The sequence below is a fragment of the Herminiimonas fonticola genome (assembly GCF_040395855.1).
Classification (GTDB): Bacteria; Pseudomonadota; Gammaproteobacteria; order Burkholderiales; family Burkholderiaceae_D; genus Oxalicibacterium; species Oxalicibacterium fonticola_A.
In genome coordinates, this window is sequence record NZ_JBEBPO010000004.1 from 1 (window position 1) to 57,671 (window position 57,671).

Here is a 57,671-nt window from a genome sequence, read left to right on the forward strand (position 1 = left end):
TCCCGCATCGCCTGTTCCGCTTCGCTCTGCCGTTCTGCACGATCGGCAATTGCGGCTGCATTGGCCGTATGTTCAACTGCACCGACTTTGGTTTGTACCCGCACCGTCTGGCCGAAATGTTCGGACAGCGCAACAGTCAGTTTTTCTACGCTGCCGGCAGCCAGCAGGGTGTCCACTGCGACCAGTAAATCAAACTGGATCTGGCTGCTGTCCGCACCTGGCGCGCATTTGAGCAATTCGCTCTGCTGCGCCAGTTGCTGCGCCACGCCGCGCACCGGCAAGGATGCGGCCAGCAACGGCCAGTTGCCGTCCCAGTTCAGGGATGGCGCCGGGTGCAGTGCAAAAGGACGGGATGGAACAGCTTGCGGCGCTGGCATTGGTGATTGCGATTGCGTCGCCTCAACAATGGGTGCCGACGGCCTTGCTACCGGCTCGGATTGCGCTTCAGTTTTTTTTTGAGCCGCAGGGCTGGAAAAAGCATCGTTGGCGTCACTGCCTCCGAATGGCACTTCATCATCCCACGGCGGTGCCGGCGGTAGATCAATGGCGACGGATTTTTCGGCTGCCACAGGTGTCTGCACCGGCATCTGAGCCGGCGCACGTGCGGCCGGTGCAGGTACAGGAGCAGCCGCAGGCGACGCTGCCGCTTTGCCACCGGAACGGGCGGCTTGCAACGCTGCCATGGCCGGACTCAGGCCGGCGGGTCGTGCAACCGGCGCGCTATTCGTCACTGCCTGCGGTGCTGCGCTCAAGCGTGCGGCCGGTGTCGCTGCGACAGGCGCAGATGGCCGGGCCGCCACTGGTGTTGCCGGCACACTGACCTGGGCCTCTGCCGGACCGAAACCCGGGCGGAAAGCCAGCATGCGCAACAAGGTCATCGAAAAACCGGCATATTCATCCGGCGCCAGGCCCAAGTCATTGCGGCCATGCACGGCGATCTGATAAAACAACTGTATCTCTTCGGCATCGAACAATGCTGCCAGGCGCAGCACATCGTCACGCTCCGGCAAATCATCAGGCAGCGCAGCAGGTACCGTTTGCGCCAGTGCGATGCGATGCAACAGCGAACCCAGATCCTGCAGGGCTGCGTTGTACGACAGGCTGCGTGTTGCCATTTCATCTGCCACAGCCAGCAAACCTGCACCATCTTTTTGCGCCAGTGCATCGAGCAGGCGAATCAGGAATGATTGATCCAGCGCACCCAGCATGCCCTGCACCGCGTCCAGCGTGACTTTACCGGCAGCGTAGGCAATTGCCTGATCGGTCAGCGACAGCGCATCACGCATGGAACCGTGCGCACCTTGCGCCAGCAAGCGCAAGGCAGGCGTTTCAAATTCGATTTGTTCCTGACCGAGAATGTCGTCCAGGTGCGCGACGATATGACCAGGCGGCATTTGTTTCAGATTGAACTGCAGGCAACGCGATAAAACAGTGACCGGGATTTTTTGCGGATCGGTCGTTGCCAGAATAAATTTGACATGTTCTGGCGGCTCTTCCAGCGTCTTCAGCATCGAGTTGAACGCATGGTTGGTGAGCATGTGCACCTCATCGATCATGTAGACCTTGAAGCGTGCATTCGACGGTGCGTACACCGCCTGCTCCAGCAACTGCGCCATTTCATCGACGCCGCGATTCGACGCGGCATCCATCTCGATATAGTCGACAAAGCGGCCGGCATCGATCGCCACGCAGGCTTCGCACACGCCGCACGGCGTTGCCGTGATGTCGCCGTTACCGTCAGTACCTATGCAATTGAACGATTTGGCCAGAATGCGCGACAGCGTGGTCTTGCCGACGCCGCGCGTACCGGTGAACAGGTAGGCATGATGCAAGCGCTTGTTATCCAGCGCATGCGTCAGGGCCCGCACGACGTGCTCCTGCCCGACCAGCGTGTCGAAGCTTTTCGGACGATATTTACGGGCGAGAACTTGATAAGACATAGGGCCGTTCGTGAATAAGGGCAAACCGCATTTTACCTGACGACGGCACCGGATTTACAGTGTTCATGTTTTCCTTGCATGCAAGGTAAGAATCCAGCCGAAAAACAGGCAACAATCAGGTCAAAACATGCCAGTTCGCATTAACATGGCATCCGGCAGCGCATCGTTATAGACTCACTCATCACAAGCTTACTCATCCGCAGTCTTTCAGCAGTTTCAGCATTGAAAAACAAAGGAATTCGCATGCAATGGCCGACACACGAGGTCAGCAATCAGGCACCGGATCTGCATGACTATAATCTGTACACCACCGATCTTGCATTGGTCGCCGGCGTACAGCGCGAGCAGGCCGGCTGGCACGAGCAAGACCTGATCCGCTACGGCGCCGAACTCGGCATGCGGCAAACCTTGCAGCTGGGACAACTCGCCAATCATCACCTGCCGGAATTGCATACGCACGACCGTGTCGGGCATCGCATCGATACCGTTGAATTTCATCCGAGCTGGCATCAGCTGCTTGCCATGCAGCGGCGCGAAAACCTGCATGCAATGCCGTGGTCGCAGGCGCGCACAGGCGTACACGTCGCGCGCACGGCGACATATTATTTGCAGGCGCAGGTCGAATCGGGTTCGCTGTGCCCCACCACGATGACCTTTGCCGCTATCCCGCTGTTGCAGCAGGAGCCGGCGCTGTTTGCGGCACTGGAAGCAAAACTGTTTGCACGCGAACACGATCCGCGCGACCTGCCGTGGGCGCAAAAGCATTCGATGCTGATCGGCATGGGCATGACGGAAAAACAGGGCGGCTCCGATGTGCGCAGCAATACTACCGTCGCCCGTGCTGTCCATGGCAGCGGACGCGGCGCCGAGTACGCACTGACCGGTCACAAATGGTTTTTTTCCGCACCGATGTGCGATGCGCATCTGGTGCTGGCACGCACGGAAATCGGCCTGTCATGCTTCTTCGTACCGCGCTGGCGCCCTGACGGCAGCAGGAACGCGGTGCTGATACAGAGACTGAAAGACAAGCTGGGCAATCGCTCCAACTCCAGCAGCGAAGTTGAATTCCAGGATGCCTGCGGCGTGATGGTAGGCGAAGAAGGACGCGGCATACCAACCATCATCGAAATGGCCAATCACACGCGACTCGATTGCGTGATCGGCAGCGCCGGCCTGATGCGCAACGCACTGGTGCAGGCGATACATCATGCGCGGCACCGTAACGCATTCGGTCATCCATTGGCAGAGCAGCCGCTGATGCGCAACGTCTTGTCCGATCTGGCGCTGGAAAGCGAAGCCGCTACCTTGCTGATGCTGCGACTGGCGCGCGCCGCCGATGCCTCGCGGGATACTCCCGACGATCTGCTGGAGCGCGCATGGCGGCGCATACTCACACCGGCAGCCAAGTTCTGGATCTGCAAGCGCACGCTGGAATTCAGCGGCGAATGCATGGAAGTCTGGGGCGGCAACGGCTATATAGAAAACGCGCCGATGGCGCGCATGTATCGTGAAGCGCCGGTCAATTCAATCTGGGAAGGTTCGGGTAATGTAATGTGCCTGGATGTATTGCGCGCCATCGAAAGGGAAACAGAAGGTTTTGCCTTGCTGCTGCAGGACTTGCACGACACTGCAGGCACGCATGCAGGTTTGCGCGCGCTGGTCGCTACCTTGCGCAGCGATCTGGCCCTGCCACCACCACAGCAGGAAATGCAGGCACGTCGCTTTGCGCAGCGTCTGGTGCTGGCGGCACAGGCAAGCCTGATGCTGCAACACGCACCGGCAAGCGTTGCCGAAGCCTTCATCGCCAGCCGCATCGATGCAGAATGCGGTCGCGTCTTTGGCACTCTGCCCGCGGCGGCCTTGCAGCACGATATGCTGGCGCGCGCCTGGCCGGCTTGATCCGGTTTAGCGCGCAGCCAGTTCCTGTTCCGGTGTGATCTGCAAGGGCCCATCGCCGCTGAAGCGATCAAGGAATAGATAAATCACCGGCGTGATCAGCAAGGTAATCACCTGCGACACCATCAAGCCGCCGACTACAGCCAGACCCAGCGGCTGACGCAGTTCGGCGCCGGCCCCCAAACCAAGTGCAATCGGCAGTGCGCCGAATGCTGCTGCCAGCGTCGTCATCATGATGGGGCGGAAGCGCAGAATACAGGCCGTGCGTATCGCCTCCAGCGGAGTCAACCCTTGCTCGCGCTGCGCCGCCAGTGCGAAATCGATCATCATGATCGCGTTCTTTTTCACCAGCCCGATCAGCAGCAGAATACCGATCATCGCAATCATCGTCAGCTCGAAACCAAAGATGCGCAAAGTCAGCAAGGCGCCGACTGCGGCCGATGGCAGACCGGCCAGAATCGTCACCGGATGGATGTAACTTTCATACAGCACGCCCAGCAGGATATAGATCACCACCAGCGCCAGCACCACCAGTGCAATCTGGCTGGCTTGCGACGACTGGAATACTGCAGCATCGCCGGCATAGTTGGTGACGATACTGCTCGGCAGACTGATGGCGTCCTTGATCTGATCGACTTTTCTGGTCGCATCGCCCAGCGGAATACCCGGTGCAAGATTGAAAGAAATCGTAATCGCCTGCAATTGCCCCTGGTGATTGACCGATATCGGCCCTGCCGTACGCTTGACTGTCGCCACGCTCAACAGCGGCACCAGCACACCGCTCTTGCTGCGCAGATAAATCTTGCTGAGATCGGACTCATCCTGCTGGCCGACGCTTTCGTCCAGCAGAATCACCGAGTAGCTGTTGCTGCTGGTATAAATAGTCGAGACCTGGCGATCGCCATAGGCACTATAAAGCGCCGTGCGAATATCGGCGATACCGACACCCGCTTCATTGGCCCGGTCGCGGTTGATATCCACCACGGCCTGCAAGCCCTTCAGTTGCGAATCGCTGGTGACATCGATGAAGGCACCATCGGCGCGCATCTGCGCCTGCATCTTCTCGGCCCATACATTCAACTCGTCTGCACGCACGCTTTGCAGCACATACTGGAACTGGCTCTTGGACGTACGTCCGCCCAGCCGCAGATTCTGCACCGGCGTCAGATAAACCGTCACGCCGGGCACAGACTTCACCTTGGCGCGCAAGCCGCGCAAGACTGCATCCATGGGCTCACGCTTGGCGCGCGGCTTCAGACCGACAAACATATTGCCGACATTGCTGTCGCGCGTGCGCATCGTCGCGGTCTCTACATTCGGATCGTTCTGGATGATGGTGCCGACGGCAGTTACCAGGTTCACCATGGTCGGATACGAGGCATCCTGCGGTCCTTCTATCGTGACACTGATCTGGCCGATATCCTCGGTAGGAAAAAAACCCTTCGGGATCGTGATGAAAAGATAGGCCGTCAATACGAAGGTTCCCGCTGCCAGCAGCAGCATCGTCGTGCGATGGGCGAGCGACCAGTCAAGCGCATGCGTATAGCTGGCCAGTACGCGATTGAAAACTTTTTCAAATGAGCGAATGAGCCAGCTTTCCTGCGGCTGCGCAGGATCGTTTTCATGCCCGACCTGCTCATGCTTCAAAAAACGGCTGCACAGCATGGGCACCAGCGTCAGCGACATGACGGCGGATACCAGAACCGCCAGCGACACCACAGCGGCAAATTCATGCAGCAGCAAACCGATTACGCCCGGCATGAAAAAGATGGGGATGAATACCGCTACCAGGGAAATCGAAATCGAGATGATCGTGAAACTGACTTCACGCGAACCCTTCAGCGCCGCGGCCAAAGGCTCCATGCCGTCTTCGATGTGCCGCACGATATTTTCCAGCATCACGATCGCATCGTCGACCACCAGCCCGACCGCGATGGTAATGCCCAGCAGGGATACGTTGTCCAGACTGAAACCCAGCCAGTACATCAGCGCACAACAACCGACCAGCGAGATCGGCAGCGACAGCACCGGAATCGCCGTTGCCGTCATGCGTTTCAGGAACAGGAAAATTACCAGCACCACCAGCAAGATCGTCAGCAGCAGCGTGAGCTTGACGTCGTGTATGGCCTCGCGTATCGATACCGAACGATCATTCAAAACCTGCAAATCTATCGAGGCCGGCATCTGCGATTGAAACTGCGGCAAGGTGTGCTTGACTGCATCCACCACCGCCACCGTATTGGCATTCGGCTGCCGCTGTACAGCCAGCACAATGGACGGCTTGCCGTTTACCCAGCTGCCGCTTTTGGTCGCTTCAACACTGTCTTCCACCGTCGCCACATCCTTCAGGCGCGTGGTCTGACCGTTGGTACTGCCGATCACCAGATTGCCGAACGCTTCGGCATTCTGCAACTGCTTGTTGGCCTGCAGCGTCAGCGTCTGGCGCGGGCCGTCCAGTACGCCAACCGGCGAGTTGGCATTCGCGGCGCGGATCGAAGCAGCAATTTCATCCAGCGTCATGTTGCGCGCAGCAAGTTCGCTTGGCTTGACCTTGATCCGCACTGCGTAACGCCGCTGCCCGTAAACCTGCACCTGTGCCACGCCTTCTATCGTCGACAGGGATGGCGAGATCAGGTTTTCTGCATAGTCGTTCAGCTCGGACAGGGAGAGCGACGGCGATGTCAGAGCCAGCAGCAGGATCGCCGCATCGGCAGGATTGACCTTGCGATATGCCGGCAAATCATTCATCTCTTCCGGCAAGCCGCGCTGTGCACGCAGCAGCGCGGCCTGCACATCCACTGCGGCAGCATCGATGTCGCGATTCTGGTCAAACTCCAGCACGATCGAGGTATTGCCCAGCGTACTGCTGGAACTGATGGTGGCGACGCCGGCAATGGTGGAAAACTGTTTTTCCAGCGGCGTGGCCACCGACGATGCCATCACTTCCGGGCTGGCACCGGGCAGCGAGGCGGTCACGTTGATCACCGGCGTGTCGTAGCTTGGCAAGGCCGCAATCGGCAACTTGAAATAACAGAAGAAACCGACCACAACCACCGCGATCGACAGCAGCACGGTCATCACCGGCCGGCGTATGCAAAGTTCGGAAATATTCACAGGGTAATCAGTCTGGACGTGGCACTGCGTTGATCAATTTGGTACGGCAAGCCGCCATCGCACGACGCTGAAATGGTCTCGCGTATAAGCATGCTAGTAGGCAGATGCACCGGGCGGGCTCTTCTCAGGAGTCGCCGATTTTTCCCTGGCCTCGCTGATTTTGCTGCCCGGCCGCAGATTCTGCGTGCCCTCCACCACCACGCGTGCACCTGCATTCAGGCCGGTTACGGCAGCTTGTCCTTCTTCGATTGCCACGACATCGACCTTTTGTTCCTTGACTGTGTCATCGGGCTGCACCACATAAATGAATTTATCGATCGGCCCGGTCACGACAGCCTGCGCCGGCACCAGCACCGCATGCGATACATTGCGCGAAACCAGGCTCACATTCACAAAACTGCCTGGCCATAATTTTTGTGTGGCGTTGTCGAATTGCGCCTTCATCCGTATCGTGCCGCTTTGGGTATCCGCAGCATTATCGATAAAAATCAACTTGCCTATCAGCTCCGGCTGGCCTGGAAGTTGTGCAGTCACGGGTGCATTGCCCTGAGGATAAGTAGCGGTAATATTTGCCAGCTCACGCTCCGGCAAGGTAAAACTGACCGCAATCGGGTCCAGCTGCGAGATAGTCACCATCGCCTCACCCGACGGTTGCGCCAGACTGCCGGGGTGCACGCTGATTATTCCGATGCGGCCGGAAATACTGGCTTCAATACGATTGTCGCTGAGCGCAATGCTGCTCGACTCCGCAATCGCCTGATTCGCCCTGGTCGTATTGCGCAGGGCCGCGACCTTGTTGCGCGCCGTATCGACGACTGCCTGCGAGACAAAATTCCTGCTCAGCAAATCTTCATTGCGCTTGAGCGTCAACTCCGCATCAGCCAGATCCGATTGTCCGGCAGCCAGTTCGGCGCGCGCTTTCGCTACATTCGATTGATCGCTGCGCTCATCCAGCGTAAACAACAGTTGTCCGGCTTTGACAAACTGCCCTTCCTTGACATGAATGGTACGCACGATGTTCTGCACCTTGGGTCGCACATCAACCGTATTGATCGCCGTTACATAACCATTCGCAAATACCTTGATCGCAATGGTTTTCTGTTCGGCCAGAGCGGTTTTGACGATCTGCACGTTATCCGGCTTTTTGTTGCGATCGCTTGTGTCGCGCAAACCAAAATAAGCGATTGCGCCAAGTACAACGATACCTGCACCTATCAATAGATATTTTCTTGTTTGTTGCATGTTGAATGCTTATGTGAACTGGTTGTACGGTGGGATGCCAGGGAAGACAGCAATGCATCAAAAAGACTTTTCGCAAAACGCTAACGTTACCAAGCATCAATCCGTTAGCTATACTAACTGCTAGCTTAACATGCCAAATATCACCCATCACAACAGCGTGACAGAAATGACTGCAGACCATCAAGGCGATTTAGCCGATTATCAACTTGAGCTCGGGCAAACGATAGGCGATATTTCGCGCGCATGGCGTTACCAGATGAACCAGCGACTCAAACCCTTTGGCCTGAATCTTTCGACCCGTCAGGTATTGGTACAGTTGCACCGGCACCCACAAGGTCTGATGCAACGCGATCTCGCACGCAAACTGGGAATTGAAAGTCCGACCCTGGTGCGCCTGCTGGATATTCTGGAAGAAAAAGAGTGGATACAGCGCACGACCCTCGCCAGCGACAAGCGACGCAAATACGCAGTATTGACGCCCAAGGCAAATGAGCAACTGAAGATTATCGAGAAACTATCGAAAGAACTGCGCGCGGAAATGATGCAGGGGCTATCGCTCAGCGAGATAAGCGACGCGACGCAAGTCATGCGCAAAATGAAAAACAGGCTGCTGCCGGATTAATTTCTGTCGATTATTTCAAAACGGCAGATTGCCTGAATAGGCGGATGAAAAAAGAAGGCGTCTATATAAAAGAATACAGACGGTAAAGAGGCGAGCCTTGTCTACGGCACTTGCAGGAAATGGCTGTGGCTGCTTCGTTCCCGACCTGACCAGGTTGGCCATGCCACAATGCGCAGGGGCCCGCCGACACGAATTCTAACAGCAAAGAAGAAAATGCGCTGCAGGAATTGCCTGCTTTCTCCTCTGAAAATCCATCCGGCAACGTTCACGCACAATGAAACGGCAGCCGGACGGAGTGCGATTTTTAATGCGAGCCTTTACCGGCCTGGCAAATAAAATATTGCGCCGACCGGCAGTTCAAATTCCCAGCTCCTGCCAGATCTGATCGACGCGCTTCTTTACTTCCGGTGTCATGGCGATGGTCGTACCCCATTCGCGACTGGTTTCACCCGGCCATTTATTGGTGGCGTCTATGCCCATTTTGCTGCCCAGGCCACTGACCGGCGACGCAAAATCCAGATAATCGATAGGCGTGTTATCAACCAGGGTCGTGTCGCGGGTCGGATCGACGCGCGTCGTAATCGCCCAGATCACTTCCTTCCAGTCACGGATGTTCACGTCCTCATCCACCACAATAATGAACTTGGTATACATGAACTGACGCAAAAAGCTCCAGACCCCAAACATGACCCGCTTGGCATGGCCCGGATAGGCCTTCTTCATTTGCACGACTGCCATCCGGTAACTGCAGCCTTCCGGCGGCAGATAGAAATCCAGGATTTCCGAAAACTGCTTTTGCAGCAACGGGATGAATACTTCATTCAGCGCCACGCCCAGCACGGCCGGTTCATCCGGCGGCTTGCCTGTATACGTAGAGTGATAAATCGGATCACGCCGCATCGTGATGCGGTCTATCGTGAAGACCGGAAAGGAATCCTGCTCGTTGTAATAGCCGGTATGATCACCGTAAGGTCCTTCCAGCGCATGCTCGTAACCGGACGGATGCGATTCGTCCGGATAGATATGTCCTTCCAGCACGATCTCGGCCGAGGCCGGCACCCGCAGTTCGCTGCCGATCGCCTTGACCAGTTCGGTGCGGCTGCCGCGCAACAAACCGGCAAACTGATATTCCGACAAACTATCCGGCACCGGTGTCACCGCTCCTAATATAGTAGCGGGGTCGGCACCGAGCGCAACCGCGATCGGGTATGGCTTGCCCTTGTTAACAATACTGTGCTCGCGGAAGTCCAGCGCGCCACCGCGTTGCGCCAGCCAGCGCATGATGACTTTATTGCGACCGATTACCTGCTGTCTATATATACCCAGATTCTGCCGCTTCTTGTGCGGACCTTTGGTAATCACCAAACCCCAGGTAATAAGAGGGGCGATATCGCCCGGCCAGCAGTGCTGAATCGGCAGACGCGCCAGATCAACATCGTTGCCTTCCCAAACGATATCCTGGCATGGCGCGCTGCTGCGCTCCTTGGGTGCCATATCCCACAGCGACTTCACCAGCGAACCGAGGCCCAGCATGTCCTTGAAACCTTTAGGCGGCTCCGGCTCTTTCAGCATCGCCAGTACATGACCGATTTTGCGCAATTCGCTGACGTCGGTCGCCCCCATACCCAGCGCTACGCGCTGCGGTGTACCGAACAGATTACCAAGCACGGGAATATTATGGCCGCTCGGTTGCTCGAATAGCAGTGCCGGACCTTGGGCGCGCAAAGTACGGTCGCAGATCTCCGTCATCTCCAAATACGGCGAAACTGGCACGTTTATACGTTTAAGTTCGCCCATTTGTTGCAATTGGGAAATGAAGTCTCGCAGATCAGAATATTTCATATGTTTTTCGCCGTTTTGTGCAGTGGACTCGATTATTTAAACAAAACAGTCAAGTTATTGATTTCATTGGTTTTTATCAAAATCAAGAGAAAATAATGAGATTTAAAAGTAATAGAAATTCATTTTTATAGTATTGACTTGATATAAACGGGCTCCTACAATTCGCGCAACTTGAAGAGCAGGCCCGTATTTGAACACCAAACCGGGCAGAAAAGAAACTCTCTTCATTTCACGGGATCGGGGTCCCACATGACATTTTAGGAGTGTTTTCAAAAGGCTTCCGCCTTCTCCCCGAAAAAGTTGTTTGCCAAGGGCATGCCGCATACGATGCGCGCCCTATAAGTAATCAACTCCGACGTTTGCCGTACGCGACGCGCGACAGCAAGCGATTTCTCTGATTCACGGCATGTGCAGGGTTCTACATGGATTCGTTTCTTGTAGTGGAGCCTTTTACTTGCCGCGTCAATCCAGGAGTTTGTATGTTAAATCGAATTACCACGGCGATGCGACAGGTCGCCAACCAATCGGCTCGGCAGGCGATCGCAACGTCGATCGCCATGCGCGATTCCACCAACCGTCTGGTCGCGACAGCGCGCCAGGCAATGATGGCACTGGGCTTGACCGCCATTGCAACGCTGGCTCTGATGTTCTTCAAGCCCGAGATCGCTGACCGCATCCAGGCTTTGTCGCCCTTCAGCGAAGCCGTTGCCTCGACCGTCCCGCAAGAGATGCCGGAAATGGCAAACCTGATGGAAGAAGCGGCAACAGATGCAGCAGAACCGGAAGCTGCATTGAAAACCGCCACGACCGGCAACAATGCCATGATGGGCACCGACTTGCAGCAACAACGCGTGACGCAATGGATTTCCAAGCGCTACCGCGTTGCCAACGATGCAACCAATATGCTGGTCTCGGCTGCCTATCTGACCGGCAAGGAAATCAATTTCGACCCGCTGCTGATTCTGGCGGTAATGGCAATCGAATCGCGCTTCAATCCGTTTGCCGAAAGCCCGGTTGGTGCGCAAGGCCTGATGCAAGTCATGTCGAAAGTACATCACGACAAATTTGCTGACATGGGCGGCACCAAGGCTGCATTGAATCCCGTCGCCAACATCAAGGTCGGCTCATTGATCCTGAAAGAGTACGTGGCGCGCGGCGGTTCGGTAGAAGCCGGCCTGAAACGCTATGTGGGCGCTGCTGCCATGGATACGGATGCCGGTTACGGTGCCAAGGTCCTCGGTGAATACGACAGACTGAAAGCCGTCGCAAGCGGCAAGCGCGTATCGGCATTTGCCACTATGGCAAGTCGCATCCAGCCACGCATCCAGCCGATTCCTAATGCGACATCGGAAAAGACTGCATTGGAAGACCGGACACGCGAAAAGAACTCTGGCAGCGAACCATACACTGCGCTGTAACAAGCAATCAGCATTACAAAAAAGGAGCCTCCGGCTCCTTTTTTTTCTTGTCTTCATTTGCTGCCCAACTCGCCGGCAAGCCTCATGGAAAACCGACCCGAGTCACGCAGCTTGAACAGTCAGGCAAAACCGACCATCACCTAATGTGCCGAACTTTTTGAAAAAACGTTCAAAACAATCACGCCTGCAACAATCAAAGCCATGCCGATCACGGCAGGAAAATCCAGCTTTTGCCCATACAGCATCCATGCTGCCAGAGCGATCAGAACTGTTCCTACTCCAGACCATATTGCATATGCGATGCCGACCGGAATAGTGCGCAATGTCAGCGCCAGCAAATAGAAGGCAATGGCATATCCCAGGACCGTGATGACCGATGGCGTCAGTCTGGAAAATCCATTGCTCGCCTTCAAGGCAGAGGTGGCAACGACTTCGGCAACAATTGCTCCCATGAGGATAAGCCATTGATTCATTGATGATCCCTTCATTTGATGGCCGTAGAATCCGGCATAAAATCCCGCACCTCCTTCATGCTGCAATGCACGAACTTGCTGCACTGCCAACTAGGTCCGCTGACGCAAAAAGATCCGTAGTCGCGCAATCGCCTCCTGCAGATTCTCCATCGAGGTTGCATACGATATGCGTACATACTGATGCGCGGTGGAGGGCCCGAAATCCAGCCCCGGAACCATTACCACGCCCGCTTCATTCAGCATCGCAATCGTCAGCTTGTCGGCATCATCTGACAAGGCGCTGCAATCGGCATAAACATAAAATGCACCATCGGGCATTACCGGCACCTTGAATCCCAGTTCTTCCAGTGCCGGCACGATATAGTCGCGGCGGCGTTTAAATTCCGCCTTGCGCGCCTCGTACACGGCCATTGCTTCCGGCGCAAAACAGGCCAGCCCTGCATGTTGCGCCAGACTGGAGGCGCAGATGAACAGGTTTTGCGCCAGCTTCTCGACAGGCTGCACCAGAGCCTCCGGCACCACCAGCCAGCCCAGGCGCCAGCCTGTCATGTTGAAATATTTGGAAAAACTGTTGATCACGATCACATCGTCGCCCAGCGACAGCGCGGAAAACGGCGCCGCGTCATAACGCAAGCCGTGATAAATCTCGTCGACGATGGTGAAGCCCTGCTTGCCCCGTACAACCTCAACGATTTTGCGCAATTCGTCTTCGTCTATCGAAGTGCCGGTCGGATTCGATGGCGAAGCCAGCAGTACGCCACGTGTTTGCTCACCCCAGTTTTGTCGCACCATGTCGGCCGAAAGCTGGAACCTGTGTTCGGGGCCGCTGGCAATCATCTTCGCGCTGCCATCGAAGGCGGCGACGAAATGCCGGTTGCACGGATACGATGGATCGGACATCAGCACTTCCGCGCCTTTCTCCACCAGCGCAGCGCAAGCCAGCAATAATGCGCCCGAGGCGCCGGCCGTTATGACGATGCGTGAAGGAGCAACGTCAACGCCATACCTGTCACGATAATGCGCAGCAATCGCGGCACGCAGTTCCGGCAAGCCGGTAGCCGACGTGTATTGCATCTTGCCGTCTGCCATGGCTTGCGCAGCGGCGGCCAATACGGATGGCGCGGCGGTAAAATCCGGCTCGCCTATGCCCATGTGGATGATGTGGCGCCCTTGCCGCTCCAGTTCGGCCGCCATCTTGGCCAGCTCCATGACATGAAACGGCGCGATGTTATCCAGACGGGAAGCGAGTTGAGTCAGATGCGAAGACAAGGGAATTCCCCAATGAAAACCGCCACCTGATCCGTATCGGGCAAAATCCGATGCAAGCGGAACAAGGTGGCGACGATGTAATGACTGCTCATTCCTTCAAAAGGAAAGAATACGGTAAACGGGCAGCTTAGCCCTTGCGTCCGGCGTTGATTTCCGGCTCGCGCACGCCAGCTGCAAACTTATCCAGCACGCCATTGACGTACTTGTGACCGTCTATGCCGCCAAAGGATTTCGTCAATTCGACTGCTTCGTTGATGACGACCTTGTACGGAATTTCGATATGGTTTTTCAGCTCGAAAGCGCCGATCAGCAAAGCCGCATGCTCCACCGGCGACAGTGCCGAAATTTCCCTGTCGATCAGCGGCGCCAGGCCAGCGCGCAACTCGCTGACCTGTTTGACAGTGCCGTACAGCAGCGCATCGAAATGCTCGGCGTCAGCCTTGTCGAAACCGTGGGCCTGACGGATATGGTTTTCTATCGTGCGCACATCTTCATTATTCAACAGCCATTGATACAGGCCCTGCAAGGCAAATTCGCGCGCGCGATGACGCGGCGTACGGTTTTTGCTCGGATTGGCGTGGTCGGTTTTTTGGGTCATGGCTCACAAACGGCGCACTTCATTTCAAAGCACGCATAAAAAGTTAAACAACAAATTAAAAAACGCTGACCGCAATCAGGCCAGCGATACAAATGCATCGTCGCCTCAATCGTCTTCGTCGTCGGCGTCATCACCAGCGTCGGCCAGATCTTCCAGCGCGATCGTCAGGTTCGCCATTTCAATCGCGACGCGTGCCGCATCGGTGCCCTTCTCTTCCATACGCACTTCAGCCTGCTCATCGGTATCGGTGGTCAATACGGCATTGGCAATCGGCAGGCCGAAGTCGAGACCGACACGTGTGATGCCGGCGCCGGATTCATTCGACACCAGTTCAAAGTGATAAGTCTCGCCGCGGATCACAGCGCCGATCGCGATCAGCGCATCGAATTGCAGGGTTTCCGCCATTTTGCGCAAGGCCAGCGGGATTTCCAGCGCACCCGGAACCGTTACATGCAGGATATCCTCATCGACCACGCCCAGATGTTTCAACTCGGCCAGACAGGCTGATAGCAAGCCGTGGCACACATCCTGGTTGAAACGCGCCTGCACGATGCCGATGCGCAAACCTTCTCCTGCCAAATTCATTTCATAGGTTCCAACTGTCATGGTATTTCCTTCATGCGCCAAGCGCGCTCTACATTGATCTTATTTAATAGCAGTCTCTGCCGAGTGATTGCTCAAGCCCGAAAATTTGAACGAACGATCAACTTTCCGGCGTCGCACGATATCCGGTTACTTCCAGGTTGAAACCTGTCATCGACGGCATTTTGCGCGGATTGGCCAGCAGCTTCATTTTGCCGACCGACAGGTCTTTCAGAATTTGCGCACCGATACCATAGTTACGCAAATCCATGCGTGCCGCGCGTTGCTGTGGCAGGCTGCCAGGATGCGTCAGTGCCGCAAACTGCGAAAACAATTCTTCGGCCGACTCTTCGCAATTGAGCAACACCATTACACCGCGTTCGGCCTGCTTGATGGCCGCGATCGCCGAAGCCATATTCCATGAATGCGTAGTCGCGCGCGTTTCCAGCAAATCGAGGATGGAAACCGGTTGATGCACGCGCACCAGCGTTTCCTGATCCGGCACAATATCGCCATGCACCAGTGCCAGATGCGCGCCACCGCTAGGTTTGTCGCGATACAGCACGGCGTGGAAAGTGCCGTACACCGTTTCCATCGTGCGTTCATCCACGCGATCGACGATGCTTTCGTGCTGGCTGCGATAGTGAATCAGATCGGCAATGGTACCTATCTTTAATGCGTGTTCCTTGGCGAATTCGATCAAATCCGGCAGGCGCGCCATGGTGCCGTCGTCCTTCATGATTTCGCAAATCACGGCAGCCGGCGTCAAACCGGCCAATTCAGCAAAATCGCAGCCTGCTTCGGTATGACCGGCGCGCATCAGCACACCGCCCTTTTGCGCTTTCAGCGGGAAAATATGACCTGGCTGCACAATGTCGGACGGCTTGGCATTCTTGGCCACGGCGACTTGTATGGTCTTGGCGCGGTCGGCGGCAGAAATCCCGGTCGTCACACCTTCGGCCGCTTCTATCGACACGGTGAAATTGGTGCCGTACGAGGTGCCGTTACGCGATGTCATCATCGTCAGCGCAAGCTGATCGCAACGCTCTTCCGTCAGCGTCAGGCAGACCAGGCCGCGACCGAATTTGGCCATGAAATTGATGGCTTCCGGCGTCACGAACTCGGCCGCCAGCACCAGATCGCCTTCGTTTTCACGATCTTCTTCATCGACCAGTATGACCATACGGCCGGCACGCAATTCTGCAACGATTTCTTGGGTAGTTGAAATAGACATAAGTAATCCCGGAGTAGGCCGCTATTTTAAAGGATTTGCGCGCTCTTCAGCCCGGGATTACGCAAGAATCGCTACTTATTGCTTACTTCGGCGGATATATTGCATAGGTCTCGCCGTTGGCGCCAATTTTGATACCGTTATTTGCAGGCGAGACTCAATATGCACTCGATATCGCGTCCGGATATGCCAAGGAATCAACACTGCTGATATCCAACTCAAAGATGATGAAAGAACAAATGTTTCAATATTCGTACACTGTTGCCCGAACAATGCCATTAGCCATAGGGCTGAAACTTGACAAGCGCCGTCGCCATCGCCTAAAGTAGCTGCATGTTTGCCACACCATTCCACTCCCGCATTTCGTACACTGCCAGCTCCCTGCTAGCAGCGCTACACCTATCGCTACGACTAAACTGATCGTCGCGCACTGCTGTACCCGCCGGTTTTAATTCACTGGCACCCCAATCAAACACCAAGGTTTCACCCGAAAAATGCATATCAAGGCCATTCCTGCAAAGTTGAACGCTGGCGTATTGTCCGCCGCGATGGCCCATGCTCGCGCTCTGCTACTGCTACCGATCGGTTACCTGGCCTAGCGTTGCGTGGCAAGTCAGGTAGCCTTCCGCCACACCGAATCCCCCTATTCAGCAAGCAAGGAAAAACCATCATGATGTTGACTAACCCGGAACAAAAATACCGCGCCTTTCCACCCGTACGCCTCACCGACCGCAGCTGGCCAAATCAAGTCATCAGCAAAGCGCCGATCTGGATGAGCACCGATCTGCGCGACGGCAATCAATCGCTGATCGAGCCGATGAACCACGAAAAGAAACTGCGTTTTTTCGACATGCTGGTGAAGATAGGCTTGAAGGAAATCGAAGTCGCCTTCCCTTCCGCTTCGCAAACCGATTTTGATTTCGTCCGCCGCCTGATAGAAGAAAAGCGCATTCCGGACGACGTGACTATCGAAGTGCTGACACCGGCACGCGAAGACCTGATACGCCGCACCGTCGAATCGGCAGTCGGTGCGCGCCGCGCCATCATCCACCTGTACAACGCCACTGCGCCTGCATTCCGCCGCATTGTCTTCAATATGTCGCGCGACGAAGTGAAAGCAATGGCGGTGGCGGGTGCCAAGCTGGTACGTGAACTGACCAATGCGCATCCGGAAACGGAATGGATATTCCAGTATTCGCCGGAAGCATTCAGCATGACCGAACTCGAATTTTCCAAGGAAATATGCGATGCGGTTTCTGCAGCGTGGCAGCCGACGCCTGAACGCAAGATGATCTTCAATCTGCCCGGCACGGTAGAAGCCAGCACACCCAATGTGTATGCCGATCAGGTCGAATGGATGCACCGCAATCTCGAACGTCGTGATTCCATCCTGATCAGCGTGCACCCGCACAACGATAGAGGCTGCGCGGTAGCAGCGGCGGAACTGGCTGTGATGGCGGGCGCCGATCGCGTCGAAGGCTGTTTGTTCGGCAATGGCGAACGCACCGGCAACGTCGATCTGGTCACACTGGCACTCAATCTGTACTCGCAAGGGATCAGCCCCGGGCTGGATTTTTCGGATATCGATGCAGTCCGCCAATGCGTGGAAGAATGCAACCAGATTCCGGTACATCCACGCCATCCGTATGTCGGCGATCTGGTGTACACGGCTTTTTCCGGCTCGCATCAGGATGCGATCAAGAAGGGTTTTGCAAAGCAGCAGCCGGACGCGATCTGGGAAGTGCCTTACATGCCGGTTGATCCAGCCGATCTCGGTCGCAGCTACGATGCGGTCATACGCGTCAACAGCCAGTCCGGCAAAGGCGGCATGACCTATTTGCTGGAACAGGAATACGGCCTGGTATTGCCGCGCCGCCTGCAGATCGAGTTCAGCCGTGCCGTGCAGCGCATCACCGACGAGACCGGCGGCGAAGTGGCGGCCAACGATATTCACACGATTTTCAATAATGAATATCTGAATGCCGTGACGCCTTATCAATATCGCAGCCACCATATCGATGACTCGCAAGGCAACACCGAAACACGCATCCAGGTAGAACTGGAGAAGGACGGCAAGCCGGTCACATTGCAAGGCGCAGGCAACGGACCTATCGATGCCTTCATCAATGCCTTGGGTATGGATATCAGGCTGATGGATTTTCACGAGCATGCGATCGGGGCCGGCGCCAATGCCAATGCCGCCAGCTATGTTGAGCTGCGCGTGAATAATGGCACGACACGGTTTGGCGTCGGCATAGACGGCAACATCGTTACCGCTTCGCTGCGTGCCGTATTGAGCGCAGTCAATCGCGATATCGCTTTGGCCGCATAGCAATCTCTCGCATCACATGAAAAAGCCGCTGATCGTTTCAGCGGCTTTTTTTATTTTCAAGAGTGTAAGAGCGACTCAGCGATGCGCCACCAGCAAGCCTTCATACTCCCTGGTAAGGCTGGTGTAGCATTCGCAAATCTGCGCTTCGAGACCGCTACGATTCACCACCGTGATTTGTCCGCGACTGTAGCGAATCAAACCTTCATCCTGCAATTTACGCGCCGCCTCCGTGACGCTTTCGCGCCTTACACCCAGCATATTGGCGATCAGATCCTGCGTCATGCTGATTTTGTTCGATGGCAGGCGATCCAGGCTCAATAACAGCCAGCGGCACAATTGCTGGACGATGGTGTGATGACGATTGCAGGCGACGGTATGCGCCATTTGCGTAAACAAGGCCTGGGTAAAACGCAGCAACAAGGCTTGCAAGGCACCACCCCGTGCAAACTCTTCCTTCAGCACCGAAGCCTTGATACGAAATGCGTAACCAGCGCTTTTGACGAACGCACGATTAAGCGATGCGCCGCCACCCATCACGATATCTACGCCAACCATCCCTTCGTAACCGATCACTGCGGTTTCAGAGGATGCACCATCGGCTGTTTCATACAGCAAGGAAATAATACTGCCGGTCAGAAAATAGGCATACTGCATCTGCTCGCCGGCTTCGCAAATCGTGCTGCCGAAAGGCATGTCGACAAACTCCAGATGCGGCAGCAAACGCTCATAATCGGCCGCCGGCAAACCCGCGAGCAGGCTATTGTGTTTGGGGCTGTGCCCATACAATCCGGCCAGTGCTTTGGGTGCAGTCAAGCGGCAACTACCCACTGTATGTGCACTGTCTTTTGTTTGCAGCGCTGCAATCGTGTTGGAAGTAATGACATGATGGCCGACAGACGGTATGCGTACATGCGAGACTTGTGCCATGGGTATTCCCCTCATCAAGATTTCCGAGCTTTGAGCATGACAGCATCATGGCGTCAAAAAAATCAGCGCTTATCCCATTCGCTTGTGAGATCACACTGACAAAATGGCAACTCACGCTCATACCTCTTTTCAGCTCCCATACCCCCTTACTTCCTTGCAATAACAGATCAAGTCAGCTGAAAAAAAAAGCCCGTCCTCCTTGCGGAAGCGGGCTAAATCCAATACTTGAGAAGTTGGAGGAGACGCAATCACTATAGCGCTCTGCAACAAAACTCCAAACGACCGATTTATTATTTACATAGCTGCCAATACATATAACGATGCATGGCTCATCACGCGGCTATATGTTTTCAGTTGAACTGCATTAACACCGGGAATTCTGTCATTGCAAATGAAAGCAGCGGCTTGGCAAGAAAAGCCCCCATTATTCCCACCACGGAAATAGACATCATCGCGATCGTCAGTCTCAATGTCAGTGACCGGTTATGTGCACGCAGCACCAGCGGCAGGTTGATCAATACGCTGGCCAGCGAGGCAATCACCGCTCCGGTCGAAGCAATATGCGCCGGTATCGATCCGCCAGTGACCAGGCTGGCAGCAGCCGCAACGGCACTGGCACTGGATACCACACCACCTATCAGACTAACTGCGTAGAAGCCCCCTTCACCCATGCTTTGCTGGGCAATCACACCGGCGATATGCAAAATCAGAAATAAAAGGCCGTATTTCAATGCAGCGCCAAGGGCAAACGGCAGTGGCAGATCGACTGGCTGGGAACTATCCTCTGTCGTTTTCTGCCGCGCATTGGCATCGAAGAAAAACCAGCCTGCATTAATCAGCAACATCAGCGCAAAGGGGATCGTGGCGGTCAGCGCAACGCTTGGCGCGAGTATCAGGAGCAGTGCGCCATTGCGAATAATCATTGCCGCCGTCGCCAGCAAAATCCCGCGATATGCGGCACTGACGGTATCGCGCTGATTGTCCTTCGCACGCGATGCCAGTTCGCTTACCGTCACGCTGCTGTTGACCAGGCCACCGAGAAAACCGGCCATCACAATGCCGCGCGTGCCATACATTTTCCACAGCACGTAGTTGACGAAACCGATACCGGCAATCAGGATCACCGTCACCCAGGCGGCACGCGGCTCAATCAGATTCCACGGGCCGATGGCGCCAATCGGCAAGGCCGGATAAATAACGATCGCAAGAATTGCCAGCAACAGAGCCGAGCGCATTTCATTTTCAGTCAGCCCGAGGCTGAAACCGCTCAACCTGTCTTTCCATGCCAGCAGCGCGGTAACAATCACGATGATTGAGGCCGGCGTAGCCGTATGGCCTTTGCCGCACAGAATACCGGCCACACAAGTGATCAGCATTGCCGCCGATGTAGTCAGCTCACTGCTGTCATTGGTGCGCAGACGCTGGATATTCAGGAAGACTGTCAGGATGCCGGTCAGAAAAAGAATCAGATAGGCGTAGTTATCGCCCAGTGTGCCACCCATCGCACCGAGCAATGCAATCAGGGAAAATGTGCGCAGGCCGGCTTCCTTGCCGCGCCGCTCGCGTTCCAGGCCGATCAACAAACCCAGTGCCAGCGCCAGACTCAGACGCGTCAGGCTGACCAGATACGGCCATTTGATTTCCGGCAGCGACATGCCGATCTGGATCAGCGGTTCAGTAAGAGCAGTAACGGTATGTGGATCGGTCATAATCAGGCAAGGGCAATAATGCCTGAGACTATAAACCACCCGACAGGAATTGTCCGCTCCAAGTACGCATGTACTTATATGCTGCACGCATCGGGACGATGGCCGCACTCATTGCATGGAACGGCAACATACTGTTTCATGCCGCCCATCGCCGTCATGGTTCGGCCAGCAAATCGTCTATTTTCCGTTTCGTATCGGCGATAACCAAGGCTTGTGCTTCTTCTCTGGTGTGGCCCTGACAAGGGCCGCCGAATCCCTGCGATATATCGATGCCATCGGCACCATTGATTTCTATCTCGCCGGTAGCAGACCACAACCCGCCATCGACAGGCACGACCACCGTGAAAATTTCATAGCCATGGTAGACCGCAACTGGTGTTCTGCTCATGCTAGCCTCCTTACGGACGTTGTCCGGATACTGCCGCGCCGACATGTGCGACATCGACTTGTTCATATCGCCTTGTGCGGCAATTCCATCCGGACATACAACAGATGCTGCAGAATGCAAAAGGTTCAGCGCGGAGATGTGCCTGCCTATTGCGCACGGGAATGACTGCTGCTGGATTCCAGCATCTCGACCGCCACTCTGCGTGCTTCCGCTTCCGCCTCCGCGCTGGTCGGAAAAACAGCTTCCAGCGATACGCGCTGATCGGGGAACAGACAGTTCCTGTGCATGGGATTGTTCGAGTGACCGTAAATCGCAACATGGGCGACCCAGGCTTTGCCATCTGCAGCCGGCACGGCAGAATATTCGACCTCGTACAGCCCCATTGTTTCCGATGGCATGACGCCTCTCCTCATAGTCGAGTTCATCCTAACATGTCCGGATAAAAGACTCGCGGCAACGACCGGGTATGCGCAAAGGTACGTGAAGAAGAAAATTTTTATTCAACGCAAAAGAAGATATGCAAAACAGGCATATCCGATGCGGAAAGTTCTCTGCAGGACAGCGAGCCATCACGCCCCCATGTTTATGGGATTGTCATCCCATATGCATTGTTATGTAATCGCTGGCAATCAAATCCCTGGCGCAATGTCATTTCAGGAGCATCCATGTCAAGCACGTCCGTTATCGGTCAATTTAAAAATCAGACCACAGGTGAAACCTGCACAGTCATCAAATTAATGCCCTCCAACGCCCTTCCCGGCAATGAGTGCTACGTGACCGATGAAGCGGACTATCTGGAGCCCGATCCAGGCGATCCCAATAACTTCAAGATGGCATCCGGAGATGTTTTAATTCCCGTTTATTAAGATCCTCTGCTGCAGGAATTCGCTATCTGCAGCAGGCCTCAACCTGCATCGCCGCCGGAAACGAAATTTTTCTCTCCGCGCAGAAAACGCGAAAACCAGTGCAGCAGCGCAAGCGCATCGCCGAACTCCATGAAACCTTCCGTCACGCCATCGCCGAATAACAGCGTACCGTTCAATTTTCCGTCAATGACCAGGCCGTCAAAAGTGGCGACGGGAAGATAACCGGGAGCGATGTCGAAGGTATTTTCATTGAGGATGGCCGTATAGACATGCCCCAGAAACTGCACTTCCGGAGTACGCATTGCAGCCATGTCATGTTCTTTAAAAAATGCACCGACTGCCAGCAATGCATTACTTATCACTACACGTAAATAACGTGTCTTCTGCAATGGATCTGCGTGCAAGGCCTGATGCGCAGCACAAAAATCCAGTGCCGGATTGGCATCCGCATAGGAAGCTGCAATATTCCCGCCAGAACCAGTCTTGGATAATTTGCTTGTTCGGCGCAGCACGCTGGCGACCAGATTCGTCTCCACGCCACTGGTATCAGTCGGCTGCCATATCATCGCAATTGCAACCGGCAATATTTGCAATTGTTCTTCAATCAGATCTATGGCCAGTTGGGATGCTTTCTCACCGCTCATTTTGCTCATGACAGCTCCTTTATGAATACCTGCCTGTTTTCAAGCGCGAAGAACAATCTTCCTGGCATGCAGCATCAAATCACATCAACGACACTCCGCGATCTATGTATGCGCGTGCAGTGATGATGCCATGTTCAATGCATTTCTCCGGTGTCGGATATGAATGACCGTCCGCAATTTCCTTGTCCTTGAATGCATTTCCCCTGTGCTCGGTGATCACGACGCGCGGGATGTAATCGGCAGCCTTGCGATCGGTATCTATACGCGACAAATGCGCCGACACCTGTACGGACACGCTCCATCCCTTATAAGTTTCGTAGTGCGAACTCATTGCTGCCTCCGGTTTGAGTTAGATCGGTAAAAATATCTTAGCATGAGCCACTCAACCTGATTTCGATGCTTAGGTCGCGCAGTCATGCAAGGCCTTGCCATGATTGCGCGGAGCCGCATGAACGACACCCTTCCTTGGCGCACAAACAAAAAACTCTATTTGCAATCGCATCACGCCTACTTTACACCCCAACCTAAAACAGCGGCCTCCGTTCGTGGCTTGACTTCACAATATTCGGGTGTACGATAAGCTGACAAATCATTGATGAGGAGATGTTTGGTTTTTTCCGGTAGACCGAAAATGTAGAACGATAAAGGAGATCCGATGAACAAGATGCTGCCTGACTCGACCTTGCCTGAACGCACTCAATCCCCCACAGAGTACTTGCTCGCAGCAGAAGAATCTGCCTTGCAAGCCAAGCGTGCCGATCCACACTCTCCTTACTACAGTTCAGCGTCTGCCACACCAAATCCGACCTTGCAGCGCCGGCATTTCCTGATGGGCGCAATGGCTGCCGTCGGTGCCGGCGCCATCCAGCAGGCTCGTGCGGCGGTACCCGCTGGCGCCGTTGCCAGAGAAGTACCTGCAGACGCCACCAAAGTACAAGGCACGCCGGTAGGCGATGATGGCGGATACGGGGCACGTTCGCAATTCGAAACCGAAGTGCGTACGCTTTATCCGAACCCGACAACCTTCTCTTCCTGGACCATGACCCCGCTCGAAAAAGGCATGGGCATCATCACACCGTCCGGCCTGCATTTCGAACGCAGTCACGGCGGCACGCCGACCATTGATCCGACTAAACATTCGCTGTACGTGCATGGCATGGTCAAGCAAGCGAAGAAATATTCGATGGCTGATCTCAAACGTTTCCCCTCGGTTTCACGCATACACTTCATCGAATGCTCTGGTAACGGTTTGACCGAATGGTCCAAACCTACACTGAAAACCGTACAGGGCACGCATGGCCTCACCTCTACTTCCGAATGGACGGGCGTGCCGCTTTCCACCATTCTGGGTGAAGTCGATGTACGCTCCGGTGCCAAATGGTTATTGGCGGAAGGGGGTGATGCCTCCGTCATGACCAGAAGCATCCCGCTCGAAAAAGCCATGAAGGACTGCTTTCTTGCATACGGACAAAACGGCGAAGCCATACGTCCGGAACAAGGCTATCCGATCCGCCTGATGGTGCCCGGTTACGAAGGCAATATGCACATCAAATGGCTGCGTCGCCTCGAAATTTCAGACAAGCCCTTCATGACACGTGAAGAAACGTCGAAATATACCGACCTGCGACCCAACGGAAAGGCGGTGCAATTTTCGTTTGAAATGGATGCCAAATCGGTCATCACTTCTCCATCGGGAGAAATGCAGCTGGATGGCGCCGGATTTTATGAAATTACCGGACTGGCGTGGTCGGGACGCGGACGCGTGAAGCGCGTTGAGGTATCAACCGACGGCGGAAAAACATGGAGGGAAGCGCAACTGCAAGGGCCGATCATGTCGATTTGCCATACGCGTTTCCGTTTCCCATGGAAATGGAATGGGCGCGAAACGGTGATTCAAAGTCGCTGCATCGATGAAACCGGTTACATGCAACCTACGTTAAAGCAATTGGTTAACTTGCGCGGATTGAACGGCCCACTGGGATCCATCTACCATCTCAATGCCATCCAAAGCTGGAAAATCGCCAACGACGGAAAGGTCTCCAATGTCCACCAAAGCTAAACTCTTGAGCATTGCCGCACTGGCGACAGCAAGCCTCAGCGTGTACGCCGCCGATCATCCGAAAACCAGCTACGGTTTTGGCAGCACTCCCAGCGCAGCGGAACTCGGCCAATTCACCTCTCCATTACCGGATGGGCGCGGCCTGCCACCGGGCAAAGGCACTGTCAGCGCAGGAAAAATTTTATATGAAAATCAATGCCTCGCCTGCCACGGCCAAAAACTCGAAGGCGGGATGGGCGACAAGCTGGTCGGCGGACGCGGTACTCTGGTCAATAACGATCCGACTAAAAAACCGGTGAAAACCGTTGAAAGCTATTGGCCTTACGCCACGACGCTGTTCGATTACATCAAACGCGCAATGCCCTTGCTGCAACCCGGCAGCCTGAGCAATGATGAGGTCTATGCAATATCGGCCTATATTCTTGCCGAAGCCAAAATCATCCCGCAAGATGCGACGCTGGATGCCGCCTCGCTGGCGAAAGTGAAAATGCCGAATCGCGATGGCTTCATTCCCGACCCAAGACCGGATAAATTCCGGGCAGCTAAATAAGCTGACAATAAAAAAGCCCGCTTGCGCGGGCTTTTTTATCAATTCTGGAGGAGAGAGAGGGATTCGAACCCTCGGTACGTTCGCACGTACGCCTGATTTCGAGTCAGGTACATTCGACCACTCTGCCACCTCTCCTTATTTGGTCTATCGCTGCAATTGAATGCATCGAAGGGAAAAATTATACCAGAGTCTTGCGCAATGTAAAACCCCATCGTTGGCACTGAATAATTTACTTTCTCCGGCAGCTTTCCGGAATCGCCGCCCTCCTGTCCGTACTCCAGAACCGTGCCATAGATCGCTCGCAGCATTGCTAATGCACCAATATTTCTTATCATCATCCTGTCATAAAGCATCGTTATTATTCGGCAGAGGCTAGTCCGTATCAATAAATTATTACGCGTAGAGTTATTTCGATGTCAATTTTATCTGCACAGTCAAACGAGGTCAGGACACCATGCATTGCAGAACACGCGCACGATGCGGCCGTTCCGTTCGCTCAACCTTTACGCTTCAGAACCAAGGAGGTTCACTTGTCAGCTGCTGCCAATGACGTTGCGATAAATGAAAATCCCTCCGACACCGACGATCACCTGGCCCAGCGACTGCGTGAAATCATTCTGCATCGTCAGTTGACGCCACTGTTCCAACCCATCATCCGCATGCAAAGCGGTGAAATCATAGGCTATGAAGGTTTGATACGCGGCCCGTCGGACAGTCCACTGCACTCGCCGTTAAACCTGTTCAAGGTGGCACGTTCCTGCAATCTCAGCGTAGAGGTCGAACATTTGTGCCGTCGCATCACGCTGGAAAAATTCGCGGAGCTGCGCCTGCCGGGAAAGTTGTTTTTGAACGTCAGCCCCGAATGCCTGGTGCAGCCGGACGTCAGACACGGTGAAACTCTGGGTTACATCCATGAAGTCGGCATCAATCCCGAACGCGTGATCATTGAGCTGACCGAAAGCCACCCGACTTACGACTACGACCTGTTGCGCGAAGCAGTGACGCATTACCGCGCGATGGGCTTCCGTATTGCGATTGACGATCTGGGCGAAGGATTCTCCAGCCTGCGTCTGTGGTCCGAACTGCGTCCCGAATATGTGAAGATCGATATGCACTTCGTACAAGGCATTAATCAGGATCCGATCAAACTGCAATTCGTGCGATCCATTCAGGAAATCGCAGAGAAGTCCGGCACCATCGTGATTGCCGAAGGCATAGAAACCGATGCCGAGTTATTGATGATTCGTGATCTGGGTGTCGCCTACGGTCAAGGCTACAAGATCGCACGTCCGACTGCCTTGCCGGCAACGACCATATCGACTGATCTACGCAACCTTCTGCGCCACAACGGCGTCGCTGTTTATCCGCATGAAGCAGGACGCGGGCACAAGATGCTGACTGCCTTGAAACTCCTGCGCAGCGTGCCATCCGTATCGCCGGATGTACAAAACAATCGCATCTATGAAATGTTCAACAGCGATCCAACGCTGGAAGTATTGCCCGTTGTATCGAACGGCACACCAATTGGTTTGATCACACGTTCCAATCTGATTGATCGTTTTGCCAGGCCTTATCTGCGTGAGTTGCACGGCAAGAAATCATGCACGCTTTTCATGGATTCCAATCCGCTGATTACTGATAAAAATACTGCACTGCATGCATTGAGTCAGATCATCGTTGACGCCGACCGCCATCACTTGTTCAATGGCTTCATCATCACCGATGCCGGCCAGTATCTTGGCATGGGTAACGCACATGATCTGATGCGCGAGATTACGCAGATGCAGATCAATGCAGCACGCTACGCCAATCCATTGACGCTGCTGCCGGGCAATGTACCTATCTACGAACACATAGACAGACTGCTGGAAAACGGCACACCGTTCTGCGCCTGTTATGTCGATCTGGATCACTTCAAGCCGTATAACGACGTCTATGGTTACCGCAAGGGTGATGACATCCTGCGTCTGACAGGCAAAATTCTGAGCGGCTATTGCGATCCGCAGCGCGACTTTGTCGGCCATATCGGCGGCGACGATTTCATCATCCTGTTTCAGAACGATGACTGGGAAGAACGCTGCCGCACAATACTCGATGTATTCGCCGCGGCCATACCGGATTTCTACAATGAAGAAGACCGCAAAAACGCTGGCTACATCAGCGAAGACAGGCGCGGCAAAAAGGTATTTCACGCCCTTGTCACGATCTCGTTGGGACTGGTACGCATTGAACCCGGCCACTATGTTTCACACCACCAAATTGCCAGTGCAATGGCAGATGCAAAAAAACAGGCGAAAAAAATCCCTGGTAACAGCCTGTTTATAGACCGTCGCCAGGGGCCCTGGATCACTGAAAAAACAGAAGACGATTCAGCGCAACTTGAACTGATCGCCTCGCTGCTCTAATTGCCTCATGTTCTGATCGACCTACGCTTGCGGCGACAAGCGCGTCAGACCGCCCATGTATGGATGCAGAACGTCAGGAATCGTGACGCTGCCATCGGCCTGCTGATAATTTTCCAGCAGCGCCACCAGCGTACGCCCCACCGCCAGACCTGAGCCGTTCAAGGTATGTGCCAGCTCCGTTTTACCTTGTGCGTTACGGAAACGCGCTTGCATGCGACGCGCCTGAAAGGCTTCGCAATTCGAGACCGATGAAATCTCGCGATAGGTATTCTGCGCCGGCAACCAGACCTCCAGATCGTAAGTTTTGGTCGCACCGAAGCCCATATCGCCAGTGCACAGGGTAATGACGCGATACGGCAGGCCGAGTTTTTTCAGGATGTTTTCCGCGTGGCCGCACATCTCTTCCAGCGCTTCATACGATTTTTCCGGATGCACGACCTGCACCATTTCCACTTTGTCGAATTGATGCTGGCGTATCATGCCGCGCGTATCGCGACCGTAACTACCTGCCTCCGAACGGAAGCATGGCGAATGCGCAGTCATGCGTACCGGCAGCGCATCGGCAGCAAGAATTTCATCGCGCACGATATTGGTCAGCGGCACTTCAGCAGTAGGAATCAGATATAAAGCCTCACCCTCGCCTTCCTGTCCGCCTTTTTTCACCGCAAACAGATCGGCTTCAAACTTCGGTAACTGACCGGTGCCCTGCAGCGAATCGGCATTGACGATGTAAGGCGTATAGCATTCGGTATAACCGTGTTCTGCCGTATGCGTATCGAGCATGAATTGCGCCAGTGCGCGGTGCAGGCGTGCAATGCCGCCTTTCATGACCGAGAAACGCGAACCGGTGATTTTGGCTGCCACATCGAAATCCAGACCCAGTGCCGCACCGATATCGACGTGATCGCGCACTTCAAAATCGAAGGCGCGCGGTGTACCGACTTTGCGCAATTCAACGTTGTCTTCTTCGTCTTTACCGACCGGCACAGATTCGTGCGGCAGATTGGGAATCGCCAGCATGAATTTGCTGATCTCTGCCTGCAAGACATCCAGACGTGCGGCAGAGGCTTTCAACTCGTCGCCGATACCGGCCACTTCCGCCATCACGGTCGAAGTATCTTCACCCTTGCCTTTCAAGGCACCGATCTGCTTGGATAGCGTATTACGCTTGTTTTGCAGCTCTTCCGTACCGGATTGAATCTGCTTGCGCTCCGCTTCCAGCGCATTGAAGGCATTGACGTCGAGCTGAAATTTGCGTCCGGCGAGGCGAGCGGCAACGCTCTCGATGTCTTTGCGAAGAAGTTGAATGTCGATCATGGGAATAAGCGAAAAGATGAATCAAAACGAGATTGTACCAAGGCGGACCGCGATTCCAACACCACCCGGAAAATTCAGCATTCGGGAAGTCAGTCGCATTCATTCCGCGCCCAGACTTCTCCTGCGGTCTGCGTTACCATTTCATATTTAAAGAGTTCAAGCTGAAAATCATGGAAGAAAAAGCAACACCCGCCACTATTCCCCTGTACATCCTGCTCGCCGGTTTGTTCGCCGTGCTTGGATTTGCGATCTGGAGCGGCAGCAAGTTTTACCTGTATGGCGGCAGTATTCTCTACGGCATTGCAGCCGGTATCGCCATTGGTGCAGCCTACGCCTTCCTGAAGCAAATCAATATTCAGCGTTTGAGCAAACAGGATCACTCAAAGTAAACGCGATCGCCGCCTGGAATAGCAACGCTTACTTTTTGCGTTTTTTCGCCGCCTCGTCGAGCGAGCGCAGGTAAGCCAGCTTATCGGATATTTTTCCTTCCAGTCCGCGTGGTGTCGGTTCATACCAGTGCGGCTCTGCCATGCCATCCGGCAAATAGGTTTCGTCAGCGGCATAGGCATCCGGCTCATCGTGCGCGTAGCGATACAACTTGCCGTAGCCGAGCTCCTTCATCAGCTTGGTCGGCGCATTGCGCAAATGAACCGGCACTTCACGGCTCTTGTCCTGCTTCACAAAGGCGCGCGCCTGGTTGTAGGCCTTGTAGCCGGCATTGCTCTTCGCCGCAACCGCCAGATAGATCACTGCCTGTCCAAGTGCCAACTCACCCTCCGGACTACCCAGGCGTTCAAAGGTCAGTGCTGCATCGTTGGCAATCTGCATCGCGCGCGGATCGGCCAGCCCTATGTCTTCCCACGCCATGCGCACGATGCGGCGCGATAAATACTTGGGATCGGCGCCACCGTCCAGCATCCTTGTCAGCCAGTAGAGTGCGGCATCCGGATTGGAACCGCGCACCGATTTATGCAAGGCGGAAATCTGATCGTAAAAAGAATCGCCGCCCTTATCGAAACGACGCAAGGCATCGCCCAGACAGGTTTTCAGCAGTTCGGCATCCACTTCCTTGCGCTGCTTCGCCTGCGCAGCGCGAGCCACGATTTCCAGATTATTCAACAACTTGCGGCCGTCGCCATCGGCGCTGGCAATCAGCGTCGCCTTTGCGTCCGGCGTAAAGGCGATATCGTCCAGCTCATTCGCACAGGCTCTATCCACCATGGCAGCCAGATCGTTTTCATCCAGCGATTTCAGTACATACACTGCAGCCCGCGACAGCAAGGCGCCGTTGACTTCAAACGACGGGTTTTCCGTCGTCGCACCGATGAAGGTAAACAAGCCGCTTTCCACATGCGGCAAGAACGCATCCTGCTGGCTCTTGTTGAAGCGATGTACTTCATCGACGAACAATATGGTGCGCCTGTCCATCGCGCCGCGCGACAGCTGCGCCCGTTCGACTGCATCGCGAATATCCTTGACGCCGGACAGTACGGCGGACAAGGCGATGAAATCGGCATTGAAACTATCTGCCATCAAGCGCGCCAGCGTCGTCTTGCCAACGCCCGGCGGCCCCCACAGAATCATCGAATGCGGTTCGCCCGACTCAAAAGCCACGCGCAGAGGTTTGCCGGCACCGAGTATGTGCTGCTGCCCGATCACTTCATCGAGGCTATGCGGACGCAGTCGTTCAGCGAGGGGAATGAAACTCATGGATGAATGGTTTTTGCTTGGTCTGAAAATAAAAATCGACGCCAGTCGAAAAATCAGACTGGCGTCGCACTCTAGCATCGATCATGGTTGGCTGACTGTTTCAGCCCGGCAGGCAAACGCGTTACGCCGCAACTGCACAAGGCATTACTGAAAAACGTCTGCACCCTTCGGTACCGCAAACTTGAACTGATTGGCCGGCAGCGGCGGATTTTTCTCGAACTTGGTAAACGACAGCAGCGATACCTGCCCGAATGAATCACGCAACTCCATCGCTTCCGGCACGCCATTGCGCAAGCCGATGCCGATGTGATCGAAGGTTGTGTCCTTGGCTTTCGGTGTCGCTTCCAGCCATTCCAGACCATTCTTGGTACCGGCTTCTTTCAGCGTAAAGTTTTTTTCCAGGTCGTTGCTGCCGAACAGAATCGCGGCAGGCGAAGAACCGAGCGCATCACCCAGTTTCTTGATCGTCACCTGGTTTAAATCTTTATCGTAGATATAGAGTTTTTCGCCGTCCGCCTGCAGCAATTGCTCGTACGGTTTCTGATACGTCCAGATGAATTTACCCGGACGCGCAAACGTAAAAGTACCGGTCGATTTGTTGGATACCTTGGTGGTACCGCTATCGACCTTGACCAGTTGCTGGGTAAATTCGCCGCGTGCCGATTGCGTCGAAGAGACGAAGGATTTGAACTGATCGAGCGCAGCGGCATGCGCCTGCACGGTCCACAACAAGGCACCGGCAACCAGCGCCGTCGCAAACAAGGCGACACGCAAATCGATTGCTTTCGCAACCAGTGTTTTCTGTTTCATGTTTTTCGTCATAAGGTCTTTCTATTCAGCTGCATTCCCGGCAGGCACCAGAATTTCCCGGTTGCCGTTGGATTGCATGGTTGAGACCAGACCGCTCTGCTCCATCTGTTCCAGCAGACGGGCTGCGCGGTTGTAGCCTATGCGCAAGTGACGCTGCACCAGCGAAATCGAAGCGCGACGATTCTTCAGCACGATAGCCACGGCCTGATCGTACAAGGCATCCGCCTCCCCGCCAGCGCCGCCTTCTGCGCTCAGAGTCAGGTCGCCGTCTTCGACTACGCCTCCCTCCAGGATGCCTTCGATGTAGTTCGGTTCACCTTGCGATTTCAGATGATCGACCACGCGATGTACTTCTTCATCCGAAACAAAAGCACCATGTACGCGCACCGGCAAACCGGTACCGGGCGGCATGTACAGCATATCGCCCATACCCAGCAGCGCTTCAGCTCCCATCTGATCCAGAATCGTGCGCGAATCGATCTTGCTGCTGACCTGGAACGCAATCCGCGTCGGAATATTCGCCTTGATCAAACCGGTGATCACGTCTACAGATGGGCGCTGCGTCGCCAGAATCAAGTGGATGCCGGCGGCACGCGCTTTTTGCGCAATACGCGCGATCAATTCTTCCACCTTCTTACCGACAACCATCATCAGGTCGGCCAGCTCGTCGATGATGATGACGATGGTCGGCAGTTTTTCCAGCGGCTCCGGCGCATCCGGCGTCAGGCTGAACGGATTCGGAATTTTCTGTTCATTCTTTTCCGCTTCGGCGATCTTGGTGTTGTAACCGGCAAGGTTGCGCACACCGAGTTTGCTCATCAGCTTGTAGCGGCGCTCCATCTCATTGACACCCCAGTTAAGCGCGTGACCAGCCTGGCGCATGTCGGTGACGACTGGCGCCAGCAAATGCGGAATGCCTTCGTAAATCGACAGCTCCAGCATCTTCGGATCGATCAGGATCAAACGCACCTGATTCGGATCGGATTTATAGAGCAGCGACAAAATCGTTGCATTGATGCCGACCGATTTACCCGAGCCGGTCGTCCCTGCCACCAGCAGATGCGGCATTTTCGCCAGATCGGCGACGACCGGATTGCCGGCGATGTCTTTACCAAGTGCGATCGTCAGGCTGGAGCTGCTGTCGTTATAGACCTTGGAGCTGATGATCTCGGTCAGACGTACAATCTGGCGCTTCGGATTAGGCAACTCAAGCGCCATGTAATTTTTGCCGGGGATGGTTTCCACCACGCGTAACGAAGTCAACGATAAGGAACGCGCCAGATCACGCGCCAGACCGACAATCTGGCTGCCCTTGACGCCGGTGGCCGGATCGATTTCATAACGTGTAACCACCGGTCCCGGGTAGGCAGCGACCACTTTGGCCATCACGCCGAAGTCAGATAGCTTTTTCTCGATCAGACGACTGGTAAATTCCAGTGTTTCGATACTGACGATTTCCTGCGCCTGCGGCGCTTCATCCAGCAGTGACAAAGGCGGCAGATTGGTATCCGGCAAATCGTTGAACAGCGAAACCTGACGTTCTTTTTCCACCCGATCTGATTTTGGCACCGCGACGATTTGCGGCTCGATACGAATCGGTGGTGCATCGACAATTTTGGCGCGCTCGTTGACCACGACTTCTTCGCGCTTGACTGCAGCAACATGGCCCAGCTTGCGATCCTCGCGCGCACCGTGCAGATTGCGCACCGCCTGCAATATCAGCTCTATCGTTTCGCCTATGCGCTCGGCCACGCCCAGCCACGACACATGGAAAAACAGGCTGAAGCCCAGGCCGAACAGCAACAGCAGCAACAGGGTCGCGCCCATGAAACCAAAAGTGTTTTGTGCTGCATTGCCGAGCAATTCACCCAGTACACCACCCGGCGTGCGCGGCAATTGCGCCTTCAGCGTATACATGCGCAAATATTCCAGACCGACGCTGCCGGTCATCAGCAGAAAAAATCCGATGCCACGGACCAAACTCTCTTGACGATGTTCGGGTTCCGGTTCTTTTTTCAGTAAAAAACGTTGCGACAAACGGCGATAACCCAGCCATACCAGACGCAGGAAAAACACGCACAGCCACCACGCCGAGAAACCGAAAATGAACAGCAGCAGATCGGCCAGCCAGGCACCTGCCCGGCCGCCAAGGTTATGCAGCTTGGGAACGACATTCGCATGCGACCAGCCCGGATCGACAGGCGAGTAGGTCAGAAAAATCAGAATCAGGTACAAGGTAACGGCGGCCAGAACAAACCAGCGGGCTTCGGACAACAGCCGCACGAGTCTGCCAGGCAAAGGCTGGTCTTTTGTAGAGTTGGTCTTGCGTGTATAGGCTGGGCTTGGTTTCGTCATAAATCCGGATGCAGTGATACTAATATATTGAACTTGCAATTAAACACGCGAATCGCCATTGCGCGCAGCAAACGGCTGGCATGCGGAAAATCTGGCGGTACGCGGTTTCCTGCCGCCGCTCCTGCTGGCGTGGCTGGTTCGTCTATAATCTTAACCAGTTTTCCCGGGTTACACCGAATAATTCAAGAACAGCTTGAAATTTGATGCCGCAGCAACATATGTAAGCGACTGAACGCAGGTTTTACCAGCCCTGATCGCGTTTCCACTCACACTTTTACGATTAGTTACCAATGTCCAGCCCAAAACATGCCCACGTTTTAATTCTTGGCTCCGGCCCAGCCGGTTACAGCGCCGCAGTATATGCCGCCCGTGCCAATCTCAAGCCGGTCCTGATTACCGGTGTCGAACAAGGCGGTCAACTGATGACCACCACCGACGTGGAAAACTGGCCCGGCGATCCGCTGGGCGTGCAAGGCCCGGAACTGATGCAACGCCTGCTGCAACATGCCGAGCGCTTCAATACCGAAATCATCTTCGATCATATCCATACCACCAAGCTCGATGAAAAACCGATACGCCTGATTGGCGACATGGGTGAATACACCTGCGATTCGCTGATCATTGCAACCGGTGCGTCGGCGCAGTATCTGGGCTTGCCATCCGAACAGGCATTCATGGGCAAAGGCGTGTCAGCCTGCGCGACATGCGACGGTTTCTTCTATCGCGAACAGGAAGTGGCCGTGATCGGCGGCGGCAATACAGCGGTTGAAGAAGCGCTGTATCTGTCGAATATCGCAACCAAGGTCACACTGGTACACAGACGCGACAAATTCCGCGCCGAAGCCATTCTGATCGATCGCCTGATGGCCAAAGTCGCAGAAGGCAAGATCGAGATCAAATACAATCACACGCTGGATGAAATTACCGGCGATGACAGCGGCGTCACCGGCATCAACATTCGCTCTACCACCGATAACACCATCACCGCCATCAAGCTGCATGGCGTTTTCGTCGCCATCGGACACAAGCCGAACACCAGCATTTTTGAAGGCCAGCTGGACATGCACAACGGTTACATCAAGACCAAAACCGGGCTGGAAGGCATGGCAACCTCCACCAGCGTTCCCGGCGTATTTGCAGCCGGCGACGTGCAGGATCACATCTATCGCCAGGCAGTCACCAGCGCCGGCACCGGCTGCATGGCGGCACTGGATGCACAACGCTATCTGGAAAGTCAGGAATAAGCGCTTTCAGCACTTAAACCCGGTCACGCGAACATGGGCAATCACGCCCGTGTTCGCACATGTCATAAGATCGCGCACATCGTCTGAGGATCACCCACATGCCTGCTCCGCTCAAGGATTTTGCCGGACTCAAATCGCTGCAAAAGGATTTGAAGACGCGGGAAGAAGCGCGCCAGGCTGCCGAAGCAAAACGCATACAGGCAGAAAAAACAGCGCAACTCGAAGCCGATCTGTTCCGTCGCAGCATAGGCGAAGTTGCACCGCTCACACCGCCCGATAAAATGACGATAGCCGCGCCGCGCCCGCTGCCGATCGCACGGCAGCACCTGGCGGATGAACAGGCAGCATTGCGCGAATCTCTGTCCGATGAATTCACCATAGACACCCTGCTCGATACCGACGAAGCGCTCAGTTATGCGCGCAAGGGCATAGGCTCGGATGTCGTGCGCAAATTGCGGCGCGGACACTGGCTGATACAAAGCCAGCTCGATCTGCACGGCATGCGTACCGATGAAGCACGTGAAGCATTGGGGGAGTTTTTACGCACTGCGATCAAACGCGGCCTGCGTTGCGTGCGTGTCATTCATGGCAAGGGACTGGGCTCTGTAAACAAGGAGCCGGTGCTGAAACACAAGGTGCGTAACTGGCTGGCGCAAAAAGATGAAGTGATCGCTTTTTGCCAGGCCAGAGCTGCGGATGGCGGTGCAGGTGCGCTGGTTGTACTGCTCAGAGCAAGCTAGGCCTAAGCCGCATTGCGCAACGTAGTCATCGTCGTCACCTGCGTGATCTAAAGAGAATAAAAACTGCGGCATGCCGCAGTCTCCATTTCTCTTATTCGATTTTCCCGCCAGCCTGCTTTTACAGCGTTTATACGGCGTCGATACCCGTTTCACCGGTACGGATACGCACGACCTGCTCTACCGCCTGCACGAAAATCTTGCCGTCGCCGATTTTTCCTGTACGCGCCGCCTTGATAATGGCGTCAACTGCCTGCTCGACCACTGCATCATCCACCACCGCCTCAACCTTTACCTTCGGCAGAAAATCAACGACGTATTCGGCGCCGCGATACAGCTCGGTATGGCCTTTTTGACGACCGAAGCCCTTGACTTCCGTCACGGTCAGACCGGTCACGCCCACATCGGCCAAACCTTCGCGCACTTCATCGAGTTTGAACGGTTTGATAATTGCAGTAATTTGTTTCATTAATACTCCTTGAGGATTGCTCATCGATACAGCCAGTCTACGCCGCAGGCAACCGACGCCGGCAGATTTTATTCATTTTGCCATTATTCGCGGAATTTTGACGTGATCGGATAACGCCAGTCGCGACCAAAAGCGCGATGCGTGACGCGTATGCCGACCGGCGACTGGCGTCGTTTGTATTCATTGATCTTGATCAGGTGCGTAATGCGCGTCACATCTTCTGCGCGATAACCGGCAGCAATGATATCGGCCCCGCTTTGATTTTCTTCCATATACATTTGCATGATCGCGTCGAGGATGTCATACGGCGGCAGCGAATCCTGATCGGTCTGATCGGGCCGCAACTCGGCCGAAGGCGCACGCGTCAATATCCGTTCCGGTATCACGTCTGAAATGGTATTGCGGTAGGCACACAGCCGATACACCAGCGTCTTCGCAATATCCTTGAGCACCGCAAAACCGCCGGCCATATCGCCGTACAAGGTGCAATAACCGACCGCCATCTCGCTCTTGTTGCCGGTTGTCAGCACGATGGAACCATGCTTGTTCGACAGCGCCATCAGGATGGTGCCGCGTATGCGGGCCTGGATATTTTCTTCCGTCGTATCCTGCGCCAGCCCCTTGAATTCATTGACCAGCGTACGGTTGAAGGCCTCGAAGCAATCGTTGATGCCGATCTCGTCATAGCGCACGCCAACCCGTTCGACCATATCGCGCGAATCTATCAATGAAATTTCTGCGGTATAGGGCGACGGCATCATGATGGTACGCACCTTGTCCGCGCCCAGGGCATCGACTGCAACTGCCAGTGTGAGCGCAGAATCGACACCGCCGGACATCCCGATCAGGGCGCCCGGGAAACCGTTCTTGCCTATGTAATCGCGCACCCCCAGCACCAGCGCCTTGTAGACTTGCGCCTCGACCGACAGCTCTTCGACGATGGTGCCGTCCAGCGGCTGGCCGCCCCTGAATTCAACAATTTGCAAGTCCTCGACACAATGCTGCAATTGCGCACGCGTCTCGCCGGCCTGATCCAGCACAAAGGAATTGCCATCGAAAATCAGTTCATCCTGACCACCGACCAGATTCGCATACACCAGACTCATGCCGTGCGTCGTCACATTCGCATGCATCACCTCGACGCGCAAATACTGTTTGTTCATGTGATAGGGCGAGCCGTTGGGCACCAGCAGCACTTGCGCACCGGCCGCCGCCGCACGCGCCGGCGCCTGCGGGAACCAGGTGTCTTCGCAGATATTGATACCGAAGCGCACGCCTTTGACGTCAAACACCACGGCCTGATCGCAGGAGGAAAAATAACGCTTCTCGTCGAACACGGTGGCATTCGGCAAATCATGCTTGCAATAGGTGGCGCTGATTTTTCCGTTCAGCAGTACCGAAGCGGCATTGAAGCGCTGACCGTCTTTTTCAAACGGATGCCCTACCACCACGTGCAGATTTTTCAGCACGGCCAGATCGGCCGCCAGCGCCGCCAACGTCTCTGCTGATTTTGCGTAGAATGACTGACGCAGCAACAGGTCTTCAGGCGGATAACCGACCAGCGACAATTCCGGTGTCAACACGATATCGGCGCCCTGTTCGGCGGCGCGGCGGGAAAATTCAGCGATCTTCGCACGGTTACCTGCGAGATCACCCACCGTACTGTTGATTTGCGCAATGGCGACTTTAACTGTCATGACGTGAGTATTATCAGAAAAATAGTGAGTGCGAAAAATGCAGGGAAATGAAAAACGTGAAGTCTAAAAATGCATGGATAAAGCTGAATTGCCTGTGAACGAATCAAGCAAAGCATCTGCTAACGGATTTGGCAACGAATTGGCTAATTATCGCACGCGTATCGTTTCTTCTCTGTCAAAAATCGGCCAGCCCGCATGGGATGCGCTGGTTCAACTGCAGCCGGATGCCAATCCGTTTTTATCGTTCGCCTTTCTGGATGCCTTGCATGAAAGCACTTGCGCCTCGGCCAAGTCCGGCTGGCAACCGCAGTTCCTGACGATCTGGCGCGGCGAAGAACCGGCACAAGAACTGGTTGCCGCGCTACCCCTGTATGTCAAAAGCCATTCCTACGGCGAATACGTATTCGACTGGGCCTGGGCCGACGCCTACGAGCGCAACGGCCTTGAATATTATCCCAAGCTGCTTTCCGCCATTCCATTCACGCCGGTGACCGGCAGCCGTCTGCTGACGCGTGATGCGGAAGCCATGGCGGCGTTGATTGCAGCCCTGTTGGCGGTACAGCAAGGCAACTCCTTTTCTTCCACCCATATCCTGTACCCGCCGCCTGCACAGGCCGACATCCTGCGTGACGCCGGCTTCATGTTGCGCACCGGCGTGCAATTCCATTGGCTCAATGCAGGCTACAAGGATTTCGACGCATTTCTGGAAACGCTGGAACGCAAGAAGCGCAAGAATATCCGTGCCGAGCGACGCAAGGTACATGATGCAGGCGTGACTTTCCGCCATGTGCCCGGGCATGAGGCGAGCGATGCCGACTGGATTTTTTTCAAGCGCTGCTACGACCATACTTATGCGGCACATCATTCCACACCCTATCTGAATCTGGATTTCTTCCAGCGCATAGGCAAGACGATGCCGCAAAATATTTTACTGATCGTCGCCGAACAGGATGGCATGCCGATTGCTTCGTCCCTGTTGATCCACGACGAGAAAACTGTCTACGGCCGTTACTGGGGCGCAATAAAACATATCGATTGCCTGCATTTTGAAACTGCGTATTACCAGCCGCTGGAATTCTGCATCGCCAACAACATGGCCTGCTTTGAAGGTGGCGCGCAAGGCGAACATAAAATGGCACGCGGTTTTCTGCCGCAAAAAACCTGGTCCGCGCACTGGCTGGCGCATGCGGCATTTTCCAATGCCATCGAGGAATTTTTGCAGCGTGAGAGTGGCGGCATCGATACGTATATGGATGAGTTGAATGAACGCAATCCATTCAAGTTGTAGAAAATATTCACACGACAAATTTTTCGCATCGAACACTTGTTATATTCTCAACATCAAGGCATGCTGAACCCACGATGACATTTATTGCCACACTCCCCCCCGCCCCACAGACAAAACTTGTCCGTATCGGACGTTTTTCCGTCACACATGAACTGGGTCGCGGTTCTATCGGCGTGGTTTATCTGGCTCACGATCCCATCATCGATCGCGATATCGCCATCAAGACTTTCCGCAGCCGCCTGTCGCCAGTAGAAAGAAAGCTGCACGAACAGCAATTCATCAACGAGGCACGCGCGGCGGGACGCCTCGCCCACTCGAATATCGTCACGATCTACGAAGCTTCCAGCGAAGGCGATTCCACTTATATCGCGATGGAGTACCTACAGGGACGCGAGTTGAGCAAGCTGCTGAATGCCGGCCATCGCTTTACACCACAGGATGTAGCATCGATCGCGTGGAAAATTGCCGATGCGCTGGATCACGCGCACAAACATGGCGTGGTACATCGAGACATCAAACCGGCCAATATTTTTCTGGTGGCTGATCATCAGCCCAAGATCGTGGATTTCGGCATCGCCCGCACACCCAACAGAATTTCGGACCAGCCGCAAAAAAACAATGAACCGCATACGCTGTTCCAGGACAATATTATCGGCACGCCGAATTACATGTCGCCGGAACAGGCGCTCGGACTGAGCGCCGATGCGCGCACCGATATTTATTCACTGGGTGCGGTGATGTTTGAAATGCTGACCTTCCGCAAACCTTTCCAGGGGGAAGATACCGACAAGCTGTTGCAGCAGATTGCCTTCAAGGCAGCGCCGGAGCCGCACATGATAGAACCCGGCGTACCGCTGGCATTATCAAAAATCGTCGCCAAGGCAATGAGCAAAAAGGCTGACAAGCGCTATCAGACTGCAGAAGAAATGGCGCTCGACATCAAGCGCCACCTGAGGCGTACGCGCCGCGAGAACGAACGCACGTCAAAATCGATCGTCGATGTAGAACAACCGGCCAATGCTCCTGATTTCCATTCATCGCGCGTATTCTGGCCGGCGTGCGGCGTTGTAATCGCTGCCGCGATTGTCATCTATACATTATGGTTGCGCTAGATAGACGATCGTCACCAGCATGACCAGGCCAACAATAAAAAAAGCGCACCGAGGTGCGCTTTTTTTATTCACAAACAGCATGTCGCCGGATTTTATTTGGCGATGCTTTTCTTGTAGGATTCCACGCCGGACATAATCTCCGCCTTGGCTTCATCCGGGCCGACCCAGCCTTCAATCTTGACCCATTTGCCTTTTTCCAGATCCTTGTAGTGTTCAAAGAAATGCTGGATCTGGTGCAGACGCAGATCATTGATGTCTTCAGGTTTTTGCCAGTGGCTGTAGATAGGCAGAATCTTGTCGATAGGCACCGCCAGCAATTTTGCATCGCCGCCGGCTTCATCCGTCATCTTCAGCATCCCGATCGCGCGGCAACGCACGACAACGCCCGGATACAGCGGAAACGGTGTAATCACCAGCACGTCAACCGGGTCGCCATCATCCGACAGTGTTTGCGGAACGTAACCGTAGTTACATGGATAGTGCATCGCGGTACTCATGAAGCGATCAACAAAAATCGCGCCGGATTCCTTGTCAACTTCGTACTTGACCGGATCGGCGTTCATTGGAATTTCGATAATGACGTTGAAGTCGTTCGGCAAATCATTGCCGGCTGGGACGTGATTCAGACTCATGGTGTTTTCTCAAAAGTGGGGGGTGTAGTGCCAACCCGGAATTATAGCGGTTTTCATCACTTTGCCTTGACCGGCACCAGTGAAGAAAGCAGATGGAAACTGCCGGACAGCGAGCAAACCGGCAGCGGTACAGCAGAAATTCTTACTCTTGTATTTACTCTTGCTGGTTACAGAATCGTCGCAACCGCACATAAACGATAATGCGTAGCCGCTTCTTCCGTATGGTTCAGCGCTTCATGCAATTGCGCCAGTTTCAAATGTACTTCCTGCAGCATGCGTGGTCCGCTCGCATCCGACAGTGCCTGTTCCAATTGACGCTGCGCCTTGCCCCACAGGTTTTGTCGCAGACACAAAGTGCCCAGGGTCAAAGCCAGTTCGGGATCGGCCGGATGTTTTTTGGCCCATTCTTCGCAGCGTTCTATCTGCCCCAGCAAAGCCGGTGTGCCTTCGGCTGCTGCTGCTGCACGATAGGCGCGCAACAGTCTGTCATCCCACTCCACTGCCAGCGCTTTTTCCACAATCGCGCGCGCCTCATCCTGCAAACCACGCTTGCTAAATGCTTCTGCGGCACGGGCTGCAATAAACGGTTTGACGCGATCTTCCGCCGGAATACTCAGCCAGACATTACGTATCGCTTCCTCATCATTGGATGGATTTTTCAGCAAATCCTGATAGGCCAGTTCGCGCAAGCGGTTCGACAGCGTGGGATGCAGTGCGTTGTTCTTGTCCAGCGTGCGTACCAGGCGCAAGACTTCCGGCCAGTTCTCCGCGCGCTGATTTGCCTTGAGCGCCATGCGCAACGCGTGAATATGACGCGTGCCGTTGGCATTCAATTCCTTGACGACATCCAGTGCGAGTTCCGGCTGACGCTCATCCACCAGCAGTTCGATGGCCGTCATCAGGCGCGCCGTTTTCAGTGTCTGATCTTCTTCCACTGTCGCCAGCCAGGTATCGCGTCTTTCAGTCTGCTGCATGCGGTGCGCGGCGCGCGCCGCAATCAGTGCCGCCAAGCCGGCATTCTCTGGCGATTCGGTGGCACGCATCGCGGCTTTTTCTGCGTGGCCGAAACGACCTTCAAAATAAGCCTTCAGGGATTCGCGCAAGGCCTGATTGCCTTTGCGCTCCTGTTTATCGCGACGGTAAGCGGCGACGCGGCCCGGCATTCTTTGCGCCACGCGCAGCGTCTTCAGCACCAGATAGATGAGGAAAAACAGCAGGACGCCAAGCAGCAGGAAAAAGTTCAGCGACAGATCGATCCGGTACGGCGGATAGAAAAACACCACGTTGCCGGGATTGAAACGTGCCACAACCGCCAATCCGATGGCAGTGGCAAACAAGGCGATAAGCCAGAGAAATATGCGCATATTAAAAACAGGTGGCAATCATGGTTTAAAAAGCGAATCCTGAAACCGGGTTCAAGATAATCAACTCGAAAAGAATCAAGGCTTCGCTTTGTAGTTACGGACTGCGTTCAGACTTTCAGCCAAAGTAGGCATCTCGATTGCCAGATTGCTCGACTGTACCTGCTTCAGCATCGCCTGCGCGGTCTGCGTCTGCTTGGCACGTGTATCAAAATATTTGGCGATGCTGTCCTGCGACGCAATCATGTCGCTGCGGAAGGCCGCTTCATTGCGTGACAACAGGGCCAGACGCGCATTCAGCAAGCGCAGCTTCAGATTTTCACGTGCGTAATACGCCTGCGTCGGCGACAGCAGCAGGGCATCCGATGTTTCCACACTGCGCACGCGTATCAGTTGCTGGATTTCGCTCCACATTTCATTGGTCCAGCTTTCCCACTGGGCTTTTGCCACCGGCCACCAATCGTTTGCAACCGGCTCTTCAGCACTAGGTGCTTTCGCAGCTTTTACCTTGCTTGGAGGACGACGGTTTTTCGGCTCGCTGGCTGGCATAGCCGGTTGCTCGTCCGCCAGCAAAGGCATGGTGTCGATCTGCCCGATCACGCTATCCAGGCGCAGAGCGATGCCGGTCAAATCCAGACTCGGCAAGGCTTTCAGACGCTGAATATCATGCCCGATGGCACGTCGCACAGTAACGAATTGCGGCGTATCGGAACGCGACAGACGCGCATCGGCATTTTGCAGCGCAATCAGGGCACCTTGCACATTGCCGGCCAGTTGCAATTGCTGACTGGCGGTGGACAGGACCTGTTCGATTTCGGCCAGCGCCCAGTCTTCGCGTTTCTTGAACAAATCCTGATACAGCTGCTCCAGCGCGAGTTGCTGGCTTTGCGCTTCTATCTGTTTGCTTTCCAGCACATTCACCTTGGCCTGCAATTCGGTGACCGTTTCCTGCGCCGATTTCACGATGATCTTGGTTTCGCTATTGACGGCATCGCCGCTTTGCATGCGCCGCGCGACTTCATTGCGCACGCTGGAAAGCTCGCGATGCGAGGTCCACCATTGCGCTGCCAGCAGTACGGCCAGCACGATCAGCGCAATGTAAATCAGCGGCTGACGCGTCCTGGTGGAGGTATTTTCCTTGTGCAAGGGAGTGCTATCCGCTTTGATTTCAGGGGCGGATGCCGCAGCAGGAATTGCTGGCGGCGTGGATTCTGGAGAGTTCGGCATGTCGTTCATGTGCGAGATTGTAACGCGGCTAACAGTCCGTCGTCGCCTGATCTGGTAACAGTAATATTGCTGAAACCCAGCAACTGCGCGGTTTCAGCAATGCGTAGATGCGATGCGAATATTCTTTGCTGTTGCATTTTAGCGACGCTCTCCGCTTCATCGAGTTGTGCAACCATCTGCGTCAAAAAGCGCAAAGCTTCCGAACTGGTCACGATCCAATCGTTCTGACCATGCAATAAACGTTTCAGTTCGCGGCGGCGTGTTTCGTCGAATACCGGCGCCACTCTGCGGTAAGCGGCCAGCAGGGTTACCTGCGCACCGGCGGCGCGCAGGGCTTCACTCAACAGCGGCCGCCCGGTTTCGCCGCGCACGATCAATACCTGCTTGTTGCGCAAGGCGGGCAAATCCAGTTCTGTCAGTAAAGTTTCGGAATCGGTACGATCCGGATCGGTCGGACTGATGATGGTGCTGTTTTCCGCTGTCAAACCGTGCCTGGCCAATGCCAGCCGGCTACCCTCACCGACCACTGCCATCGGAATATCGCGCGGCCAACCGGCACGTGCAGCCAGCGCAGCATCAATTGCATTGGGACTGACGAAGGCAATCAGCGCATAGCCGCTGAGATCACGTAGCGCTTGCTGCAAGGGCACCTGATCCGCCAGCGGCAAAATATCGAGCAGCGGAAACACGGTCGCCTTGCGGCCCAGCGCAGTCACGCGCCGCGCCAGTTCACCGGCTTGCGCCAGCGGCCGCGTGATGACGACCTCGCCCAACACGGAATCAGGCATCCCCAGCGTCTTCCGTTTTGCAGGATGCCAGAATGGCGTCAGCTTCCTGCTGCTGCAACAGTTCGGCTATCTGTCCGCCCAGCGCTTCCGGCGCATGCGCTGCACCGTTCAGATCGGCACGTGCCACCCGCTTGCCGTCCGGGGTGGCGATCATGGCGCGCAAGCGCATGGTGCCGTTTTCTATCGTGGCAAATGCCGCCAATGGAATCTGGCAACTGCCGCCGAAATTCCTGGATACCGTGCGTTCCGCAGTGACCGCCTGCGCCGTCGCTTCATGGTTGAGCGGTGCCAGCCATTCCTGCAAATCAGCTCTGTCGGCATGAATTTCTATGCCCATCGCACCCTGCCCGGGTGCCGGCAGACTTTGTTCCGGATCAAGCACGGTGCGTATGCGTTGCGGCAACCCCAGCCGTTTCAGGCCGGCGGCAGCCAGAATGATGGCCGCATATTCGCCCTTGTCGAGCTTGCCCAGGCGGGTATCCAGATTGCCGCGCAACGGACGTATCACCAGTTTCGGGTAGCGCGCGGCGATCAGGGCCTGGCGCCGCAGACTGCTGGTGCCGACGATGGCACCATCCGGCAAATCATCCAGCGATGCATAGTCGTTGGAAACAAAGGCATCGCGCGGATCTTCCCGTTCCAGTACGGCCGCCAGCGCAAAACCTTCCGGCAGGGTCATCGGTACATCCTTCAGCGAATGTACGGCCAGATCGGCGCGCCGCTCGGCAATCGCCACTTCCAGTTCTTTGACAAACAGGCCCTTGCCGCCGACTTTGGACAGGGTACGATCGAGAATTTGATCGCCGCGTGTGGTCATACCGAGAATCTCGATCGAACACTGCGGATATAATAAGCCCAGTTTTTCGCGCACATGCTCGGCTTGCCACATGGCCAGACGACTTTCACGCGAGGCAATGACTAATTTTTTCGGGGGTGGAAATTTCAACGGCTTCTTTCGATTTTCTGCAAGTTCGGCGGTTTTTTCTGGCGCACCAGAACCTATCGCATCGCAGATTTTAGGTTAAGTCATTCTTGAAATTTTAGCATGCGCCTTCGCTCTATAGCCGACCCACTCCATCCTTATCATCCTCAACAAGCTGATTGCATTTTTCAACTATGGCAAAACAACTGAAAACTCCACCGCGCGCGCTCACCTCTTCCGCTGATAAAGATGCGCCACTCAAGGAAGATATCCGTTTGCTGGGACGCCTGCTCGGCGACGTCTTGCGCGATCAGCAAGGCGACGCTGTATTTGAAGTGGTGGAAACCATACGCCAGACTGCCGTGCGCTTTCGCCGCGAATCCGATGTGCAGGCCGGCGCCGATCTCAACAAGCTGCTGAAAAAACTCACGCGCGAACAAACCATTTCAGTGGTGCGCGCCTTTTCCTATTTTTCGCATCTGGCCAATATAGCCGAAGATCAGCATCACAATCGCCGCCGCCGCGCTCATTTGCTGGCAGGCTCTCACGCGCAGGAAGGCAGCGTCGCCTATGCGCTGGAAAAACTGCACAATGCCGGCGTCTCCGGCACCACGGTGCGCAAGTTTTTCAAGGATGCGCTGATTTCCCCGGTTCTGACCGCACATCCGACCGAAGTACAGCGTAAAAGTATTCTCGACGCAGAACATGACATCGCCCGCTTGCTGGCGGCACGCGATTTGCCAATGACGGCCAAGGAACGTGCAGACAATACCGAATTGCTGCGCTCGCTGGTCACCACGCTGTGGCAAACCCGCCTGCTGCGCTATTCGAAATTATCGGTCGAAGACGAAATCAATAACGCCCTGTCCTATTACCGCATTACCTTCCTGCGCGAACTGCCTGCACTGTACGAAGATATCGAAGCCGAGATCTCCGAACAATTCCCGCAACGTGCAAGCAGCGCCAATGCCAAGCACGAACTGCATTCCTATGTGCAAATGGGTAGCTGGATAGGCGGCGACCGTGACGGCAATCCCAACGTCAATGCCGACACCATGCAACTCGCGCTGGCACGGCAATCCACGACGATTCTTGAGTTCTATCTGGAAGAAGTGCATGCACTGGGCGCCGAATTGCCGGTCTCGACCTTCCTCGCCGGCGTCAGCCCTGAGGTACAGGCACTGGCCGACAAATCGCCGGATACTTCCGAGCACCGCGCCGATGAACAATATCGCCGCGCACTGATAGGCATGTATGCCCGCCTCGCGGCTACTGCACGCGCACAAGGCGCAACCGTGCTGCGCAAGGAAGTCGGGCCAGGCGCACCGTACGAAAGCGCTGCCGAATTTTCTGCCGACCTGCAATTACTGGTCGATTCGCTCAAGGAACGTCACGGCACCGTACTGATCAAGCCGCGCCTGGCTCCATTACTGCGCGCTGCAGAAATTTTCGGCTTCCATCTGGCCACGCTGGATATGCGCCAAAGCTCGGACGTGCACGAACGCGTCTTGAGCGAACTGTTCCAGCGCGCCGAAGTCGAGGCATCCTATGCCGACTTGCCGGAAGAGAAAAAAATCGCCTTGTTGCTGGCAGAACTGGATAAACCGCGCCTGTTGTATTCGCCGTATATCGACTACTCGGACGAAACCAATTCCGAACTCAACATCCTGCGTGCGGCCAGCGAGATCCGCAAACGTTACGGTTCACGCGCCATCCGCAACTACATCATCTCGCATACCGAAACCGTATCCGACTTGCTGGAAGTCCTGCTGCTGCAACGCGAAACCGGCTTGCTGCGTCCTGATACCGACGTCGCATCGGTCGGCGAAGTCGAACTGATGGTGATCCCGCTGTTTGAAACGATTCCTGATTTGCGCCTGGCCGCAAGCATCATGGAACAGGTCATGGCGATCCCTAAAGTGCGTCGCCTGATCGCCAAGCAGGGCCACCTGCAGGAAGTCATGCTCGGCTATTCGGATTCCAACAAGGACGGCGGCTTCCTCACGTCGAACTGGGAACTGTATAAAGCGGAAACCGAACTGGTGAATGTGTTCAACCATGCCGGCGTCAAGCTGCGCCTGTTCCATGGTCGCGGCGGTACCGTAGGTCGCGGCGGCGGCCCAAGCTATGAAGCGATCCTGGCGCAGCCACCGGGTACCGTGAACGGCCAGATTCGTTTGACCGAACAAGGCGAAATCATTGCATCGAAATTCTCCAATCCGGAAATCGGCCGCCGCAATCTGGCATTGCTGGTTGCCGCCACGCTGGAAGCCAGCCTGACACCGCCGCCATCCGATACCAAATCGGCGAAAAAACTCGCGGAATTTGAAAGCGTGATGGACGAATTGTCCCAGCTTGCCTACGACGGTTATCGTAATCTGGTGTACGAAACACCCGGCTTTACCGATTACTTCTTCTCGGCCACACCGATTGCAGAAATCGCTGAACTCAATATCGGTTCACGCCCTGCTTCACGCAAGGCAACCCGCCGGATTGAAGACTTGCGCGCCATTCCATGGGGCTTCTCCTGGGGGCAATGCCGCTTGCTGTTACCGGGCTGGTACGGCTTCGGCAGCGCCATCGAACAATGGCTGGAACAAGGCGAGAACAAAGCCAAACGTGTTGCAACGCTGCGCGCGATGTTCAAGGAATGGCCATTCTTCGTCACGCTGCTGTCGAATATGGACATGGTCTTGTCGAAGACCGACCTGGCTGTCGCCTCGCGTTACTCGGAAATGGTGGTTGACCGCAAACTGCGCAACAGCATTTTCAAACGCATCGTGGCAGAACATGAGCGCACCTCGGCTTGCCTGACCCTGATCACCGGCAAGAAAGAACGTCTGGCGAATAACCCATTGCTGGCACGTTCGATCAAGAATCGCTTTGCCTATCTCGATCCGCTGAATCACTTGCAGGTTGAGTTGATCAAACGTCACCGTGCTTTGATGCGCGATGGCAAGGTGGATGATCGCGTACGCCGTGGTATTCACCTGTCGATCAACGGTATCGCTGCCGGCTTGCGTAATACCGGCTAAGTGATTTCTGCAGCAATAAAAAAGGAAGCGCATGCGCTTCCTTTTTTATCGTCTGAACACCAGCGAATGTCGCTAACGCACCAGAGCCTTGACTGCCGGCCACTGACGGCGTGAAATCGGCAAGCGATCGCTGATGCCGTGCAAAATCACTTGCCATGATTCCTGCGCACGATCGCCATCGTTGCTGCTCTCGTTATCCATATCCACCGGCTGCTGCCCGCGCTCCACACCGGCAATCGCATCACGCGCAACCAGCGCATTGCGATGCACGCGTATGAATTGCCGGGAAAATTCCTGTTCCAGCGCGGACAACGCCCCCTCCAGCAGATACTCGCGCTCGCGCGTGCGCAAGGTAACGTATTTCGCTTCCGCCTTCAGATACAAGACTTCATTGACCGGTACCAGCAACAGGCGTCCGCGTTCCTGTACCGAGAAATTTCTGCGCACGGTTTGCAGCGTACTCGCTGCGTCCGTAATTAATTTTCTCTGCGCTCCTGCATTCTGCTTCAAGACATGCACGCGCCGGATCGCATCCGCCAGACGTGCCGCGCGTACCGGCTTGAGCAGGTAATCGAGCGCATGCACCTCGAAAGCCTGCAGCGCATATTCGTCATAGGCGGTGACGAATATAATCGCTGGCGCCGCCGCTTCATTCTGTGCCAGATGCGCCGCCATCTCTATCCCTGTCATGCCGGGCATTTGCACATCCAGCAGCACGATGTCCGGCGCCAGTTCGGCAATCAGGTCCAGCGCCTGTTGCGCCTGCGACGCTTCGCCCACCAGCTCATGCGGGCATTCAAGCGCGATATCCGACAGCAGCGTCGTCAGGCGTGCACGTGCCGGCGCTTCATCATCAACGATGAAGATGCGCGGCATCATGCGCCCGCCTTGCGATAGGGAAAATGAAGATGCAATTTGAATTGCCCCTCCGTCACCTGCGTCGTCAATTGCGCCTCCATATCGTATAAAAGCGTCAGGCGTTCACGGATGTTATCCAGCGCCATGTGATTGCCGGTCGATACAGCCCTGGCGTGGAAAGGATTGCTCATCACGACTTCGATGCGGTCGCGCACGCGGCTGATGGCGATCCTGATCAGCGCCGTATCGGTCGACGGTTCGACACCGTAATGCACGGCGTTTTCCAGCAGAGGTTGCAACAGCAATGTCGGCACCGTCGCCCGCTGCAGGCTGTCGCCGGAAATATTTTCCATATCCCATGCGACCTGCAAGCGTTCGCCCAGTCTGATTTTTTCTATAGACAGGTATTGCATGCCTATCCTGATCTCATTGCCCAGCGTCGTGATATCGCGCGCATCGCGCATCAGGATGCGGAACAGGTCTGCCATATCTTCCAGTGTGCTTTCTGCACGCCGTGGTTCGGTGCGTATCAGCGACAACACCGCATTCAGACTGTTAAACAGAAAATGCGGGCGTATGCGGGCCTGCAATGCCTGCAACCGCGCCTCGGCCAGCGCCGGTGAAAAAGCACGTGTACGCAATTCAAAATAGTGCTGCAGGCCTATACCGAACAACGCCGCACACACCACCCCTTCCGGTGCCGATAAGCGACTCAGGCTGATCATGCCGTTTGCATCGTTGAGCAGATAATGAATGAGCAGACCGGTAATCGCCGCCGGCAGCAAGGCGCAGGCCAGACGCTGCCCCCATGGTGGAATGGTTTTGATCAGCCGGCGCAAGCCGCACAAGCCAAACAGGGACAGCAGGCTGGCCAGTTCGACCAGCATCGACGCTTCGACAAAGGCCAGCAAACCCGCATACACGCTGGCCGCATTGATCAACATCACCGCCAGCACAACGCCGTTGACGAACAGCAGCGACTTGACCATGATGCCGATGTTGCAACAATCGGGAATCACGATCTCGATAGGCTTTGCCGGCGTGGGATCTGACAATGGCTGCATGGTTAAGGATTTATCACGGCTGTGTGTGGGATTGCGCGGTTGGGTTGATCTATAATCGCGTATTCATCAGGAACCAATTATGACAGCACAACTCTCCAAAAAAAGCGAAGCCTGGTCGGCCCGCTTCAACGAACCCGTTTCGGATCTCGTCAAGCGCTACACCGCCTCGGTATTTTTCGACAAACGTCTGGCACAGGTCGATATCCAGGGTTCGCTCGCTCATGCGGAGATGCTCGCGCATCAGAATATCATCAGTCAGGAAGACCACGCTGAAATCAAACGCGGCATGACGCAGATTCTGGAAGAAATCACGGCCGGCAAATTCGAATGGCTGCTGGATCTGGAAGACGTTCATCTGAACATAGAAAAACGCCTGACCGAACTGGTAGGCGACGCTGGCAAACGCCTGCATACCGGCCGTTCGCGCAACGATCAGGTCGCCACCGACATCCGCCTGTACGTACGCAGCGAGATCGACAATATCGTCGGCCTGCTGCGTGACTTGCGTCTGGCGCTGCTGGATCTGGCGGAAAAACACGCCGATACCATCCTGCCCGGCTTCACGCACATGCAGGTGGCGCAGCCGATCACGTTCGGCCATCACATGCTGGCTTACGTCGAAATGTTCAGCCGCGATGCAGAGCGCATGCAGGATTGCCGCAAACGCGTCAATCGCCTGCCGCTGGGCGCAGCAGCGCTGGCCGGCACCACCTTCCCTATCGACCGCGAACGCGTGGCAAAAACGCTGGGGTTCGATGATGTCTGCCACAACTCGCTGGATGCTGTTTCAGATCGCGACTTTGCAATCGAATTCTGCGCCGCTGCCGCACTGATCATGACGCACGTGTCGCGCATGTCGGAAGAACTGGTGATCTGGATGAGCCCGCGCGTCGGCTTCATCGACATCGCCGATCGTTTCTGCACCGGCTCGTCGATCATGCCGCAAAAGAAAAACCCCGATGTACCTGAACTGGCACGCGGCAAGACCGGCCGCGTCAATGGTCATCTGATCGCCTTATTGACCCTGATGAAAGGCCAGCCGCTGGCCTACAACAAGGACAATCAGGAAGACAAGGAACCACTATTCGATACGGTCGACACCGTAGTCGATACACTGCGCATCTTCGCCGATATGGCGACTGGCATCACCGTCAAGCCCGATGCGATGCGCGCCGCTGCCTTGCAAGGTTATGCAACCGCTACCGATCTGGCCGACTATCTGGTGAAGAAGGGCCTGCCTTTCCGCGATGCGCATGAAGCAGTTGCGCATGCAGTACGCGCCTGCGTCGATCGCGGCATAGATCTGAGCGATCTGACGCTGGAAGAAATGCAGGTATTTTCCAAACTGATCGAAACCGATATTTTCGAAGTACTGACGCTGGAAGGCTCCGTTGCAGCACGTAATCATGTGGGTGGAACAGCGCCGCAACAGGTACGAGCGGCCATCGCCCGGCATCGCGCCAAGCTGGCTTGATGCAACTTTGATAAATGCTTCATTGAATCTCTGGACTCTAAAAAATCCAGAGATTTTTTTATCCGTTTTTGATCTGTTTGCTAGTTTGTAATTCATTGCAAGCGCATTATTTTTCGACAGGAATCATGCAAGAGCCAGCGATCATTTGACCTATGTAATGTTGGTGTCAGTTAAAGGCTGTATCTTCTCGTTTATGATGATGGGATAGATGTGCGTATCCCAAGAACATAACAAGCAAAAGCTGCTGTACGGGAACAAAAGAGAAAAGCCCAGGCTTATGTTTTATTCAATTTCAATCTGGAGACAAAAGAATGTCTTTTTTACTATCGCTCTCGCGATTCATTGATGACCTCAATGAAAAAATTGGCCACGGCATTAGTTGGGCTTTGCTGCTTGCCGTCATTATCTGCAGCGGCAACGCTGTCGTACGCTATCTTTTCAATATGAGCTCGAACGGCTGGCTGGAAATTCAATGGTATTTGTTTGCTGCCATCTTTTTGCTGGCAACTTCCTACACCTTGCGTCGTAACGAACACGTGCGCATCGATGTCGTCGTTTCTCATTTTTCCAAACGCACGCAAGTCTGGATCGACCTGATCGGCTTCATCGTCTTCCTGATGCCTGCCACCTTGCTGATTTTGTATTACGGCACACCCTATGCCTGGATCTCCATCCAGAATCAGGAAGTATCCAGCAATGCCGGCGGCTTGATCGTATGGCCGGTCAAATTGTTGATCCCGCTCGGCTTTATTCTGCTGGCCTTGCAAGGCATATCGGAAATCATCAAGCGTATCGGCTATCTGAAAGGCCTGGTTCCTGCCAGCGCATTCGAGAAGCAAGCCGCTACCCCGGAAGAAGAAATTGCGGCGATCAAAGCTGCCAATCAAATTAACTGATCGCCAGGAACACTCATGACTGAATTTCTCATTGCGAACATGGCCCCGGTCATGTTCGGCGCACTGGTCGTATTTTTGCTATCCGGTTTTCCGGTTGCCTTTTCTCTCGCCGCCAACGGCTTGTTCTTCGGCCTGGTCGGCATCGAACTCGGTTTGCTGAAACCTGAATTATTGCAAGCTTTGCCGAATCGTATTTTCGGCATCATGTCGAACGACACACTGCTGGCGATTCCATTCTTCACCTTCATGGGGCTGATTCTGGAACGCTCAGGCATGGCCGAGGATTTGCTCGATACCATCGGCCAGTTGTTCGGGCCTTTGCGCGGCGGCGTTGCCTATGCGGTTATCTTCGTCGGCGCCTTGCTGGCGGCAACCACCGGCGTGGTCGCTGCTTCCGTCATTTCGATGGGTCTGATTTCCCTGCCCGTCATGCTGCGTTACGGCTACGATAAAAAGATTGCCACTGGTGTCATTGCTGCATCCGGTACGCTGGCGCAGATCATTCCTCCGTCGCTGGTGCTGATCGTCATGGCCGATCAATTGGGCCGCTCTGTCGGTGATATGTACCAGGCTGCTTTCGGCCCCGGCTTGATGCTGACCGCGATGTACGCCGGTTACGTGCTGATCATCTCGATAGTCAAACCGAAATGGGTACCTGCACTGCCGGTGGAAGCGCGCAATCTGCGCCAACCGGACGGAAAAAGCGGTGTCCTTTCCCTGTTCGTCTTGATCATTGGAGCCGCTGTCGCCTGCTTCGTGATTGAAGAAATCCTGCTGGCCAGCAATCCAAAACTGCATGCCGATGAAGGCATTATTTACGCCGCAACACTGAGTATTGCCGGCGCCTTTCTGGTTGCATACGTCAATCGCAAAATGAAACTGGGCCTGCTGTCGAGGATCGCAGAGCAAGTGGTATTCGTACTGGTACCACCGCTGGCGCTGATTTTCCTGGTGCTCGGCACGATTTTCGTTGGTATTGCCACACCGACTGAAGGTGGCGGCATGGGCGCATTTGGCGCACTGGTGCTGGCATTGATGAACCGCCGCTTGTCGTGGGATTTGCTGAAGCAGGCAATGAACTCGACTTCGCGCCTGTCCTGCTTCGTCATGTTCATCCTGATCGGCTCCAGCGTGTTCGGTCTGATCTTCCGCGGCGTCAATGGCGATCTGTGGGTAGAACATCTGCTGACCTCTCTGCCGGGCGGTACCGCCGGTTTCCTGATCGTGGTCAACATCCTGTTCTTCGGCCTCGCCTTCTTCCTCGACTTCTTTGAACTCGCGTTCATTCTGGTACCGCTGGTAGGTCCGGTCGCAGAAAAAATGGGCATCGACCTGATCTGGTTCGGCGTACTGCTGAGCGTGAACATGCAAACCTCGTTCATGCATCCACCGTTCGGCTTCGCCTTGTTCTATCTGAGATCGGTGGCGCCGAAGGAAGTGAAAACGTCGGATATTTACTGGGGCTCAGTACCGTTTGTCGTGATTCAAGTGATCATGGTCACATTGATCATCGCCTTCCCGAAACTGATCTCGGTCGACAAGAAAACCGATATGCACGAGAAGATCGAACTCCAGATCGATATGGGTGAAGGCCAGGAATATGGTTCACGCGGCGGCATGGATCTGAATTTCTCCGGTGGTGACAGCAAACCTGAAGAAACGACTGAAGAAGCTCCGGCACTGAACTTCTCTGAACCAGACAAGAAGTAAGCAGCTTTTGCTCCTGACAATCCCGCACGATTCGCTCTGCGGGATTTTTTTATGGCTGACACAAGGAGCGATTTCCCCCCTCCACCATTTCTACCGCTTGCCTATTTACAGACGAAAAAAAACCGCAGGGATAAGCCTGCGGTTTTGATAAAACAAGAACTGCTTATTTGCGACCGATCATGAAGTTCTGGATCGGTGCTTCAGCAACCGAAGCCCATTGGTTCTGATCCTGACGGAAACGCTTCCATGGTTCGTAGATCTTCTTGAACTTGGCATTTTTGCTGGCTTCTTCATCCATCGTTTCCACGGCAGCCTTGTAGCAAGCTTCCATGATCGGCTTGGAGAACTGACGCAGCTTGACGCCGTTTTTCAACAAGCGTGCCAATGCGGCCGGGTTGCGTGAATCATATTCCGCTTGCATGACGACGTGCGCTTCATACGATGCTGCTTCGACAGCTGCCTGATATTGCTTAGGCAGTTTTTCCCATTCCTTGATGCCGATGTAGAACGACAGTTGCAGACTTGGTTCCCACCAGCCTGGTGTGTAGTAGAACGGTGCAACCTTGTTGAAGCCGAGTTTTTCGTCATCGTAAGGTCCGATCCATTCTGCTGCATCGATCGTGCCTTTTTCCAGCGCAGGATAGATGTCGCCGCCAGCGATCTGTTGCGGCACGACGCCGAGTTTTTGCATGACGCGACCGGCGAAACCACCGATACGCATTTTCAAACCATTCAGATCTTTTACTTCCTTGATCTCTTTACGGAACCAGCCGCCCATCTGGGTACCGGTATTACCGCCCATAAAGTTGACAATGCCGTAATCCTTGAAGAAAGCACGTGTCAATTCACGACCGCCACCCTGGTCGAACCATGCGGTTTGCTGACGCGAAGTCAGGCCGAAAGGGACGACTGCGTCGAATGCGAATGTAGGATCCTTACCGAAGTAATAGTAAGAAGCCGAGTGACCGATTTCAACTGTACCCGCTTGCACAGCATCCATCACTTGCAATGCCGGAACGATTTCGCCGCCGGCGAAAGGACGGATATTGAATTTACCGTCAGTCAGTTGAGAAACACGTTTGGTGAACACATCGGCTGCACCGTAAATCGTGTCGAGCGATTTTGGGAAACTGGAGGCCAGGCGCCAGTTAATCGTCGGATTGGTTTGTGCAAAAGAAGGCACGGCAACGGCACCTGCCGATGCGCCTACAGCTGCTTTCTTAAGGAATGAACGACGTTCCATTTTGTCTCCTGATTGGTTAACGACAAGACTTCTATCAAACATTTTCATCTTTAAAGAGGATGAAAATGCATAATAAAAATGAGGTTGTAAGTGTTATGTAAGCAGCGCGAAGTAGAAAATATTTTGCAGCTTTACACTCTAAACAACTGTCATAACCATACTACGAAAACGTCGTATTAACCACCAGCAACCACCATATTTTCAATCAATATCGAACCCGTGTTTTTCGTCCCGCGCACCAGCGTATCGGCGCCGATTGCAACTACCTGCATGAAAATATCTTTCATGTTGCCGGCAATCGTGATTTCTTCCACCGGGTACTGAATCACGCCCTTTTCCACCCAGAAGCCCGAGGCACCGCGCGAATAATCGCCCGTTACATAATTCACACCCTGGCCCATCAATTCAGTCACCAATAAACCGGTGTCGAGTTTTTTCAGCATGGCTTTGAAATCGTCAGTCGATTTCGTCAACGAAGAACTCATCGTCAGATTATGCGAGCCGCCGGCATTCCCGGTGGTCTGCATGCCGAGCTTGCGTGCGGAATAAGTCGATAGAAAATATCCCTGCACCACGCCGTCTTTCACCACATCGCGACGGCTGGTTTTAACGCCTTCTTCATCGAACGGCGAGGAACCGACTGCGCCGATGACATGCGGATCTTCGGTAATTTGCACATGCGATGCGAATGCAGATTTGCCGAGCGAATCGAGCAGGAAGGTGGATTTGCGATACAGCGCACCACCAGACACTGCCTGCACGAATGCGCCGAGCAGGCCGGCCGCCAGCGGCGCTTCAAACAGAACCGGGCATTTGCGCGTATCGAGCTTGCGTGCATTCAGGCGTGCCAGTGCGCGTTGCGCGGCATAACGTCCGATGGCTTCCGGTGCTGCCAGCTTGGCTGGATCCCGCATCGACGAATACCAGTCGTCGCGTTGCATATTGCTGCCTTTGCCGGCAATCGGCGCGACCGAAATGGTGTGACGCGAGTAGGGATAACCACCGATAAAGCCGCGCGAATTGGCGGACACAAAATGCGATTGCTGGGCGTAGACGCTGGCGCCTTCGCTGTTGGTGATCCGCTTGTCGACGGCAAAGGCAGCCGCTTCACCGCGCTTCGCCAGCTCGACTGCTTCTTCCGTCGAAATCAGCCATGGATAACACAATTGCAAGTCGCGTGGATTGCGTTCCAGCATGTCTTCATCCGGCAAGCCGGCGCAATCGTCTTCTGCCGTGAATCTGGCAATGTTGTACGCCGCTTCGACCGTATCCTTCAATGCCTGTTGCGAGAAATCCGAGGTGCTCGCATTACCGCGCCGGATATGGCGCTCTTCGCCCAGATAAACCGTGACGCCCATGCCCTTGTCTTTGTTCTGTTCTATCGTTTCCACGCCACCCTTGCGTACTGAAACCGACAAACCGCTGCCTTCACTGATCTCGACAGCTGCATTGGATGCGCCTTTTTCCTTTGCGTAACGCAAAACATCCTGTGCAAGTTGCTTTAACTGATCTTGACTATGTATAAACACTGAATCGCTCATGGGGGTCGTTTTCTTCGGGAATGCGTATAAAACAGTTATGATAGCAGTCGTTTACAGAATGGCTACGCGCCTTA

47 protein-coding genes, 1 tRNA gene and 1 other RNA gene are annotated in these 57,671 nt (G+C 54.8%); 17 read left to right on the top strand and 32 right to left on the bottom strand.

The window, feature by feature from the left end; all coding sequences use genetic code 11:
- A partial coding sequence (locus tag ABWP27_RS01225; RefSeq protein ID WP_353152589.1) for a DNA polymerase III subunit gamma/tau occupies nucleotides 1–1,940 on the bottom strand: 1,940 nt, incomplete at its 3' end.
- Nucleotides 1,941–2,183: 243 nt separating this feature from the next.
- Between ABWP27_RS01225 and ABWP27_RS01230 the strand changes: the two genes are divergently transcribed.
- Entirely contained in the window at nucleotides 2,184–3,839 is a 1,656-nt protein-coding gene (locus tag ABWP27_RS01230; RefSeq protein WP_353152591.1) for an isovaleryl-CoA dehydrogenase, read from the top strand.
- A gap of 6 nt (nucleotides 3,840–3,845) precedes the next feature.
- Here the strand turns inward: ABWP27_RS01230 and ABWP27_RS01235 are convergent, their stop codons facing one another.
- Together ABWP27_RS01235 and ABWP27_RS01240 are read right to left on the bottom strand one after the other, a co-directional pair.
- A complete protein-coding gene (locus tag ABWP27_RS01235; protein WP_353152593.1) occupies nucleotides 3,846–6,950 on the bottom strand; it encodes an efflux RND transporter permease subunit in 3,105 nt (1,034 codons plus the stop codon).
- A 93-nt stretch (nucleotides 6,951–7,043) separates the two neighbouring features.
- On the bottom strand, nucleotides 7,044–8,192 hold the full coding sequence (locus ABWP27_RS01240; protein ID WP_353152595.1) for an efflux RND transporter periplasmic adaptor subunit: 1,149 nt from the start codon (nucleotides 8,190–8,192) through the stop codon (nucleotides 7,044–7,046).
- Nucleotides 8,193–8,322: 130 nt separating this feature from the next.
- Here ABWP27_RS01240 and ABWP27_RS01245 point away from each other — a divergent pair, with 130 nt between their 5' ends.
- Nucleotides 8,323–8,814 (top strand): MarR family winged helix-turn-helix transcriptional regulator, encoded by a 492-nt coding sequence (locus ABWP27_RS01245; RefSeq protein WP_353152597.1) that lies wholly within the window; start codon nucleotides 8,323–8,325, stop codon nucleotides 8,812–8,814.
- Nucleotides 8,815–8,900: 86 nt separating this feature from the next.
- Here ABWP27_RS01245 and ffs read toward each other — a convergent pair.
- Nucleotides 8,901–8,999: signal recognition particle sRNA small type (ffs, locus tag ABWP27_RS01250), an RNA gene on the bottom strand.
- Between the two features lie 172 nt (nucleotides 9,000–9,171).
- Nucleotides 9,172–10,656: a 4-hydroxy-3-polyprenylbenzoate decarboxylase gene (gene ubiD / locus ABWP27_RS01255; RefSeq protein WP_353152599.1), complete on the bottom strand. Its 1,485-nt coding sequence runs from the start codon at nucleotides 10,654–10,656 to the stop codon at nucleotides 9,172–9,174.
- Nucleotides 10,657–11,135: 479 nt separating this feature from the next.
- On the opposite strand from ubiD, the gene ABWP27_RS01260 reads away from it, so the two are divergent.
- On the top strand, nucleotides 11,136–12,074 hold the full coding sequence (locus ABWP27_RS01260; RefSeq protein ID WP_353152601.1) for a transglycosylase SLT domain-containing protein: 939 nt from the start codon (nucleotides 11,136–11,138) through the stop codon (nucleotides 12,072–12,074).
- Nucleotides 12,075–12,214: 140 nt separating this feature from the next.
- Here ABWP27_RS01260 and ABWP27_RS01265 read toward each other — a convergent pair whose 3' ends face one another.
- The 5 genes from ABWP27_RS01265 to ribBA all read right to left on the bottom strand — a co-directional run bounded on the left by ABWP27_RS01265 (nucleotide 12,215) and on the right by ribBA (nucleotide 16,230).
- Nucleotides 12,215–12,547, bottom strand: a complete 333-nt coding sequence (locus ABWP27_RS01265; RefSeq protein WP_502905304.1) for an SMR family transporter — start codon at nucleotides 12,545–12,547, stop codon at nucleotides 12,215–12,217.
- A 90-nt stretch (nucleotides 12,548–12,637) separates the two neighbouring features.
- Nucleotides 12,638–13,816, bottom strand: coding sequence for a pyridoxal phosphate-dependent aminotransferase (locus ABWP27_RS01270; RefSeq protein WP_353152603.1), 1,179 nt, complete (start codon nucleotides 13,814–13,816; stop codon nucleotides 12,638–12,640).
- Between the two features lie 127 nt (nucleotides 13,817–13,943).
- Entirely contained in the window at nucleotides 13,944–14,414 is a 471-nt protein-coding gene (gene nusB, locus ABWP27_RS01275) for a transcription antitermination factor NusB (protein WP_353152605.1), read from the bottom strand.
- Nucleotides 14,415–14,519: 105 nt separating this feature from the next.
- On the bottom strand, nucleotides 14,520–15,020 hold the full coding sequence (gene ribH, locus ABWP27_RS01280) for a 6,7-dimethyl-8-ribityllumazine synthase (protein ID WP_353152607.1): 501 nt from the start codon (nucleotides 15,018–15,020) through the stop codon (nucleotides 14,520–14,522).
- 97 nt (nucleotides 15,021–15,117) lie between these two features.
- Nucleotides 15,118–16,230: a bifunctional 3,4-dihydroxy-2-butanone-4-phosphate synthase/GTP cyclohydrolase II gene (gene ribBA, locus ABWP27_RS01285; RefSeq protein ID WP_353152609.1), complete on the bottom strand. Its 1,113-nt coding sequence runs from the start codon at nucleotides 16,228–16,230 to the stop codon at nucleotides 15,118–15,120.
- Between the two features lie 667 nt (nucleotides 16,231–16,897).
- On the opposite strand from ribBA, the gene leuA reads away from it, so the two are divergent.
- Complete coding sequence (gene leuA, locus ABWP27_RS01290; RefSeq protein ID WP_353152611.1) at nucleotides 16,898–18,559, top strand: 2-isopropylmalate synthase; 1,662 nt, start codon at nucleotides 16,898–16,900, stop codon at nucleotides 18,557–18,559.
- Nucleotides 18,560–18,634: 75 nt separating this feature from the next.
- Here leuA and ABWP27_RS01295 read toward each other — a convergent pair whose 3' ends face one another.
- The 4 genes from ABWP27_RS01295 to ABWP27_RS01310 form a co-directional block, all read right to left on the bottom strand.
- On the bottom strand, nucleotides 18,635–19,486 hold the full coding sequence (locus tag ABWP27_RS01295) for a Crp/Fnr family transcriptional regulator (protein WP_353152613.1): 852 nt from the start codon (nucleotides 19,484–19,486) through the stop codon (nucleotides 18,635–18,637).
- Between the two features lie 350 nt (nucleotides 19,487–19,836).
- The gene (locus ABWP27_RS01300) at nucleotides 19,837–21,195 is read right to left on the bottom strand and encodes an MgtC/SapB family protein (RefSeq protein WP_353152615.1); all 1,359 of its coding nucleotides are present in this window, start codon (nucleotides 21,193–21,195) and stop codon (nucleotides 19,837–19,839) included.
- Nucleotides 21,196–21,349: 154 nt separating this feature from the next.
- Nucleotides 21,350–21,583 (bottom strand): hypothetical protein, encoded by a 234-nt coding sequence (locus ABWP27_RS01305; RefSeq protein WP_353152617.1) that lies wholly within the window; start codon nucleotides 21,581–21,583, stop codon nucleotides 21,350–21,352.
- Nucleotides 21,584–21,729: 146 nt separating this feature from the next.
- Entirely contained in the window at nucleotides 21,730–21,981 is a 252-nt protein-coding gene (locus ABWP27_RS01310; protein WP_353152619.1) for a hypothetical protein, read from the bottom strand.
- Nucleotides 21,982–22,248: 267 nt separating this feature from the next.
- On the opposite strand from ABWP27_RS01310, the gene ABWP27_RS01315 reads away from it, so the two are divergent.
- Nucleotides 22,249–22,449: a hypothetical protein gene (locus ABWP27_RS01315; RefSeq protein ID WP_353152621.1), complete on the top strand. Its 201-nt coding sequence runs from the start codon at nucleotides 22,249–22,251 to the stop codon at nucleotides 22,447–22,449.
- 38 nt (nucleotides 22,450–22,487) lie between these two features.
- On the opposite strand, the gene ABWP27_RS01320 is transcribed toward ABWP27_RS01315, so the two are convergent.
- Both ABWP27_RS01320 and ABWP27_RS01325 read right to left on the bottom strand, forming a co-directional pair.
- Nucleotides 22,488–23,102, bottom strand: a complete 615-nt coding sequence (locus ABWP27_RS01320; RefSeq protein ID WP_353152623.1) for a hypothetical protein — start codon at nucleotides 23,100–23,102, stop codon at nucleotides 22,488–22,490.
- Nucleotides 23,103–23,172: 70 nt separating this feature from the next.
- Nucleotides 23,173–23,424, bottom strand: a complete 252-nt coding sequence (locus ABWP27_RS01325) for a hypothetical protein (RefSeq protein WP_353152625.1) — start codon at nucleotides 23,422–23,424, stop codon at nucleotides 23,173–23,175.
- A gap of 324 nt (nucleotides 23,425–23,748) precedes the next feature.
- Here ABWP27_RS01325 and soxC point away from each other — a divergent pair, with 324 nt between their 5' ends.
- A complete protein-coding gene (soxC, locus tag ABWP27_RS01330; protein WP_353152627.1) occupies nucleotides 23,749–25,152 on the top strand; it encodes a sulfite dehydrogenase in 1,404 nt (467 codons plus the stop codon).
- Nucleotides 25,136–25,702 (top strand): c-type cytochrome, encoded by a 567-nt coding sequence (locus ABWP27_RS01335; RefSeq protein ID WP_353152629.1) that lies wholly within the window; start codon nucleotides 25,136–25,138, stop codon nucleotides 25,700–25,702. Before soxC ends, ABWP27_RS01335 begins: the two co-directional genes overlap by 17 nt.
- A gap of 45 nt (nucleotides 25,703–25,747) precedes the next feature.
- Here ABWP27_RS01335 and ABWP27_RS01340 read toward each other — a convergent pair.
- Nucleotides 25,748–25,837: transfer RNA gene (locus ABWP27_RS01340), tRNA-Ser, on the bottom strand.
- A gap of 278 nt (nucleotides 25,838–26,115) precedes the next feature.
- Here ABWP27_RS01340 and ABWP27_RS01345 point away from each other — a divergent pair.
- Nucleotides 26,116–28,107, top strand: a complete 1,992-nt coding sequence (locus tag ABWP27_RS01345; RefSeq protein WP_502905305.1) for a GGDEF domain-containing protein — start codon at nucleotides 26,116–26,118, stop codon at nucleotides 28,105–28,107.
- 21 nt (nucleotides 28,108–28,128) lie between these two features.
- Here the strand turns inward: ABWP27_RS01345 and serS are convergent, their stop codons facing one another.
- Entirely contained in the window at nucleotides 28,129–29,424 is a 1,296-nt protein-coding gene (serS, locus tag ABWP27_RS01350; RefSeq protein WP_353152631.1) for a serine--tRNA ligase, read from the bottom strand.
- A 170-nt stretch (nucleotides 29,425–29,594) separates the two neighbouring features.
- Here serS and ABWP27_RS01355 point away from each other — a divergent pair, with 170 nt between their 5' ends.
- Nucleotides 29,595–29,813 carry a hypothetical protein gene (locus ABWP27_RS01355; RefSeq protein ID WP_353152633.1) on the top strand — a complete coding sequence of 73 codons (219 nt, stop codon included), beginning with the start codon at nucleotides 29,595–29,597 and terminating at the stop codon, nucleotides 29,811–29,813.
- Nucleotides 29,814–29,841: 28 nt separating this feature from the next.
- Here the strand turns inward: ABWP27_RS01355 and ABWP27_RS01360 are convergent, their stop codons facing one another.
- The 3 genes from ABWP27_RS01360 to ABWP27_RS01370 all read right to left on the bottom strand — a co-directional run bounded on the left by ABWP27_RS01360 (nucleotide 29,842) and on the right by ABWP27_RS01370 (nucleotide 34,299).
- The gene (locus ABWP27_RS01360) at nucleotides 29,842–31,134 is read right to left on the bottom strand and encodes a replication-associated recombination protein A (RefSeq protein WP_353152635.1); all 1,293 of its coding nucleotides are present in this window, start codon (nucleotides 31,132–31,134) and stop codon (nucleotides 29,842–29,844) included.
- 144 nt (nucleotides 31,135–31,278) lie between these two features.
- Nucleotides 31,279–31,944 carry an outer membrane lipoprotein chaperone LolA gene (lolA, locus tag ABWP27_RS01365; RefSeq protein WP_353152637.1) on the bottom strand — a complete coding sequence of 222 codons (666 nt, stop codon included), beginning with the start codon at nucleotides 31,942–31,944 and terminating at the stop codon, nucleotides 31,279–31,281.
- A gap of 21 nt (nucleotides 31,945–31,965) precedes the next feature.
- A complete protein-coding gene (locus ABWP27_RS01370) occupies nucleotides 31,966–34,299 on the bottom strand; it encodes a DNA translocase FtsK (protein WP_353152639.1) in 2,334 nt (777 codons plus the stop codon).
- A gap of 290 nt (nucleotides 34,300–34,589) precedes the next feature.
- Between ABWP27_RS01370 and trxB the strand changes: the two genes are divergently transcribed.
- Nucleotides 34,590–35,543, top strand: a complete 954-nt coding sequence (gene trxB / locus ABWP27_RS01375; protein ID WP_353152641.1) for a thioredoxin-disulfide reductase — start codon at nucleotides 34,590–34,592, stop codon at nucleotides 35,541–35,543.
- A gap of 98 nt (nucleotides 35,544–35,641) precedes the next feature.
- Nucleotides 35,642–36,283: a Smr/MutS family protein gene (locus tag ABWP27_RS01380; protein WP_353152643.1), complete on the top strand. Its 642-nt coding sequence runs from the start codon at nucleotides 35,642–35,644 to the stop codon at nucleotides 36,281–36,283.
- A gap of 127 nt (nucleotides 36,284–36,410) precedes the next feature.
- On the opposite strand, the gene ABWP27_RS01385 is transcribed toward ABWP27_RS01380, so the two are convergent.
- Together ABWP27_RS01385 and ABWP27_RS01390 are read right to left on the bottom strand one after the other, a co-directional pair.
- Nucleotides 36,411–36,749, bottom strand: coding sequence for a P-II family nitrogen regulator (locus tag ABWP27_RS01385; RefSeq protein WP_011870534.1), 339 nt, complete (start codon nucleotides 36,747–36,749; stop codon nucleotides 36,411–36,413).
- 83 nt (nucleotides 36,750–36,832) lie between these two features.
- Complete coding sequence (locus ABWP27_RS01390; RefSeq protein ID WP_353152646.1) at nucleotides 36,833–38,446, bottom strand: NAD+ synthase; 1,614 nt, start codon at nucleotides 38,444–38,446, stop codon at nucleotides 36,833–36,835.
- Between the two features lie 73 nt (nucleotides 38,447–38,519).
- Here ABWP27_RS01390 and ABWP27_RS01395 point away from each other — a divergent pair, with 73 nt between their 5' ends.
- Nucleotides 38,520–39,734 (top strand): GNAT family N-acetyltransferase, encoded by a 1,215-nt coding sequence (locus ABWP27_RS01395; protein ID WP_502905306.1) that lies wholly within the window; start codon nucleotides 38,520–38,522, stop codon nucleotides 39,732–39,734.
- Between the two features lie 74 nt (nucleotides 39,735–39,808).
- Complete coding sequence (locus tag ABWP27_RS01400) at nucleotides 39,809–40,846, top strand: serine/threonine protein kinase (RefSeq protein WP_353152649.1); 1,038 nt, start codon at nucleotides 39,809–39,811, stop codon at nucleotides 40,844–40,846.
- 92 nt (nucleotides 40,847–40,938) lie between these two features.
- On the opposite strand, the gene ppa is transcribed toward ABWP27_RS01400, so the two are convergent.
- The 5 genes from ppa to hemC all read right to left on the bottom strand — a co-directional run bounded on the left by ppa (nucleotide 40,939) and on the right by hemC (nucleotide 45,800).
- The gene (ppa, locus tag ABWP27_RS01405; RefSeq protein WP_353152651.1) at nucleotides 40,939–41,478 is read right to left on the bottom strand and encodes an inorganic diphosphatase; all 540 of its coding nucleotides are present in this window, start codon (nucleotides 41,476–41,478) and stop codon (nucleotides 40,939–40,941) included.
- A gap of 167 nt (nucleotides 41,479–41,645) precedes the next feature.
- Complete coding sequence (locus tag ABWP27_RS01410) at nucleotides 41,646–42,842, bottom strand: heme biosynthesis protein HemY (protein ID WP_353152653.1); 1,197 nt, start codon at nucleotides 42,840–42,842, stop codon at nucleotides 41,646–41,648.
- Between the two features lie 75 nt (nucleotides 42,843–42,917).
- Nucleotides 42,918–44,075: a uroporphyrinogen-III C-methyltransferase gene (locus tag ABWP27_RS01415; protein ID WP_353152655.1), complete on the bottom strand. Its 1,158-nt coding sequence runs from the start codon at nucleotides 44,073–44,075 to the stop codon at nucleotides 42,918–42,920.
- Nucleotides 44,072–44,854, bottom strand: a complete 783-nt coding sequence (locus ABWP27_RS01420) for a uroporphyrinogen-III synthase (protein ID WP_353152657.1) — start codon at nucleotides 44,852–44,854, stop codon at nucleotides 44,072–44,074. The genes ABWP27_RS01415 and ABWP27_RS01420 overlap by 4 nt, the downstream gene beginning before the upstream one ends.
- Nucleotides 44,847–45,800 carry a hydroxymethylbilane synthase gene (gene hemC / locus ABWP27_RS01425; RefSeq protein ID WP_353152659.1) on the bottom strand — a complete coding sequence of 318 codons (954 nt, stop codon included), beginning with the start codon at nucleotides 45,798–45,800 and terminating at the stop codon, nucleotides 44,847–44,849. The genes ABWP27_RS01420 and hemC overlap by 8 nt, the downstream gene beginning before the upstream one ends.
- Before the next feature lie 170 nt (nucleotides 45,801–45,970).
- Between hemC and ppc the strand changes: the two genes are divergently transcribed.
- Nucleotides 45,971–48,811, top strand: coding sequence for a phosphoenolpyruvate carboxylase (gene ppc, locus ABWP27_RS01430; protein ID WP_353152661.1), 2,841 nt, complete (start codon nucleotides 45,971–45,973; stop codon nucleotides 48,809–48,811).
- A 72-nt stretch (nucleotides 48,812–48,883) separates the two neighbouring features.
- On the opposite strand, the gene ABWP27_RS01435 is transcribed toward ppc, so the two are convergent.
- Both ABWP27_RS01435 and ABWP27_RS01440 read right to left on the bottom strand, forming a co-directional pair.
- The gene (locus tag ABWP27_RS01435; protein WP_353152663.1) at nucleotides 48,884–49,690 is read right to left on the bottom strand and encodes a LytR/AlgR family response regulator transcription factor; all 807 of its coding nucleotides are present in this window, start codon (nucleotides 49,688–49,690) and stop codon (nucleotides 48,884–48,886) included.
- Nucleotides 49,687–50,733, bottom strand: a complete 1,047-nt coding sequence (locus ABWP27_RS01440) for a sensor histidine kinase (protein ID WP_353152665.1) — start codon at nucleotides 50,731–50,733, stop codon at nucleotides 49,687–49,689. The genes ABWP27_RS01435 and ABWP27_RS01440 overlap by 4 nt, the downstream gene beginning before the upstream one ends.
- Before the next feature lie 79 nt (nucleotides 50,734–50,812).
- Between ABWP27_RS01440 and argH the strand changes: the two genes are divergently transcribed.
- The 3 genes from argH (at nucleotide 50,813) to ABWP27_RS01455 (ending at nucleotide 54,813) form a co-directional block, all read left to right on the top strand.
- On the top strand, nucleotides 50,813–52,207 hold the full coding sequence (gene argH / locus ABWP27_RS01445; protein ID WP_353152667.1) for an argininosuccinate lyase: 1,395 nt from the start codon (nucleotides 50,813–50,815) through the stop codon (nucleotides 52,205–52,207).
- Nucleotides 52,208–52,518: 311 nt separating this feature from the next.
- Nucleotides 52,519–53,103, top strand: coding sequence for a TRAP transporter small permease subunit (locus ABWP27_RS01450; protein WP_353152669.1), 585 nt, complete (start codon nucleotides 52,519–52,521; stop codon nucleotides 53,101–53,103).
- Nucleotides 53,104–53,118: 15 nt separating this feature from the next.
- On the top strand, nucleotides 53,119–54,813 hold the full coding sequence (locus tag ABWP27_RS01455; protein ID WP_353152671.1) for a TRAP transporter large permease: 1,695 nt from the start codon (nucleotides 53,119–53,121) through the stop codon (nucleotides 54,811–54,813).
- A gap of 163 nt (nucleotides 54,814–54,976) precedes the next feature.
- Here ABWP27_RS01455 and ABWP27_RS01460 read toward each other — a convergent pair whose 3' ends face one another.
- Complete coding sequence (locus ABWP27_RS01460) at nucleotides 54,977–56,056, bottom strand: TRAP transporter substrate-binding protein (RefSeq protein WP_353152673.1); 1,080 nt, start codon at nucleotides 56,054–56,056, stop codon at nucleotides 54,977–54,979.
- Nucleotides 56,057–56,232: 176 nt separating this feature from the next.
- A complete protein-coding gene (pmbA, locus tag ABWP27_RS01465; protein ID WP_353152675.1) occupies nucleotides 56,233–57,597 on the bottom strand; it encodes a metalloprotease PmbA in 1,365 nt (454 codons plus the stop codon).
- Between the last annotated feature and the right edge of the window lie 74 nt (nucleotides 57,598–57,671).

What these genes read in the sequence shown, in the direction of transcription:
- ABWP27_RS01230 (WP_353152591.1), top strand. Translation starts at nt 2,184, where the DNA reads ATGCAATGGCCGACACACGAGGTCAGCAATCAGGCACCGGATCTGCAT.
- ABWP27_RS01240 (WP_353152595.1), bottom strand. Translation starts at nt 8,192, where the DNA reads ATGCAACAAACAAGAAAATATCTATTGATAGGTGCAGGTATCGTTGTA.
- ABWP27_RS01245 (WP_353152597.1), top strand. Translation starts at nt 8,323, where the DNA reads ATGCCAAATATCACCCATCACAACAGCGTGACAGAAATGACTGCAGAC.
- ubiD (WP_353152599.1), bottom strand. Translation starts at nt 10,656, where the DNA reads ATGAAATATTCTGATCTGCGAGACTTCATTTCCCAATTGCAACAAATG.
- ABWP27_RS01260 (WP_353152601.1), top strand. Translation starts at nt 11,136, where the DNA reads ATGTTAAATCGAATTACCACGGCGATGCGACAGGTCGCCAACCAATCG.
- ABWP27_RS01265 (WP_502905304.1), bottom strand. Translation starts at nt 12,547, where the DNA reads ATGAATCAATGGCTTATCCTCATGGGAGCAATTGTTGCCGAAGTCGTT.
- nusB (WP_353152605.1), bottom strand. Translation starts at nt 14,414, where the DNA reads ATGACCCAAAAAACCGACCACGCCAATCCGAGCAAAAACCGTACGCCG.
- ribH (WP_353152607.1), bottom strand. Translation starts at nt 15,020, where the DNA reads ATGACAGTTGGAACCTATGAAATGAATTTGGCAGGAGAAGGTTTGCGC.
- ribBA (WP_353152609.1), bottom strand. Translation starts at nt 16,230, where the DNA reads ATGTCTATTTCAACTACCCAAGAAATCGTTGCAGAATTGCGTGCCGGC.
- leuA (WP_353152611.1), top strand. Translation starts at nt 16,898, where the DNA reads ATGATGTTGACTAACCCGGAACAAAAATACCGCGCCTTTCCACCCGTA.
- ABWP27_RS01295 (WP_353152613.1), bottom strand. Translation starts at nt 19,486, where the DNA reads ATGGCACAAGTCTCGCATGTACGCATACCGTCTGTCGGCCATCATGTC.
- ABWP27_RS01300 (WP_353152615.1), bottom strand. Translation starts at nt 21,195, where the DNA reads ATGACCGATCCACATACCGTTACTGCTCTTACTGAACCGCTGATCCAG.
- ABWP27_RS01305 (WP_353152617.1), bottom strand. Translation starts at nt 21,583, where the DNA reads ATGAGCAGAACACCAGTTGCGGTCTACCATGGCTATGAAATTTTCACG.
- ABWP27_RS01310 (WP_353152619.1), bottom strand. Translation starts at nt 21,981, where the DNA reads ATGCCATCGGAAACAATGGGGCTGTACGAGGTCGAATATTCTGCCGTG.
- ABWP27_RS01315 (WP_353152621.1), top strand. Translation starts at nt 22,249, where the DNA reads ATGTCAAGCACGTCCGTTATCGGTCAATTTAAAAATCAGACCACAGGT.
- ABWP27_RS01320 (WP_353152623.1), bottom strand. Translation starts at nt 23,102, where the DNA reads ATGAGCAAAATGAGCGGTGAGAAAGCATCCCAACTGGCCATAGATCTG.
- ABWP27_RS01325 (WP_353152625.1), bottom strand. Translation starts at nt 23,424, where the DNA reads ATGAGTTCGCACTACGAAACTTATAAGGGATGGAGCGTGTCCGTACAG.
- soxC (WP_353152627.1), top strand. Translation starts at nt 23,749, where the DNA reads ATGAACAAGATGCTGCCTGACTCGACCTTGCCTGAACGCACTCAATCC.
- ABWP27_RS01335 (WP_353152629.1), top strand. Translation starts at nt 25,136, where the DNA reads ATGTCCACCAAAGCTAAACTCTTGAGCATTGCCGCACTGGCGACAGCA.
- ABWP27_RS01345 (WP_502905305.1), top strand. Translation starts at nt 26,116, where the DNA reads ATGTCAATTTTATCTGCACAGTCAAACGAGGTCAGGACACCATGCATT.
- serS (WP_353152631.1), bottom strand. Translation starts at nt 29,424, where the DNA reads ATGATCGACATTCAACTTCTTCGCAAAGACATCGAGAGCGTTGCCGCT.
- ABWP27_RS01355 (WP_353152633.1), top strand. Translation starts at nt 29,595, where the DNA reads ATGGAAGAAAAAGCAACACCCGCCACTATTCCCCTGTACATCCTGCTC.
- ABWP27_RS01360 (WP_353152635.1), bottom strand. Translation starts at nt 31,134, where the DNA reads ATGAGTTTCATTCCCCTCGCTGAACGACTGCGTCCGCATAGCCTCGAT.
- lolA (WP_353152637.1), bottom strand. Translation starts at nt 31,944, where the DNA reads ATGAAACAGAAAACACTGGTTGCGAAAGCAATCGATTTGCGTGTCGCC.
- ABWP27_RS01370 (WP_353152639.1), bottom strand. Translation starts at nt 34,299, where the DNA reads ATGACGAAACCAAGCCCAGCCTATACACGCAAGACCAACTCTACAAAA.
- trxB (WP_353152641.1), top strand. Translation starts at nt 34,590, where the DNA reads ATGTCCAGCCCAAAACATGCCCACGTTTTAATTCTTGGCTCCGGCCCA.
- ABWP27_RS01380 (WP_353152643.1), top strand. Translation starts at nt 35,642, where the DNA reads ATGCCTGCTCCGCTCAAGGATTTTGCCGGACTCAAATCGCTGCAAAAG.
- ABWP27_RS01385 (WP_011870534.1), bottom strand. Translation starts at nt 36,749, where the DNA reads ATGAAACAAATTACTGCAATTATCAAACCGTTCAAACTCGATGAAGTG.
- ABWP27_RS01390 (WP_353152646.1), bottom strand. Translation starts at nt 38,446, where the DNA reads ATGACAGTTAAAGTCGCCATTGCGCAAATCAACAGTACGGTGGGTGAT.
- ABWP27_RS01395 (WP_502905306.1), top strand. Translation starts at nt 38,520, where the DNA reads ATGGATAAAGCTGAATTGCCTGTGAACGAATCAAGCAAAGCATCTGCT.
- ABWP27_RS01400 (WP_353152649.1), top strand. Translation starts at nt 39,809, where the DNA reads ATGACATTTATTGCCACACTCCCCCCCGCCCCACAGACAAAACTTGTC.
- ppa (WP_353152651.1), bottom strand. Translation starts at nt 41,478, where the DNA reads ATGAGTCTGAATCACGTCCCAGCCGGCAATGATTTGCCGAACGACTTC.
- ABWP27_RS01410 (WP_353152653.1), bottom strand. Translation starts at nt 42,842, where the DNA reads ATGCGCATATTTCTCTGGCTTATCGCCTTGTTTGCCACTGCCATCGGA.
- ABWP27_RS01415 (WP_353152655.1), bottom strand. Translation starts at nt 44,075, where the DNA reads ATGAACGACATGCCGAACTCTCCAGAATCCACGCCGCCAGCAATTCCT.
- ABWP27_RS01420 (WP_353152657.1), bottom strand. Translation starts at nt 44,854, where the DNA reads ATGCCTGATTCCGTGTTGGGCGAGGTCGTCATCACGCGGCCGCTGGCG.
- ppc (WP_353152661.1), top strand. Translation starts at nt 45,971, where the DNA reads ATGGCAAAACAACTGAAAACTCCACCGCGCGCGCTCACCTCTTCCGCT.
- ABWP27_RS01435 (WP_353152663.1), bottom strand. Translation starts at nt 49,690, where the DNA reads ATGATGCCGCGCATCTTCATCGTTGATGATGAAGCGCCGGCACGTGCA.
- ABWP27_RS01440 (WP_353152665.1), bottom strand. Translation starts at nt 50,733, where the DNA reads ATGCAGCCATTGTCAGATCCCACGCCGGCAAAGCCTATCGAGATCGTG.
- argH (WP_353152667.1), top strand. Translation starts at nt 50,813, where the DNA reads ATGACAGCACAACTCTCCAAAAAAAGCGAAGCCTGGTCGGCCCGCTTC.
- ABWP27_RS01450 (WP_353152669.1), top strand. Translation starts at nt 52,519, where the DNA reads ATGTCTTTTTTACTATCGCTCTCGCGATTCATTGATGACCTCAATGAA.
- ABWP27_RS01455 (WP_353152671.1), top strand. Translation starts at nt 53,119, where the DNA reads ATGACTGAATTTCTCATTGCGAACATGGCCCCGGTCATGTTCGGCGCA.
- ABWP27_RS01460 (WP_353152673.1), bottom strand. Translation starts at nt 56,056, where the DNA reads ATGGAACGTCGTTCATTCCTTAAGAAAGCAGCTGTAGGCGCATCGGCA.
- pmbA (WP_353152675.1), bottom strand. Translation starts at nt 57,597, where the DNA reads ATGAGCGATTCAGTGTTTATACATAGTCAAGATCAGTTAAAGCAACTT.